Raw genomic sequence first — 49,421 nt, forward strand, 5'->3', positions numbered from 1 at the left:
CGGCCTCGCACTACGCGGAAACGGTGCGCACCAGCAAGGACCCGCTGATGAAGCTGGTGGGTGGCATCGCGGGCGGTGCGGGGGACCTGGGCGGCAAGCTCCGGGACAAGTTCACGGGCGCCGGCACCGGTGCTACGGACGGGCCGGGGAGCCGTCGGCCGCAGGACCCGGAGGAGGGGTCTGCGCCTGACCGGAGCTGACCGCCAGCGTTCCGCACAGCGCCGCCGTGCGCGGGCCCGTGTCATACGGGTCGGTGCCGGCCGGTCCCCGGCTGTCCGCCCGCTCCCCCGCGAGCAGCGGTACCAGCGCACCGGCCGTGTCCGCCGAGCACGACTGGGGTCCGGCCTGCACCTGGGCGGTCCGGACCTCCAGGCGGTGGAGCCGCAGGTCCTCCCGGTCGAACTGGAAGTGCAGCTCCCGCCGCACGGTGAACAGCGAGGCACCGTCCTCCTTCTGGGGGCCGGTATCAACCGGGCGGAGGGCGTACGTGAACGTGTGGTCGGACACCACCTCCAGGGTGTCCGCCCCCACCTCCGTGTAGGCCAGCGTGCCCCGGACCCTGACCTTCGGGTCGGCGAGCTCCACATCGTCCGGATCGAACCGTACGAGCCAGCCGGTGGCGGAGTGCCGGCCGTCGTCGGCCGGTGTGTTCATGCTCCGGTCGAACTGGGCCGTCTGGTCGGGGTCCAGCAGGCGCTCGACCGGCCGGGTGGACGTTCCGGTGAGCACATCGGGGTCGAGCGAGGACCCCACCAGGTAGTCCTTGACCGTGGTCAGGGCAGCCGTCACCTGACTGTCGGAGAAGCTGTGCGTGCGCCGGATCGTGGGGAGAGTGATCCCTTCGGCGCCGGTCCGGAATTCCGCCGCCGGGCTCGCCGCGTAGAGAGCGGCGGGGGTACCGCCCGGCACAGCGCCCTGGGGGCTGAGCGGCACCACGGTCGTCTTGAGCGGCGCGGCGTGCCTGACGGCGGGCGGCGAGTAGGGGTTGCGGAAGCCGATGTATACGGCGGTGGCGAAGGCCAGGGCGATGAGCAGGACGAGGGCGATGGCGGCCTTGGAGCCGTTGCGGGCGGCGCGGCCGGGCAGTGAGCGGACGGCGAGGGCATGGTCGCCCATCCGTTCCTGTGCGGAGAATTCCTGAAGCCGGGCAGCACGGACGAACGATTCGTCGAAGACGAGCGAGCGGTACTCGTCCTCGCCACCCGCGGGGTTCTCGGGCGGACCTTCTGGCGGGCCTTCTGGCGGTTCTCCGCGGCCAGTCATGACTTCTCCCGATCGCCGATACGTACGCGGGCGCACATCCGGACAAGTGAGAAGCCCCCTCCGGAAGAGGGGTCACATCTTCAGGGTAGGTCGATTGGCGGGAACGTAAACGCGGGAGACGCCAGAAGAGGGAACGAGGTCTGCGGGGGCGGTCGGCCGTCAGGGGGTGTGGGGGACGGCGGAGACCGGGGGGCCTGAATGTCCGGCCGGGACCGAGCGGTCGGCACCCGGCTTGTCGACGCCGCTGGTCACCGGCTGCGGGATCTGGTCCTGGCGGTTGCCGGCGGCGCCGCGGTACACGGCGGAGAAGGCCAGCGCGACCATGCCGATGCCCATCAGCAGGGCGAGCAGCCAGGCCACCGGGCGGTGCCAGCGTGCCGTACCGCGGTAGGGGCGCAGAGCGCCGCCGTGGCGCCCGTACGGGCCGCTGTAGTCGTCCTCGTCCCCTTCGGGGTCCGCGGAGCCCCCGAAGGACCGCCTGCGGCCGTACACGCCGTAGCCGTCGTCGTAGAGCTCGTCGTCCCGGGGGCCGCCGCCCGAGCGCGTCCTGGCCGCCTCGGCCTCGGCTCGCGCCTGCGCTGCGGAGAGCAGTCGCTCCACCGCGGTGGGTTCATGGACCTCGGCGGCCCGTACGAAGTCCTCGTCGAACACCACGGAGGCGAAGTCCTCGTCCGCGCCCCCGCGGTCGTCGTCGGGCTCCCAGCCGTCCTGGAACGGCCTGCCTCCCACGTCGTCCGGCACGGCTTCAGCGTAGCCGCGCCGGGTCGTTTTAGGCAGAGAGCGCACAAACTCGGCCCACCGGGGCGGCTACCGGATGTGGCCGTCGCCGGTGACGATGTACTTCGTGGACGTCAGCTCCGGAAGTCCCATGGGGCCCCTGGCGTGCAGCTTCTGCGTCGAGATTCCGATCTCGGCGCCGAACCCGAACTGGCCGCCGTCGGTGAAGCGCGTGGAGGCGTTCACCGTGACCGTCGTGGAATCGACCAACTGGGTGAAGCGGCGGGCCGCTGCCTGTGACGTCGTCACGATCGCCTCGGTGTGGCCCGAGGACCAGAGCCGGATGTGCGCGACCGCGGCGTCCAGCGATTCGACGACGGCCGCCGCGATGTCGTACGAGAGGTACTCGGTCTCCCAGTCCTCCGGTGTCGCCTCCACCAGGGTGGCCTTCGAGCCTTGGGCGTACTCCATGACCCGTTCGTCGCCGTGGACCGTCACCCCGGCCTCGGCCAGTGCGTCCAGGGCCATGGGGAGGAACTGGTCGGCGATGTCCTTGTGGACGAGCAGGGTCTCGGCGGCGTTGCACACGCTCGGGCGCTGCGCCTTGGAGTTGATCAGGATGTCGACAGCCATGGCGAGGTCGGTCTGCGCGTCCACGTAGACGTGGCAGTTGCCGGTGCCGGTCTCGATCACGGGCACCGAGGACTCCTCCACGACCGTGCGGATCAGGGAGGCGCCGCCGCGCGGGATCAGTACGTCGACCAGACCGCGGGCCCGCATCAGCTCCCGTACCGAGTCGCGGCTCTCCCCAGGCACCAGCTGCACCGCGTCGGCGGGGAGCCCGGAGCCTCCGACGGCGTCGCGCACCACCCGGACGAGAGCGACGTTCGAGGCGTACGCGGACGAGGAGCCCCGCAGGAGTACGGCGTTGCCCGACTTGAGGCAGAGGGCCGCGGCGTCCACCGTCACATTGGGCCTGGCCTCGTAGATGATCCCGACCACGCCGAGCGGCACCCGGACCTGACGCAGGTCGATGCCGTTGGGCAGGGTCGAGCCTCGCACCACTTCACCGACCGGGTCGGGCAGCGCCGCCACGTCGCGCACATCGGCGGCGATGGCGCGGATGCGCTCGGGGGTGAGGGTGAGCCGGTCGACGATCGACTCGCTGGTCCCGGCCTCGCGGGCGCGGGCGACGTCCTCGGCGTTCGCGGTGACGATCTCACCGGTGCGCACTTCGAGCGCGTCCGCGATCGCCAGCAGCGCGTCGTCCTTCGCCGAGCGCGGGAGTGGCGCGATGTCCGCGGCGGCGGCGCGTGCCCGGTAGGCGGCCTGGGCGACCGGGGACATGTTGTCGTACGGCGAAAGCGTGGTCATGCCCGCAGGGTAATGCGCACACTGCGGGCATCCCTCACGCATCCCGTGATGCGAGACGGCCGTTCCGAAAGAACTGCCGGCCCGCTCAGTACGGGTGCACCCCGACCGGGGCCGCGGGCGGTGGCCCGTACCCCTCGGCGATGCGCAGGTGGTACGTCTCCCGGTCGATGACCTCCAGGCCGACGATCTCCCAGGGCGGGAGCTTGGCGCTGGAGCGGTGCTCCCCCCACAGCCGCAGCGCGACCGCCGCCGCGTCGTGGAGGTCGCGGGCCTCTTCCCAGTAGCGGATCTCCGCGTGGTCGTTGGCGTACCGGCTGGTCAGCAGGAACGGGTGGTCATGGGCAAGCTGTTCGAGGCCGCGTCTGACCTCCTTCAGCGGAATCTCCGAACCCGAGACGCTGAGGGTGATGTGCCAGAGCTTCGACTGGGTCCGTTCCTCCCGCGCCGCCATCGGTTCCTGCTCGGTGGCGCGGTCCGTGGTGTCCGTGGGCAGCCCCGCGCCGAAGTCGGAGCCCGCCCCGACGCTGGTCAGGGCGCGGCTTCCCGTCCCTCGGGGCGGCGCCCCCGGGCGCGCTCGTCTCACCGGCGGCCTCCTGTGAATGCGTTGCTCTGCTGTACGCCTTGTGTCCCCGCTACAAAGTTGACCAGTCCGAGGCCGGGCGTGGGGCGCTTTTGGTGAAGGTCTCTGCCGAATGTCCGGACTTTCAGCCGATTCGGGGGGTGAGTCCGGGCGCGAGGACGACCAGATCGTCTCTGTGTACGACCTCGCGTTCGTAGGCGGGGCCGAGTTCGCGTGCCAGCTCGCGGGTGGACCGGCCGAGCAGCTGCGGGATCTCCTTGGCGTCGAAGTTGACGAGGCCGCGGGCGACGGCCCGGCCGGAAAGGTCGCGCAGCTCCACCGGGTCGCCCGCGGTGAACTCGCCCTCGACCGCCGAGATTCCGGCGGGCAGCAGCGAGGTGCGGCGGTCCACCACGGCCCGTACGGCACCGTCGTCGAGGGTCAGGGCGCCCTGCGGGGTCGAGGCGTGGGCGAGCCAGAGCAGCCGGTCGGCGGAGCGGCGTCCGGTCGGGTGGAAGTACGTGCCGGTGTCGCGGCCCGCGAGGGCGTCGGCGGCGCGGCTCGCGGAGCTGAGGACGACGGGGATTCCGGCGGCGCTGGCGATCCGGGCGGCCTCGACCTTGGTCACCATCCCGCCGGTGCCGACGCCCGCCTTCCCGGTGCTGCCGATCGTGACCCCTTCCAGGTCCGCCGGTCCGCTGACCTCCGCGACCCGTGAGGCGCCCGGGGTCCTGGGGTCACCGTCGTACAGGCCGTCGACGTCGGAGAGGAGGACCAGGAGGTCGGCGTGGACGAGATGGGCGACGAGCGCGGCGAGCCGGTCGTTGTCGCCGAACCGGATCTCGTCGGTCGCCACGGTGTCGTTCTCGTTGACGACGGGCAGGGCGCCCATGTCGAGGAGCTGATCGAGCGTGCGGTAGGCGTTGCGGTAGTGGGCGCGCCGGCTGGTGTCGTCGGAGGTGAGGAGCACCTGCCCGACGCGTACGCCGTAGCGCGCGAACGAGGCGGTGTAACGGGCGACCAGAAGGCCCTGGCCGACGCTGGCGGCGGCCTGCTGACGGGCCAGGTCCTTGGGTCTGCGGACCAGTCCGAGCGGGGCGAGTCCGGCGGCGATCGCACCGCTGGAGACGAGGACGATCTCCTTCTCCCCGCCGCTCCTGACGTTGGCCAGTACATCGACGAGGGCGTCGACACGGTCGGCGTCGAGGCCGCCCGCCGCCGTCGTGAGGGAGGAGGAACCGATCTTGACCACGATCCTGCGGGCGCCGGTCACACCCGGCCTGGCAGCTGACACGTACTTCCTCACTCTGGCTGGCCCGGCGCTCGGCCGAGGGGCCGTCGCGGGCCCCATGACCCGGGCTTCCGGGGGCCGTCCCCGAGCAGCACAGTACGCGAGCGGCCGCGCCCTGCGCCTTCCCGTTCCGCTCGATGGACAGCGGTGGGAGGAGCCGGGCGCGGCCGGTCGGGACAGCGTCAGTCGTTGTTGACCGTCAGCATCCGGTCGACGACCCGCGCCGCGGCGAGACCGTCGGAGGGCTCGCAGAAGTCCACCCTGAACTGGGCGTACTTCTCCTTGTACTCCTCCGTCACCGCCTCGATGTTGCGGATGGCGTCGACGAGTTCACCGGACGTCTTGATCAGCGGGCCCGGGGCGCGCGACGTGAAGTCGAAGTAGAAGCCGCGCAGGGTGTCCCGGTAGTGCTCCAGGTCGTACGTGAAGAACAGCATCGGGCGACCCGAGTGGGCGAAGTCGAAGAGCACGGAGGAGTAGTCCGTGATCAGCACGTCCGCGATCAGGTAGAGGTCGGCGATGTCCGGGTAGTACGTCACGTCCCAGACAAAGCCCTGGCCCGCGCCGGGGATGCTGTCGAGGACCTTGTGGTGCTTGCGGTAGAGCAGCACGTGGTCGTCGCCGAGCTGTTCCTGGGCCGCGGTGACGTCGATCTGGTTGTCGAGCTTGAAGCGACGGCCGCCGTACCGCTGGTCGTCGCGCCAGGTCGGCGCGTACAGGACGACCTTCTTGCCCGCGGGGATGCCGAGCTTCTCCCGTACGGCCGCCGCGCGCTTGACCCGGTCCGGGGCGTGGAAGACGTCGTTGCGCGGGTAACCGGCCTCCAGTACCTCGCACTGGAGGCGGAAGGAGTTGGTCATGATCGGCGTCGTGAAGGCGTTCGGCGTGATGAAGAGGCTGTACTGGCGCGAACGCTGCGGCAGGCTGGAGATGTAGGCGAGGTTGGCCTGCGGGGTGCCGAGCAGGTCCGCGCCGATGCGCTTGAGGGGCGTGCCGTGCCAGGTCTGGACGACGACCTGGCCCTCACGGCGGACGAACCACTCACGGATGCCGCCGTTGGTGACGATGTAGCGGCTGCGCGCCAGAGCCTCGTACCACTCCTTGCTGCCCCACAGGACTCCGCGGACACCCGGCGGCAGCACGACCTGCTCGTCGTGGACCATCGCGATGTGCTCGACCTGGGTGCCGCGGCGTACGAGCTCCTCGTAGACGGCGCGGGGCGAGTCGGAGAACTGCTTGCCGCCGAAGCTGTTGTAGAGCACGGCTTCGCGCAGCGGCAGCTTGCGCTGCTCGGGGGTGTACACGTCGCGCATGAGCCGCTGGCGGTACGCGCCGCGGAGCTCGGGCTCCAGGACGGGGCCCGACTCCAGGAAGATCCGGTCGTAGTCCAGCCGCTCCAGGGTGTACGTCCGGCGGGCGCCGTCGTGGGCCGAGGGCAGCATGGAGACGAGGTCGGGTCGGATCGTCACGGGGATATCGTGCCGGTGGTTCCACTCGTCGCGGGCGCGCAGGAACGGGAGCCAGCGGCCGGCCCGGAGCGGGAGCGTTCCGTCGTACGCGGGCATGGCGTCGGGTGTGAGGCGGGCGGTGAAGCGCCCGTTCTCGAACTCGGCGGGCAGCGGCTTGTCCTCGTTGCGGCCGCTGTGGCGAAGGACGAACTTCATCGTCTCGGCCGGGCCCGTGTACGTACCGGACAGCAGCAGTTCGCCGTTCTCGGACCATTCGGTCCGGTCGACGACGGGCTGGGCGGTACGCAGCTGGGGGGTGAAGTTGCCCGCGCCGTCGGTGAGCACGGCGAATTCGAGGGTGCCGGGCAGCTGCTGCACACCGGTGCGCAGGGACTGTCCGATGGTGGCGCGACGCATCGTGCCGTCCGCGAAGACGATCCGCGTGCGGTACTTCCGGGCCTTGCCGGGGACGACCCCCGCGACGGGCAGATCCCCGAAGGGCAGGCGCGCGGTGTAACGGTTCCAGCCGTCGGTGCCGGGGTCGCCGGCCTCCAGCGGGAGGTCGATGGAGAACTCGGTGCCCTCGTGGTCGATGCGCAGCGCCGTCGGCGTCTTGCCCGCGGCTGCCGTGCCGCGCGACCGGATCGTCACGGTGAGGCCGTTGTCGTCCATCTCCTGGGACTCGGCCTCGGCCGGCACGACGTCCACGGAGAGCTTGAGACGGTTGCGGTCGTAACCGGCGACGAGCCGCACGCCGTCGTCCAGCACGTGCACCTGGCTGTGTCCCGCGGCTCCGCTGTTGCTCTTGAGCACGCTGCCGACGGACATGCCGCCGGGGCGCGGGATACCGATGCCTAGGCGCCAGTTGCCCGCCTGCCACTGGCCGCGGGTCCGCAGGCGCGACGGGTCGATGGCGATCTCGAAGCCGGACCAGTCGTAGCAGTGCAGGGCGCCCTTGGCCTCAGCCGTCGCCCTGGGCTCCAGGACGGTGCGCAGCCGCAACGGGATGGTGCTCCTGCTGCCCTGCCGGCGCAGGACAGCGACGCGTAGTGAGCGCTTGCCGGTCGCCGAGGGGACGTTGGGGATGTAGGCGTAGCCGCGGACGACCAGGCGTCCGTCCTGCCAGGCCAGGTCGGTCAGTTTGCCGCGTACGGGGAGCTCGCTGCGGGTGAAGTTACGTACGGTCGGGGGCAGCGAGGAGCTCTCGACGCCGGGCAGCTCGATGCGGGCCCGCCGCAGGCCCTTGACCGCGAAGACGCCTGGATTCTCGCGCTCGTAGTGCAGGACGTCGACGAGCTCGTCCCCACGCCCGTTGGCCGCCAGATGCCACTTGACCCGGGCCATCGGCGAGAACTGCCTGACGAGCTTGGGTGCCGCCTGCGCCAGGAAGTCCTTGGCGGCCGTATGGAAGGCGGTGCGCTCCTCGACCGGTGTCTCGGGGAAGTACTTCATGAGACGGCTGAGCTCTGCGGGAATGGTTTCGACAGGTCGGGACGCCACGGCGTGAGGGCCTTTCCGGGGGGACTTTCAGACGTGAACCCCAGGAAGACGGGGCGTGAATGAGACTCTCACCAAGGTCTCATGGTTGCCCCACAGCATGGAGTGACGCCCGTCACAATTCCTTCGCACGGGGCGTGTCCCACCACACTCAGACCCTTGTACGAGTCCCTGTTCGCACCCGGTGCGACCGTGGCGCCCGAAGCGTCCGGAGTGCCGTCCGGCCGATCTTGCGCACGACGCGGCGGGCGAAGGAGACGTAGGGCCTCGGCTCCGGCGCCTCGATCCGCCGGCCACCGATCCACTCGGTGACGGTCACCTCGTACGCCGAGTCGGGCAGTCCGGAACCGTCCCTGAAGTGCGGATACGCAAGGTACAGCCGGGATGGGCGCTCTTCGTGGACCAGTGCGGGCTCGCTCTTGGCCTTCATGAACCGCAGGACATCGAGGAGCAGATCGAGCCGGCCCTTCGCCACACAGGCGAGCCTGAGCCGTTCGTTCGCTTTCAGTCCGCGCGCCAGTCCGGGCGTCCAGTACGCCGCGAGCAGCGGCGCCGCCAGCGCCATCTTCTTCTCGCGTACGGCCTTCGACTGCTTCAGCAGATTGGGTCCGAATTGTGGCAGCAATGTGATGACGAACGGCCGCACCATCAGGGAGTCCCGGTGAGGCCCCGGGGGTACGTGGGTGGCGATGAGCCCCATCAGCGCCCGCGCCGAATCGAACCGCAGTACGTAGCTGCCGCTCTTGGTCGCATGCTTGCCGTCGTCCCGGCCCACGAGGTAATAGCAGGTGTAGTCCGCCACGACGGAGACACCGTTCCCCCGCAGGTACGCCTCCATGGTGAAGAGCGCGTCCTCGCCGGTCCTGAGCTTCTCGTCGAAGGACATCCCGAGCCGTTGGAGAAGCTCGCGCCGGAAGAGCTTCTGGGCGCTCAGAGTGAATTTGACGTTGGAGTGGTACAGGTCGGCGCGTTCGACCGTCTCCTTCCACATCGACTTGGCCGCACCCCTGTTGACGCCGACGATCTTGCCGAGGACCACGTCCGTGCCGGCGCGGTCGCCCATCGCGACCATCCGCTCCAGCGCTTCCGGGCCGAAGTAGTCGTCGGCGTCGAGGAAGAAGACGTACCGCCCGCGGGCGAGGCCGAGACCGACGTTGCGCGGCCCGCTGGGTCCACCGGAGTTGTCCTGGTGGAGGACCCGCGTGGGGATGGCGGTGCGGGCGGCGAAGGCGTCCAGATACTCCCCCGTGCCGTCCGTGGAACCGTCGTCGACAGCGACGATCTCCATACGCCCGGCCGGAAGCGTCTGCTCCTCGACGGACTCCAGGCAGCGGATCAGATAGGGCATGGCCTCGTACGCCCCGATGACGATGCTGACGTCGGGTTGGACGGCATCGGTCTCGGCGGCATCGGGGCCGCGGGCATCGGTCTCGCTGGTCTCCATGGCCATCCCGAAATCACCCATATCGTCAATTCTCATCACAAATGAGACAGAATGTCCGATCGAATCTGCCTTTTGCGTATCAACACGCAGAACGGCCCGTACATCCCTCTCCTGGAGAGATGCACGGGCCGTCGGATGGGTTGCCTGGCCGTCGCAACGACCTGATCACTCGGGGACGGTCAGCGGACCGCCGAGGGTCCGGTGCCGATCTCGGCGTCCGCGTCGGCCGCGGCCACGGCATCGGCGACGATCTGCTCCTCGCCGTCACCCGCGCCGCTGGACTCGTCCTCGAGGTCGGGCGATGCCACGCTCTGCTCCCCGATCCGCTGACTGACCCCGGCGTTGCGCGCCTCGGCCTTGGCCGCGAGGGCACGCACCGCGGCGTTGAACTGCTCCATGGAGGTCGGCTCGTCCGGGCCGAGCAGATAGCTCTTCAGCTCGTGCCTGGCGTTGGCGAGCGGGTCGGCCGCGCTGTCGGTGACCGCGTCCAGCAGCTCGCCGATCTCCTCGGCACTGTTGGAGAGGATGACCGCGGCCCGTACGGCGGTGTTCTGCCGCTTGAACTCCTCGGCACCCAGTTCCGCCGAGTCGGTGACCGCGTACGGCTTACCGCTCGCGATGAAGTCGGACACCACGCTGGAGATGTCCGAGACCATGGCGTCGGACTCGTTGAAGCAGTCGTACAGCTTGGGCTGCGCGCCGGTCACCGTCTTGTGCTCCCACCAGCCGAAGGAACGCCAGTACGCGTCGTTCCACTCGGTCCGCAGTGCCTCGACCCGGTCCTGGCGCGACGGGTCGGCGAGCGAGACGCGCGACTCCTCGGCGTCGTCGCCACCGGCCCGGCCGGACTTCGCCAGGTCGGCGAGTGCCGCCTGGATCCTCACCAGTTCGGCCTTCGCGGCGTTCTGCCCGGCGGCGGCAGCGGCGGCCTCCTCGGCCCAGCGCGGCTCGGTGGCACGCTCCGCGGCCGCCTTGCTCAGCATGTTCCGGATGCGCGCGTTGACGGCCTTCGCCTTGGCGCTGCGGATGCCGGTGAAGGGGTGCGGCTTGTAGATGACCCGCACCGGCTTCTCGGCGTCCAGCAGACGGCGCACGATGTTCTCGCCCGCGAGCAGCAGGGAGGTGTTGCCGGGGTTGTCGTCCCAGCCCTCCCAGGTGGGGGCGTACAGCACGGTCGGGATGGGGTTCTTCGCGGTGCCGGTCCAGGTCGTGATCGGCGCGAGCTGCGGCCGTCCGACCTCGACGATGTCCTCGTCACGGATGCCGACGTCGGCCAGCGCGTAACGGTCGCGGCCCGCACGGCCGGCCGTCCACACCTCGTCGTACACCTTGGAGTACGGGTTGACGCTGGCGAGCTTGTCGCTGTCGCCGTGGCCGATGAAGACGTGCTTCATGGTCGGGACGCGCAGCATGTGGATGTTCTTGCCGACGTTGGCGGGGTAGAGGCAGACCCGGACGCTGGAGAGGTCCAGGTTCATCAGGTGGGTCCCCGCCGGGACGCAGAGCACCGGTACGGAGGTCTCGGCGAGCTGGGGCACGAGACCGCGCTCACGCATGATGATCAGCGGCCGGCCGTCGGTCTTCGCCATGGTGTCGAGCCACATGTTGCCCTGGTACGCCGACTCGTTGGAGCCGGAGAAGTAGAGCACGACGGTCGGCTGGTAGTCGCGCAGCCAGCCGTCCACGGCCTTGAGCACGGCGGCTGCCTGGGGGACCAGCCGGCCGCGGCGCAGATACGGGACGAGCACCGCGTTGAAGGCGAGCGCCAGCAGCAGGGTGAGCGCGGCACCGGCGTAGCCGATGGCGTCCACGCCGGTCCCGGCGGCGATCAGGATGCCGACCACCGCGGGGAGGTCGAGGTGGAGCATCTTCTCGGCCGAGCGGTGCAGCAGCACGCGCGGCGGCGCGTCGGGGATGCGCACGGCGTGCAGGTCCACATTGCGGGTGACGACCGGCATGGTGCGACGCATCCGGACCAGGGTCGTCATCGCGCCGTGCGGGGCCTGGAGGCCGTAGAAGAGCAGGAAGCAGGCGACGGTCGCGTAGAAGAGCGGTTCCGAGGCGAGGTCCAGCCGGGCCAGTAGGAGGATGACCATCAGCTGGCGGAGCAGGAAGCGAATGGAGAGTCCCGCCCGCACCTTGCCGAGCCGGTTGATGAGATAACTGCCGCGCTGATGGAGATACCAGTCCGCGATATACGTGACAGCCGTGGCCGCCGCGAAGAACCAGATATTGGGCAGAAGCGCGGCAAGCATGATGAGGGGATATCCCAGCATCATCAGTGCGGCCGCGGCGAGTTCTGACCGGCTGCCCACGCGGGCCAGGCGAATGGCTGTCGAAATCACGAAGAACCTGCTCCAGGGGGGTGCCGGTTTGATTCACGTATTGAGGGAAATGTGAAGGCGGGGCTTCACGCATTCGGGCCTCTGTATTCGCAGAACGCGATCACAGAGGCCCGAAAGGGAACATTTGTCGAGAATTATTACACATCTTCCTGACGGTCGAGCACAGAGGCCAGAGCCTGCTCGAAACCGGAGGATTCGGAGACGTCGCTGGTCGGGTCCTGCTGTCGGACGTCGATGACATGGCCGGTCATCGCGGACAGCAGCACGTCCAGCGAGGTACGGGCCACGGCCTCCGAGGAGAGCAGCGAGCCCTCCGGCTCCTGACCGAACGCCTTGGTACGCATCGGGGTCGCCGTGCGCTCCGGGTTGACGCAGTTCACCCGGATGCCTTCACCCGCCCACTCGTCGGCGAGCGCCTGGGTGAGGTTCACCATCGCTGCCTTGGTGGAGGAGTAGAGGCTGTACTCGGCGCGGCCGCGCGTGTAGCTGCTGGAGGTGTAGAGCAGCAGCTGGCCCTTGGTCTCCACCAGGTACTTGTACGAGGCACGGGCGATCTGGACCGGCGCCAGGTAGTTGACGTTCAGCGCTTCCTGGATCGTCGTGTTGTCCGTCTCGGCCAGCCTGCCGATGCGCAGCACGCCCGCGGTGTTGATGACGTAGTCGATGCGCCCGGTCTCCGCGTATGCCTTGGACAGCGCGTCGTCGACGTGCTCCGGGTTCTCGACGTGCGTGCCGGTGGTGGAGCGGCCCAGCGCGTAGACACTCGCGCCGTACTGCTCGGCCAGCGTCGCGATGTCGGCGCCGATGCCGTACGAACCGCCGAAGACGACCAGCGTCTTACCGGAGAGCTGCTCGCGGTAGGCGGCCTCGTCGGCCTGGCGGGGGGCCGCGGTGGAGGCCAGCTGGAAGAGCTTGTCGGTGATGAAGACGTCGACCGGCTGGGTCACCTTCATGTTGTACTCGTCGCCCGCGACCACGTAGATCGGCACGTCGGGGAGGTACCGCAGGACCACCGAACAGTCGTCGGTGGCCTGGAAGTTGGGGTCGCCCGCCGCGATCTTGTACGCCTTGCGGATCGTCGACAGCTTGAACGCCTGCGGGGTCTGGCCGCGGCGAAGCCGGGACCTGTCCGGGACCTCGGTGATGAACTCGCCGTCCTCGCCGTGGGTGCGGGTCACGATGATCGTGTCCGCGGACGGGATGGCGACATCGACGGCCTGGTAGCGGTCGAGGGCGTCGACGCAGTCCTTGATGACGCGCTGTGACAGCAGAGGGCGGACCGCGTCATGGAAGAGGACGTTGCGGTCCTCGCCCTCGGCGAGGCCCTCACCGAGGGCCGCGATGGCGCGCTCGGTGGTCTCGTTACGGGTGCTGCCACCCTCGATGACCTTGATGACCTTGGTCAGTCCGGCCTTGACGACGATCTTCTCGACGTCGGGCACGAAACCGGGCGCCATCAGCACGATCACATCGTCGATGTCCTCGGCGTTCTGGAAGATGGTCAGCGTGTGCTCGATGACTGCCTTGCCGGCGATCTTCAGCAGCTGCTTGGGGATCGACAGTCCGACGCGCTGACCGGTACCACCGGCGAGTACGACAGCAGTGGTCCGGGGCTTGGCGTGGTGCGGCACAGACACAGACGACCTACCTTGCGATGACGAGGGAACAGTGTGATGGTCGCACTCTCCGTGACCGTCTCGCAAGGCGGACGTCGGTCGGTGCATGCCCCCCGGATACCCGCAGTTCACCGCCTGGCCAGGGAGGTTGGGCTCCGGCGGGGGTGTGCGGGCAGTGACCGACTCCACAGACGTGTTACCCAATCCGCACACCGTGGGCGCCCAACAACGGTCACCACCAGGCAATTGTGGCGAGTGTGACGGTGAGTGTCCGTTCCGACACGGGAATCCGGCGACCGCATGGTGCGCGTGAGGCCCGCCACGCACCGCTTTCGACGGCACTGCGACGGGCCTCACGCACTCAGAAATTCAGTTCGCCGCTCTTTAGAAGGGGTCGAACTCGTCGTACTCGCGCTGCGGGTCGTCGCGCTCGCCCTCGCGGTCGCGGCGGCGCTGTGCGGCGGGCCGCGGCGCCTCCAGCCGGTGGTCCTCGCCACGACGGCCCAGCATCTCGGCGCCGGCCATCATGCTCGGCTCCCAGTCGAAGACGACCGCGTTCTCCGCGGAGCCGATGGCCACGGCGTCACCCGCACGGGCACCCGCCTTGCGCAGCGACTCCTCGACACCGAGACGGCTGAGCCGGTCGGCGAGGTAGCCGACGGCCTCGTCGTTGTTGAAGTCGGTCTGCTGAATCCAGCGCTCGGGCTTCTCGCCGCGCACCCGATAGATGCCCTCGTCGTCGAGCTTGACGGTGAAGCCGGCATCGTCGACGGCCTTCGGACGGATGACCACGCGGGTCGACTCCTCGACCGGCTTGGCGGCGCGCGCCTCGGCGATGATCCCGCCGAGGGCGTACGAGAGCTCGTTCAGGCCCTTGTGCGCGATCGCCGAGACCTCGAAGACGCGGTATCCGCGCGCTTCCAGGTCCGGGCGGATGATGTCGGCGAGGTCCTGGCCGTCCGGGATGTCGACCTTGTTGAGAGCGACGATGCGCGGCCGGTCCTCCAGGCCGCCGTACAGCCGGAGCTCCTCCTCGATCATGTCGAGGTCGGAGAGCGGGTCGCGGTCGGACTCCAGCGTCGCGGTGTCCAGTACGTGCACGAGCACCGAGCAGCGCTCGACGTGGCGCAGGAATTCGAGCCCGAGGCCCTTGCCCTGGCTGGCGCCGGGGATGAGACCGGGAACATCCGCGATGGTGTAGACGGTCGATCCGGCGGTGACGACGCCCAGGTTCGGGACGAGGGTCGTGAACGGGTAGTCCGCGATCTTCGGCTTGGCGGCCGAGAGCACCGAGATCAGCGAGGACTTGCCGGCGCTCGGGTATCCCACGAGTGCGACGTCCGCGACGGTCTTGAGCTCCAGGACGATGTCCCGGCTCACGCCCGCCTCGCCCAGCAGCGCGAAGCCGGGGGCCTTGCGGCGGGCGGAGGCCAGCGCGGCGTTGCCGAGGCCGCCACGGCCGCCCTGGCCCGCGACGAAGGTGGTGCCCTGGCCGACGAGGTCGGCCAGCACGTTGCCCTCCTTGTCGAGGACGACCGTGCCGTCGGGCACCGGCAGCACGAGGTCCTGACCGTCCTTGCCGGAACGGTTGTCACCCGCACCGGGCTGGCCGCTGGTGGCCTTGCGGTGAGGGCTGTGGTGATAGTCCAGGAGCGTGGTGATGGCCTGCTCGACGACCAGGATCACGTCGCCGCCACGGCCGCCGTTGCCCCCGTCGGGGCCTCCCAGCGGCTTGAACTTCTCACGGTGGACGGAGGCGCAGCCGTGGCCCCCGTTACCCGCGGCGGCATGCAGCTCGACGCGGTCCACGAAGGTGGTCATGGTTGGTGCCTCCAGGTAAATACGGGAATGTCTCTCTACGTAACACGCCGAGGGCGGACCCGCTTCCCCGATTACCGGGAAAGCTGAGATCCGCCCTCGGAAGGTGCTGTGTGTCGTTCTGCGTGCGCCTGAATCAGACGGCGAGCGGAACGATGTTCACGACCTTGCGGCCACGGTGCGTGCCGAACTCCACCGCACCGGCGGTCAGCGCGAACAGCGTGTCGTCGCCGCCACGGCCGACGCCCGTGCCCGGGTGGAAGTGGGTACCGCGCTGGCGGACCAGGATCTCACCGGCGTTGACGGCCTGACCGCCGAAGCGCTTCACGCCGAGCCGCTGAGAATTGGAATCGCGCCCGTTCCGAGTGGACGATGCGCCCTTCTTATGTGCCATGTCTCCTCAGTCCCTTACTTCGCAGCCGCGGGGATACCGGTGACCTTGATCGCCGTGTACTGCTGGCGGTGACCCTGGCGACGGCGGTAGCCGGTCTTGTTCTTGTAGCGAAGGATGTCGATCTTCGCGCCCTTGTGGTGGTCCACGATCTCGGCCTGAACCTTGATCCCGGCCAGCACCCACGGGTCGCTGGTGACGGCTTCGCCGTCGACCACGAGCAGCGTAGAGAGCTCTACGGTGTCGCCGACCTTGGCGGTGGGAATCTTGTCAACCTCAACGATGTCGCCGACAGCTACCTTGTGCTGGCGACCACCGCTGCGCACGATGGCGTACACGCGGATCTCTCTTTCGCTCGGAACGGATCCCCTGATGCCAGCCGCTCGCGCAGGCCGAAGCCTGCGACGATCCGGAAGGATGAGCGGCCTCTCCACGACGGACGACGCGAACGCCGAGACCGGGAGGGATGTGCTCAGGGGTAGGCGCAGGTAAACACGCCGAGGGCCAAGGCTACGGGGCGGGGTGCGAGGGGTCAAACCGGGGTGGTCGGGTCTTCCTGGGCCGCCGCCCCGTACGCCCGCGAGCAGTCAGGCGGGCCGCCCGGCACCATCGAAGGATCCGGCGACGACGGCACCCAGGAAGTGCCGCAGGGCCTGGGGCGTCGTGGCGACGAGGGTCGCGGGGACCTTGCTGTCGCGGAGGCGGATGCTTCCGTCGGGGGCTACGGCTAGGCAGACGCAGTTCGCAGCTTCGGCGCTGTGGGACGACTTCTGCCAGACAAGTATCGGCACGGAGGACTCCGTCTCAGGTGTCTCGGGCAATGCGGCGGATGAGCTCACGGGACTTCTCAGGAGAGAGTGCGCGCGCTTCCATACGGTCCAGAACTGACCGGTAGCGCTCCAGCTGGGCCTGCGCATCATGAAACTCGCAGCCGTGGTCGGTGTCGAGAACCACAGTGTCGAGCTGGGGCACCGGTCCGGAGGCATACGTGATTCCCTGCCCGGACGCCGGGAAGGAAGCCTCGCCGAACGGGACGACCAGGACGTTCACGTTGCCCCGCTCCCCCTCAGTCAGCAGAACGTCCAGTTGTTCGCGAGCGACCTCGCCGCCTCCGTAACCCATACGCAGGGCAGCTTCATGAACGATGGCCGTGAATGGGGTGGGGGACTCTCCGTACAGCACGGCTTGCCGTTTGACGCGATACGAGACGCGGTGCTCGATCTCATAGGGCCGCAGCGGCGGGACGCTTTCCGCCATAACGGCGCGGGCATGAGCGGGGGTCTGGAGCAGACCGGGAATGTGAATGACCACGGCCACACGCAGAGCGGTGGCGTGGTGCTCCATCTCGGCAAGGTCGACGAGACCAGGAGCGAGCAGATCCTGATACTCGAGCCACCACCCACGAGAGCGCGCGCCGGTCATGGACGCAAGAGCCTCCACATACGCCTCATCCACACAGGCGTAATTCCGCGCCATGGTCCGCACACGGTCCGCACCGACTGCGTACCGGCCGGCCTCGATGTTGCTGATCCGGGACTGCGGACCACCCAGAAGTGCCGCCGCCGCGGTGGAGGTGAGCCCTGCCCGCTCGCGGAGTTTGCGCAGCTCGGCCCCCAGGCGCTGCTGGCGCAGGGTCAGGGACGGGGCGTCTGGCACGGGGCTGCCTCCAAGCGTCACCCACACGGGTGGAGTTGTAATACCTTCCAGGATCTGATGTAAGACCTTACACATCACTGGCTATGGTGTGACTCAAGCCACTCGACCGGCCCGGCCAACCAGCCGGAAGCGCACCGCTCACCGCGACATTGCCACCGCACGGCCCCGCCGCCGAGTGATCCAACTCCACCTCCCCGCAGGAGACTTCCGTGGACACCGTATCGCCGCAGACACCCTGGTCGTACGTCCTGCAACTCCCCCACGACCCCCGCGCACCAAGGGTGGCGCGCACGACGCTGCGGGCCGTGCTCGCGCTCCACGGGCCGACCGAACTACTCGACACCGCCGAGCTGTTGGCATGCGAGCTGGTCACCAACGCCTACCGGCACTCGGACGGCCAGGCGACACTCCGGCTGCGTCATACGGAGGACGGCGGGCTACGGGTCAGCGTGTGGGACAACAACCCGCTGATCCCGGCCCCGTTCGACAGGCCTCCCGGGGCGCTGGCACTCCTCCCCACCCCCACCCCCGCCGCCGACACCGCCGAGGGCGGGCGCGGACTGCTCCTCGTACGCGAGTGCGCCGACAACTGGGGCGGATATCCACTCGGCGACGACCTCTCCGGCCGGAGCGGCAAACTCCTCTGGTTCGAACTCACGCCCAAGCCGGAGTTGGCCCGCGCGGCCTGATGTATCCAGCTCCCGGGACCGCACTCACCCCCTAACAATCACCATCAATGGACGGCAATTCGAGGCAAGCGACTCCAAGTCTGGTCAAGCGCCGTCGTGGACCCGTTCCGCGAGGTTCATTGCCGTCCTCTTCGATCAGCCCTTGCGCGGCAAGCTGCCGTAGGTCCGCGAGGATTCCACTCTCTATGCGGGCACCCCTCCTCCCCAGTTCAAGGTCGACTGTCCGCGTGTCCCGATGCCTACGGCCGTCGCGTACGACCTCGAGGGCAAGACGTGTGGGGATTGCGTTCACCTTGAGGTCCCGCGTGCCCGGTATTGCCGGTTTCGTCGTAGGTGCGGGTGCAGATGCAGATCAGTTTGACGGCGGGCGTGGCCGAGGTGTCTCCCACGTGGCAATCAGCTGGTGCAGACCCTCGCTGTTTTCCCCGGAGAAGCCGAGTTACGCAGCCAGCAGCGGTCGGAAGGGGCGGTAGGGCGGTGGAGGCAGCCTTCGCGATGCCTCCACCGCCACCCGGTACTCGGGTGGCTGGGCAGGCCGGGCACCGCCTCACCGGGTGACCGGGATCGTAAGCTGCGGGCAAGTCCGCTCTTTGGAAGGCGCACCACGTGAACTACAGAGTCCAGCCCACCGCCCAGGTCGACGAGAGCGCCGAGATCGGCGACGGCAGCAGCGTTTGGGAGCTCGCACAGATCCGCGAAGGTGCCCGGCTCGGTGAGGGCTGTGTGGTCGGTCGCGGTGCCTATGTCGGCACCGGTGTGCAGATCGGCAACAACGTCAAGATCCAGAACTACGCCCTCGTCTACGAGCCGGCCGAGCTCGGTGACGGTGTCTTCGTGGGGCCGGCTGTGGTGCTCACCAACGACCACAACCCGCGCTCGGTGGACCCCGAGGGCAAGCAGAAGCGCGGCGGCGACTGGGAAGCCGTCGGCGTGAAGGTCGCCGAAGGCGCCTCGCTCGGTGCGCGTTCCGTCTGCGTCGCGCCGGTACGGATCGGCCGCTGGGCCATGGTCGCCGCGGGCGCCGTCGTAACCAAGGACGTGCCGGACTTCGGCCTCGTCGTCGGCGTCCCGGCCCGCCGGATCGGCTGGGTCGGGCGCGTCGGCGTGAAGCTCGTCGAGCGCGAGGGCGAGCCCGGAGTGTGGGAGTGCCCGCAGACCGGCGCCGTGTACACGGAGCAGGACGGGGCCCTCACCGAACTCACGACACGCGCTCTCTGACGTCTGCAGAAGAGCAGGAGCAGGCGGGGCGCCCAGACCGGCCGCCCCGCCTCTTGTGTGTCTATGGGATAGTCAGCCGCCGATGACGACGCGGCGGACGCCCGTCCAGTTGGCCGGATCCGTCGTACGGCGCCCGTCGACCAGTACGCGGACGTCCGGCAGATCGGCCGCGGACAGGTCACGGTACTCGGCGTGGTCGGCCTGGAGGATCGCGGCCGTGACGGCCTGGCCCTCGTGCGGGACGAGCCCGTGCGCGGTCAGTTCCTCGGCGGTGTACATCGGGTCCGAGACGAACGGCATGGCGCCGCGCGCCTTCAGTGCCTCGACGACGCCGAAGACGCCGGAGAAGGCCGTCTCCTTGACGCCGCCGCGGTAGGCGGCGCCGAGCACCAGTACGCCAGCGTCAGCCAGGTCGCCGTAGGCGGCGGCCAGCAGGTCCACGGCGTACTCGGGCATCGCGGCGTTGGCCTCGCGGGCCGAGCGCACGACGGTCGCCTCCGGGTCGTTCCACAGGTACATCCGCGGGTAGATCGGGATGCAGTGGCCGCCGACGGCGATGCCGGGCTGGTGTATGTGGCTGTACGGCTGGCTGTTGCAGGCCTCGATGACCTTCTTGACGTCGATGCCGCTCTTGTCGGCGAACCGGGCGAACTGGTTGGCCAGACCGATGTTGACGTCGCGGTAGGTCGTCTCGGCGAGCTTCGCGAGCTCCGAGGCCTCGGCCGTACCGAGGTCCCACACACCGTTCGGCCGCGGCAGGTCCTCGCGGTCGTCGAAGTCGAGGACGGCCTCGTAGAACTCGACACCGCGCTGCGCCGACGCCTCGTCGATGCCGCCGACGAGCTTCGGGTAGCGGCGCAGGTCCGCGAAGACGCGGCCCGTGAGCACCCGCTCCGGGGAGAAGACCAGGTGGAAGTCCTCGCCCGGGGTGAGGCCGGAGCCCTCGGCGAGCATCGGCGCCCAGCGGGTGCGGGTCGTGCCGACCGGCAGGGTGGTCTCGTACGAGACGAGGGTGCCGGGCTTCAGACCCGCGGCGATGGCCTTCGTCGCCGAGTCCATCCAGCCGAAGTCCGGGGTGCCCTCGGCGTCCACGAAGAGCGGCACGACGACCACGACGGCGTCGGACGCGGCGACCGCGGCCGTCGTGTCCGTCGTCGCGGACAGCAGGCCCGCGCTCACCGTCTCCTTGAGCTTGACGTCCAGGTCGTACTCACCGGGGAACGGCTCGGTGGCCGCGTTGACCAGCTCGACGACCTTCTCGTTGACGTCCGCGCCGATGACCTTGTGGCCCTTGGCGGCGAACTGCACGGCGAGCGGAAGACCGATCTTGCCGAGCGCGACTACACAGATATTCATCGGGTTACTTCCTCTTCAGCCTGGACAGCATGCGGCGCAGCCGCGGGCCCGCGCCGGACTTGCTCTCCCACAGCGGAGCCGTGGTGATCACGAGCCGGCCCTTGGTATTGGGGCTTGCCGAGACGCGGTGCGGGTTCGTCCGACCCCACCGGCGTGCCAGCGGCATCGGCAGCCCGTCGGTCCGCACGGGAATCTCATACGTCGAGCCTGCCACGTCGACGTAGACGCGGACGCCTCGCTTCGACTTGACGGTCTGGATCGGGATCAGGCCGCGCAGTACAGTCGCCTGCCCGTCCTCGGTGACACGACGAGTGAACTCACCCTCAAGCGCGGGAAGTCCGTGGCCCGGCGGCAGTCGGCGTGCCCCGGGTTTGTCCGCGCTCTTGGGCATGGCACCCGTCATGAGACGCACGACGGCGGAGCCGGTGTCACCTGTGACACCTATCCGCACCATCAGGTCCAGCCGCAGGTCCTCGCCGGTCTGGTCCCACTCCGCGCTCACCAGCTCCGTACCCTTCGCCAACCGCCCGGGCACTGCCTCGCCGACCAGCTCGTAGCAGCGTTCGGAGAGACCCACCGCCTGGTCACGGAAGCCCGGGTAGCGGGCGAAGGCCCGAACGCCCTCCAGATGGAAGGGTGGCGCACCATTCTCCGCCTCCTCCGTGATCGCCTGGATCAGTTCGTCGACAGCACCCGCCTGCGCCAGACAGATCCGTACCCGGCGCTTGACATCCAGGGCGTCCCGCAGGGCGTCACTGAGGTATTCGTCGGCGAGCTCCGCGATACCGGCACACACTTCGCGGCGGGTAGCCGGCTCCAGGGCCGGAAAGTCGTCCTGGACGAGCTTGGCGAGCTCCCAGGTGAAATGCCGCTTGAACAGGGCGTCCCGCTGCGGACCGGCTTCGATGAGAGATGCGACGTGCTTCATGATCGAGCTCGTGCAACGGAGGCGGGCCAGATGATTGGCCCGGTAGGTGATGTTGCTGGCGTCGCCGCGCTTCACCGCGTAGTAGAAGGTGTAGTCGGAGAGGACGGAGATCTTCCTGGCCCTGACACACGCCTCGATGGTGAAGGGCTGGTCGCTGCCGACCGGCAGATCCTCCGGGAAACGCAGGTGGTGCTTCTCAACCAGCTCACGGCGGAAAAGCTTGGTATTCGCCAGAGTGAAAGGCAGATTCGAGTCGTACAGGCTGATGTCGGGATCGTTCTTCGCGTACAGCTTCTGATGGACGTAACGGCCGTTGGTGCCGACCATTTTTCCGATCACGACGTCCGAGCTGTGCTCGTCCGCGTAGGACACCATCCGCTCCAGGGCTTCCGCGCCCAGGTAGTCGTCAGAGCCTATGAAGTACACGAACCGGCCCGTGGCCACGTCCAGAGCCCGGTTGCTGGGTGCTGCGGGTCCTCCCGAGTTGGCCTGGTGGATGACCTTGACCGTGCCCGGATATTTCTCCGCGAACCGGTCGAGTTCAGCGCTGCTCTCGTCCGTCGAACCGTCGTCGACCGCGACGACCTCAAGACGATCGAGACCAATGCTCTGCCCGACGAGGGAGTTCAGACAATCCGTCAGGTAAGGCATGGTGTTGTAAACAGCGACGACGACAGTGACGTCAGGTCTGCCGGTCATGCCACCACCTGCGAAGCCGTCTTGGCAGACTTGCTGCGCGAGCCACCGAGCATGCGGGTGTACACCCCGTCGAGCACTTCGGCCTGCGCCTCCCAGGTCCACTCGTCGAGCAGCCCCGCGGAGTCGTAGACGTTGCGGTACTTCGCCGGATCTGCCAGCACAGACTTGACGGCCCTCACGTAGTCCGAAACGTCCTCGGCCGTGAAGACCTCTCCCTGCCCCGTGCGGGCTACCATCTCGCCCATCGTTTTGACGTCACTGACGACGAACGGCAGTCGGGCGTGCGAGTACTCGAAGAACTTCGTGATCAGGGCGATCTCGTGGTTCGGCCAATGATGGATCGGGATGACTCCCACGTCTGCCGAAGCCAGGAACGGAACGACCTGGTAGTGGGGAACGTACGGCAGGACGTGCAGCCGGTCCGCAACTCCCAGTTCCACTGCCCGTGCCGTCAGCCTGTTCATGTACTCCGACGTGGACCGCAGCACCACGAACGCAACATGCGTGTCGGGCAACTGGGGCAGCGACTCGACCATGATGTCGAGGCCACGCTGCGGGGCCGCAGCACCGCTGTACACGGCAAGCGGTACATCGGGGCCGATGCCGCACAGTTCGCGCAGGTCCGGTACGGGCTCGGATGCCTGTTCGGGCGAGATCTCCGCGTCGGGTGCATTCAGCACCACCTCGGGCTTGGCCTTCAGGCCGTGGCGCTCGGCCAGCATGCCGGCGAGCGTTTCGGAGACCGTCGTAACGGCATCGGCGTACCGGGAGAACTCCTGCTCGTAGGCACACTGCGCGACATGCCAGCGCGGATGGGAGTTCCACGGCTTGATGCCCGGCAGGAACTCATGGGCGTCCCAGACCAGCTTGACGGGACGGCCCTTGGCCTCCGACCGCAGTTTGGCGCGGGCGCCCACGCCGAGCATGCGGAAGTCGTTGGCATGGATCAGGTCGGGCTTGAGAGAGTCGATGACCTTGCCGTAGGCCAGCTCCATATCCCACAGCGCCGGGTCCAGCCGACGCCAGGCCCTGACTCCCATCGTGCGCTGCCAGAACGCCGTGGTGAAGCGGTCAAGCGGGGAATTCATGTCCTTGCGGCGCTGCTCCAGGGCGTTCGTCTGCTTCACACGCAGTTTCACCCACTTGTTCATCACCTTGGAAACGACCCGCGGAGGCAGCAGTTTCAGCTTGGCGAGCGCAGAGCCCCCACGACCCGCCTGGATGAGCTGGATGTGCAGCTCGGTCCGCCACGCCTTCATCCGCTGCTTGCGATAGGCAGCGAGCGGTCCCGGCCTGTACGCGAGCGGCGAGCGCAGCACAGCCCGCCGGTACTCGTGCCGCCTGCGGTGCATAGGGGTCGGAACGTGCAGCAGCCGCACCTCGGCGTCACCGAGCTGCCAGCGCTGATCCTTCTTCGTCGGCGACTTCCCCAGCAGGACCACGTCCCAGCCGGCCGCGGCCATGGAACGTGCTTCCTTCTGGACACGGGAATCGCCGTTCACGCCATTGTCAACGAGCATGACAATCTTGCCTCGGGAGCTGCGCTGCAGCTCCGCCACCAAACTCTCAACCGCCATGGTTAGCGGGCTCTCCTGTCTCAAGAACTAGCGTCCGGCCGGTCCTGGCCGACTCCAGGACCGAAGCCGCCACCTCAACCGTACGCAGCCCCTGCCGCAGGGTGCAGATGTCGGCCGGCTCGCCCAGCACAGCGTCCCGGAAGAGCTCGTGCTCGACGAGCAGCGGCTCGCGCTTCGGGATCGCGTAACGGATCATGTCGCCCTCGGAGACACCGCGGAACGCGCGGAGCGCCTCCCACTCGGTGGTGACCGAGGCGTTGGAGTGGAACGTCAGGTCGGCGGTGAGGGTGTCGGCGATGTAGCAGCCGCGCTCGCCGGTGACCGAGGTGAACCGCTCCTTGAGCGGGCTCAGCCAGTTGACCAGGTGGTTCACCATCGTGCCGTCGGAGAGCTGACCGACGGCGGAGACCATGTCCTCGTGCGGGCGGCCGGACTTCGACACGGTGTGCGCGGCGATCGAGGTGTACGCCTGGCCGGTCACCCAGCCCGTCAGGTCGATGTCGTGCGTGGCCAGGTCCTTCACCACGCCGACATCGGCGATGCGGTGCGGGAACGGTCCCTGGCGGCGGGTGACGACCTGGTACACGTCGCCGAGCTCGCCTGCCGCCAGCCGGCTGCGCAGGGAGAGCAGGGCCGGGTTGCAGCGCTCGATGTGACCGACGCCGGCCACCAGGTCACGCGACTCGAAGGCGTCCACCAGACGGCGGGCGCCCTCGACGGTGTCCGCGAGCGGCTTCTCGATCAGTGCGCAGATACCGGCGTCGGCCAGCTGCAGGCCGACTTCCTCGTGCAGCCCGGTGGGGCACGCCACGACGGCGTAGTCGATGCCGAGGGCGATGAGCTCCTCGACCGTGGACAGGACAGGAGCGCCCTGCGCCCAGCCGTTCTTGTCCCCCATCGGGTCGACGACGCCGACCAGCGTCACGCCGTCGAGTGCGGCGAGCACCCGGGCGTGGTGACGCCCCATGGAGCCCAGGCCGATCAGCCCGGCCTTGAGTACGGCGGTCACAGCTTCGCTCCCAGCGTGTTCACGGCGTTGGCGATGCGCTCCAGCTCACCCTCGCTGAGCGACGGGTGGACGGGCAGCGAGACGACCTCGGCAGCGGCGCGTTCGGTCTCCGGCAGGTCCCAGGTACGGCCGGCCTTCTGGTCCGGCTCCCAGTAGGGCTTGAGCCGGTGGATCGGCGTCGGGTAGTAGACGGCGTTGCCGACGCCCGCCTCGGTGAGCGCGGCCATCGCGGCGTCGCGGTCGCCCTGAACCCGGATCGTGTACTGGTGGTAGACGTGGCGCGCGCCCTCGGCGACCGGCGGGGTGATCACGGCCGGGTTGCTGATGTGTGCGTCGAGGTACGCGGCGTTGGCGCGGCGCTGCTCGGTCCAGCCGTCGAGCTTCGTCAGCTGTACGCGGCCGACAGCGGCGGCCACGTCCGTCATACGCATGTTGGCGCCGACGATCTCGTTGGCGTACCGCTGCTCCATGCCCTGGTTGCGCAGGAGGCGCAGGGTGCGGGCGAGTTCGGCGTCGGCCGTGGTGACCATGCCGCCCTCGAGGGAGTGCATGTTCTTGGTCGGGTAGAAGCTGAACGTTCCGCCCGCTCCGAAGGCGCCCACCGGCGTGCCGTTGAGGGCAGCCGCGTGCGCCTGGCAGGCGTCCTCGACGACGGCGAGATTGTGCTTCTCGGCAATGGGCATGAGCTTGTCCATGGCCGCCGGGTGACCGTAGAGGTGCACCGGCATGATCGCGGCGGTACGCGGTGTGATCGCCGCCTCGACGGCTGCCGGGTCCAGGCCGAAGCTGCCGGGCTCGATGTCGGCGAAGACGACGTCGGCGCCGACGAGGCGGACGGCGTTGGCGGACGCGGCGAAGGAGAACGAGGGGACGATCACCTCGTCGCCAGGGCCGATGCCCAGAGCGAGCAGCAGGAGGTGCAGCGCGGAGGTTCCCGAGTTGACGGCGACGCAGTGACGGCCGTCGACCACCTCCGAGAAGCCCTCCTCGAATGCCGCTACTTCCGGCCCTTGTACGACGCGTCCGCTGCGCAGCACGCGTACGGCGGCCTCGATCTCTTCTTCACCGATGACCGGGCGGGCAGCAGGAATCGGCTGCTCGTTGATGCTCGTCATGGACGTCCTCCTTGAACACCGCAAGAGCTCTTTACTGGCAGAGATCTGGGGTGCGGGACGTCTTACGAGGCCGCGCTTAACCCCACCGGCGGAATGCCGACGCCCTGCCGAGGAATCCGGGGCCGGTCTGTCTTCCACCGGCACCCGGTCACTGTGTGTAGTTTCCATGAAGAGGACCCTCACAGCACAGCAACCGCCGTCACATTATCAGGGATTTCTTGTGCCATTTCGGGCCGGTTAACCGGCCGGTGCATCAGTTCTGAAACAAAGCACGTGCCCCGCCCCGAGAGTCTCGGGGCGGGGCACGTGTTGTTGCACAACCGGTGAGGGAGTGCTCAGTTGGCCGACGCGGAATCGGAGGACGGGGCCGGGGCGGAAGCCGTCACGGAGGGCGACGACTGCTCGGCAGCCACCGTCTTCTTCGAGGCGGACTTCTTGGCGGTCGTCTTCTTCGCGGCGGTCTTCTTGGCGACCGTCTTCTTGGCGGCTGCCTTCTTGGCCGGCGCCTTCTTGGCGGCGGCCTTGCGGGCCGTCTTCTTGGCCGGCGCCGCTGCGTCCGTCTCCGGCTCCACGCTGTCCGGAGCGGACTCGGACGCGGACTCGGTCACGGGCGTGGCGGTCACCACGACGACCTCCGCCTCCTCGGCACTCGCAGGCGAGCCCGCCGGGGCGGTGGCCTTACGGGTGGCCCGGCGCCGCGCACGCGGCGCCGCGACCGGAGCGGGGGCCTCGGCCTCGGGCGCCTCGACGACGGGCGCCTCGACGACCGGGGTCTCGACGACCAGGACCTCCTCGACGACCGGCTCCACCGTCTCGACCGGCTTCGGCGAACCCGCGGGTGCGGTCGCCTTGCGGGTCGCCCGGCGACGCGTACGGCCCTGGACGGGCGCCTCGGCCTCGGGGGCCGGAGCGGCCACCGGGGTCTCGACGACCGGCTCGGGCTCGACAACCGGCTCGGGCTCGACGACCGGAGCGGGCTCGGCCACCGGCTCGGGTGCCGTCACGCGCTCGGCCACGGCCCTCGGGGCACCGGCCGGAGCCGACACCTTGCGGGTCGCACGCCGACGGCCACGGCCACGCCCGGCTGCCGCCTCGGCCTCGGCCGGGCTGCTGTACAGCTCCTCGTCGGGGACGAACTCCGGCTCGGGCAGCGCCACCGGGGCGGCGATCTCCGCCGCCACCTCGGCCTCGCTCTCGATCTCGTGCTCGTCGGCCTGCTCGTGGTCGTGCTCGTGGACCTGGTCGACGCCGCCGCGGCCACGCTTCTTGGCGCGCTTGCCGCCGCCACCGCCGCCGACGGAGGCCGGCTGCTCCATGTGGACGATGACACCGCGCCCGTTGCAGTGGACACAGGTCTCGGAGAAGGACTCCAGCAGACCCTGGCCGACCCGCTTGCGGGTCATCTGGACGAGGCCCAGCGAGGTGACCTCGGCGACCTGGTGCTTCGTACGGTCGCGGCCCAGGCACTCCAGCAGACGCCGCAGCACGAGGTCCCGGTTGGACTCCAGCACCATGTCGATGAAGTCGACGACGACGATGCCACCGAGGTCGCGCAGCCGCAGCTGACGCACGATCTCCTCGGCCGCCTCCAGGTTGTTCTTGGTGACGGTCTCTTCGAGGTTTCCGCCCTGACCGGTGAACTTGCCGGTGTTGACGTCGACGACGACCATCGCCTCGGTCTTGTCGATCACCAGCGAGCCGCCGCTCGGCAGATAGACCTTGCGGTCCAGCGCCTTCATCAGCTGCTCGTCGATCCGGTACGTCGCGAAGACGTCGACCTCGGAGGTCCAGCGGGACAGCCGGTCCGTCAGGTCCGGTGCCACGTGCGAGACATAGCCGTGGATCGTGTCCCACGCGTCGTCACCGCTGACGATGACCTTCGAGAAGTCCTCGTTGAAGATGTCGCGGACCACACGGACGGTCATGTCCGGCTCGCCGTAGAGGAGCGTCGGGGCGTTGGAGCTGCCGCTGCTCTTCGACTTGCGCTGGATGTCTTCCCACTGCTCCTGCAGCCGCTCGACGTCGCGGCGCAGCTCGTCCTCGCTCGCACCCTCGGCAGCGGTGCGCACGATGACGCCCGCGTCCTCGGGAACGATCTTCTTGAGGATGGTCTTCAGCCGGGACCGCTCGGTGTCGGGCAGCTTGCGGCTGATCCCGGTCATCGAGCCCTCGGGCACGTAGACCAGGTAGCGGCCGGGCAGCGAGACCTGGCTGGTCAGGCGGGCGCCCTTGTGGCCGATCGGGTCCTTCGTCACCTGGACGAGGACCGACTGGCCGGACTTCAGCGCGGACTCGATGCGGCGCGGCCCGTGGGCCATGCCGAGCGCCTCGAAGTTGACTTCACCGGCGTACAGGACGGCGTTGCGGCCCTTGCCGATGTCGACGAACGCGGCCTCCATGGACGGCAGTACGTTCTGCACCTTGCCCAGGTAGACGTTGCCGACGTAGCTGCTGGCCTGCTCCTTGTTGACGTAGTGCTCGACGAGCACGTTGTCCTCGAGGACGCCGATCTGGGTGCGCTCGCCGTTCTGACGGACGACCATCACACGCTCGACGGCCTCGCGGCGCGCCAGGAACTCCGCCTCGGTGATGATCGGCACCCGGCGGCGGCCCTGCTCGCGGCCTTCGCGGCGGCGCTGCTTCTTGGCCTCCATACGGGTCGAGCCCTTGATGGACTGGACCTCGTCGAAACCGGTGCCGGGCTCGCGCTCGACTTCCTTCTTGCGGGGCTCGCGGACCTTGACGACCGTACGCTCCGGGTCGTCCGTGCCCGTGTCGGCCTCGGCCGCGGTCTCACCGCTGCGACGGCGACGGCGACGACGGCGACGGCTGCTGCTGGAGCCTGCGGCCGACTCGTCGTCCTCGTCCTCGTCCTCGTCGTGGGCCCGCTCCTGTGTGCGCTCGGCCTCGTCCTCGGTGCGGTCCGCGGGTGCCTCGTCGCCGTGCTCGGCGTCGTCCAGGTCGTTGCTCTCACCGCGACGGCGGCGACGGCCACCACGACGGCGACGGCGCGAAGGCCGGTCCCCGTACTCGTCCGTCTCCTCGCCCTCGTGCTCGGCGTCCGTCTCGGCCTCGGCCTCGTGCTCGTCCTCGACGGCCTCCTCCACCGGAGCGGCCACGGGGGCGGCGACCGGCTCGGCCTCGGCGGCCTCACCACGGCGACGGCGACGGCGGCGCGAGCCGCCCTGCGGCGCGGCCTCGGCGGGCTCCGCCTGCGTCTCCACGGCCTCGGCCGCGGGCTCGGCCGCGGGGGCCTGCTCGGCCTCCTCGACCTCGTCCGGCTCGGTCGCGGGAACGGCGGCGGCAGCCGCGGCAGCCGCGGTCTCCGGGGTCTGGAACATCGGCTCGGCGAAGACCGGGGCCTGGAAGACGGCCACGGCCGGACGCGTCGCGCGACGGCTCTTGCGGGCGGGCTCCTCGACCTTGCCGGTGAACTCCGGCCGGCCGGCCGCCGCGGTGGCCCGGCGGCGCTGGCGGCCGCGTGGGGCGGCCTCCTCGACCTGCTCGGGCTCGGCAGCGAGCTCCTCGGCCACGGCCGCGGGAAGGCTCTCGCCGGTCTCGACGACGTCCTCCGCGACAGCGGGGGTCTCGGCGGGCTCGGCGGGCTGGGGGGCGCCCGCCGGAGCGGTCGCCTTACGGACCGCGCGGCGGCGGGTACGCGCCGGGGGCGCGGCCTCGGCCGGGGGCGCTTCGACGGCCTCGGCCGTCTCGGTGATCTCGGCGGCCGGCTCGACGACTGCCTCGGCCTGCGGCGTACCGGCCGGGGCCGACGCACGGCGCCGGGTGCGGCCACGGGGGGCCTCGACGACCGGTGCGGCCTCCGGCTCCTCGACAGGAGCGGCGGGGGCGGCAGGTGCGGCGGGCTCTGCGGCGGGCTCTGCGGCCGCCACGGCAACGTCCTCGGTGGGCTGCGGGGCGCCCGCCGGAGCGGTCGCCTTGCGGACCGCACGACGACGGCCACGCGGAGCCGCGGGTGCCTCGGGTGCTTCGGTGACGTCCGCGACGGGCTCGGCGGCCGGCTCGGCCACGGGCTCGGCGACGGTCTGCGGCGCACCGGCCGGAGCCGTGGCCTTACGGACCGCTCGGCGGCGCGCACGCGCCGGGGCGGCGGGCGCCTCGGCCTCGGCGGGCTCGGCAGCCTCGACCGTCACAGGGGTCTCTGCAGCCGCGGGGGCCTCAGTGGTCTCGGGCGTCGCGCCAGGGGCGCCCGCCGGAGCGGTCGCCTTGCGGACCGCACGACGGCGGGTACGCGGAGGCGCGGCATCGTCCGTACCGGTGGTCTCGGACTGCGCGGCGTCATCGGCCGGTATGGCCGGCGTGACGTCCTCGGCAGCCGCTCCCGGCGCACCCGCCGACGGCGGGCCCGCGGGACGCGAAGCCGCGCGGCGCCTGCGGCGCGGCGGCAGCTTGTCGCCGGGGCTGTTGTTGTCTTCGGTGTTCCCGTTGGTTCCGGGTTCGGTCGGCTCAAGCATGCGGGCGGTTCTCCCGTCACGCTCCCGGGCGCCACGCCTGATTCCGGTCCGGCACGGTTCGCGTGATGTGCGCGATACCGCCGTCCGGGGCGCGGGCGCCGCACGGGAGCTGATGTCTGGCTCGCCGGTTCCGTACGCGGTATGCGTACGGCCTGGCGAAAGTCTTCTGGTCAGTTCGCGGCCCGACCCAGGTGGCTCCCGAGTCGAAGGGCCGCGCTACAACGACCGCCTTACGCGGAACCTGCACCTTCCGGCGCCGTCGCGACGGCGGCCGGGGCGACCGCTGAAGAAGCGGTCGGGGCTGCCTCGCGGTCGGGCGCGAGCGGGTCGGTCACCGTGCCGGACTCCTCGTCGAAGAGCCCCTGCGCCAGCCTGGTCACCGCTGCGGGGACCGGCGGCGCGAGGTCGGCCACAACGCGGAGACCGGACAGGACGTCGTCGGGTCGCACGGCAGGTGTCACGTGCCGAACTACCAGCCGCAGTATCGCACAGGGCTTGTCCCCCGGCCTATCGGCCGGTGAATCAAGAGCCTGCAGGTCGGCGACGGCGGCGCGGGCGTCGAAGGTACGCATCCCGTTCTTCGCGCGGCGCTGGACCTCTACGGCCTCGGCGTCCATGAAGGCGGAAACGGCCTTCGCCGTGTCCTCGACCGTCACACCTTCGAGGCGCATCTCCCATACGGAGGCGGTCAGCCGGTCGGCGAGACCCGACGTACGGGCCTCCACCGCGTCGGTGACGTCCAGGCCGTCCGGCAGCGACTCGTTGAGCAGTTCCCGCAGGGTGTCCGGGTCACGCACCTCGGTGAGGGCGATCTCCAGGAATTCGGCCTCGCTGCCCGTGCCGGTGGGAGCGGCATTGGCGTAGGAGACCTTCGGGTGCGGGGTGAAGCCCGCCGAGTAGGCCATGGGCACCTCGGAGCGGCGCAGCGCCCGCTCGAAGGCACGCTGGAAGTCTCGGTGACTGGTGAACCGGAGGCGGCCGCGCTTCGTGTAGCGCAGTCGGATGCGCTGCACTGCCGGTGCGGGCGGCGGGCCTTCGGGCTGTCGCTTGCCCAGTGGTTCTTCTCCTCGGTGCGGGGCGGACGCGGTGGCGTACCGCCCACGAAGTACGGGGTGCCCCGGGGTGTCCACTCCGGCTCACCCCCGCTTGACGGCTTGTGCTGTCAACGGGGAGATCTCGGATGCGGGCGCCGCGCTGGGGTCAGTCGTTGCATGGTGCTCACTACCCAGCCTACGCGCAGCGGACCCATCGAGTTCCCGGGGCTCGGCCACCCTTCGCTCTCCTACCAGCGCTCTCCAGGCATCACGGCGGGCCTGGCGCACGGTTTCACGTGCCGTGCGCAGCGCGCCCCGCGCCGCGCGTCCCGCCTCCAGAGCCGCCCGCCGGGCGGGCGCCCAGACCTGGTCCCGTACGAAATGTCCGACCGGAGTGCACACCGTGCGGTAGGCCCAGGCCGCCGGCGCGCCTACCAGAGTCCAGGCCAGCCAGGCCAGGGCCCGGCCGACGGCGCGCGAGATGAACCCGGCGATCCGCCAGGCCATGGCGAGCGCGGCGAGGATCTCGCGGCCGACCGGGGCCAGGATCCGCCGGTACACCCAGGCGACGGGGGCGACGAGCAGCGTCACGACCAGCCGGACGACAGCCGCCCAGAGCACGATGCCCACGGCGGCGACGCCCCGCGCCAGCAGCTCGCCCAGCCACACGATGCCGTGCCCGAGCGGAGTCAGCAGCTGCCGGTACACCCAGGCCAGCGGCAGCACGATCAGGTTCGCCACCAGCCACGTGGCGGCCAGTGCGAGTGGGGTCAGGATGTACCGCCACACTCCGACCACCGGCCAGACGAACAGCGCCGTCAGTACCCAGCCGAGCGCGGTGGCGATGCCACGTCCGGCCGGCGCGAGCAGCGTGCGGTGAAGCCAGGCGAACCCGTGCCCGAGCGGGGTGAGGACGGCTTCGTACAGCCATACCAGCGGGACGACGACGCCGTAACGGACCACCGGGACGACGACGTAGCGCCACAGGCCCACCCAGGGCCGGACGAAGACGGCCGCCGCGAGCCAGAGCAGTGCGTGGCCGAGCGGGGTGAGGACGGAGCCGTACAGCCAGGCGAAGGCCTGGCCCAACGCCCGCCCCAGCGGGCGCAGCAGGATGCGGTCGGCGGCGCGGCCGCCGGCCACGAGGACGTCCCAGACCATGCGTACGGGAAGGACGAGCACCAGCACCACGATCCGTACCGGAATCCTGATGAGCGTGGTCAGACAACCGTCGCCCGGTTCGTACCGCGCGGGCGCCTGGTGCTTTCCGTACGGGCTGGGCTGCGCTTCCTGGTCCATGACGGAAATGACGCGAAGGCCCGGTCCGTGGTTTACGGAACCGGGCCTTCGTCACCGAGTTGTCACTCGGAAGCGGCGTGCGACAACTTCTGCTTCACGACTTCTACTTCACGACGGTGAGCGGCAGCAGCGTCTTACCGGTCGGGCCGATCTGGATGCTCGTGTCCATCTGAGGGCACACGCCGCAGTCGAAGCACGGCGTCCAGCGGCAGTCCTCGACCTCGGTCTCGTCGAGCGAGTCCTGCCAGTCCTCCCAGAGCCAGTCCTTGTCGAGACCGGAGTCCAGGTGGTCCCAGGGCAGGACCTCCTCGTACGTCCGCTCCCGGGTGGTGTACCAGTCGACGTCCACGCCGAAGTCGGGCAGCGTCTTCTCGGCGCTCTTCATCCACAGGTCGTAGCTGAAGTGCTCGCGCCAGCCGTCGAAACGGCCGCCGGCCTCGTAGACCGCGCGGATGACGGAACCGACCCGACGGTCGCCGCGGGACAGCAGGCCCTCGACGATGCCCGGCTTGCCGTCGTGGTAGCGGAAACCGATCGAGCGGCCGTACTTCTTGTCGTCGCGGATCTTGTCCCGGAGCTTCTTCAGCCGGGCGTCGGTCTCCTCGGCGCTGAGCTGCGGGGCCCACTGGAACGGGGTGTGCGGCTTGGGTACGAAGCCGCCGATGGAGACGGTGCAGCGGATGTCGTTCTGCCCGGACACCTCGCGGCCCTTGGCGATCACCTTGACCGCCATGTCGCCGATCTGGAGGACGTCCTCGTCGGTCTCGGTCGGCAGGCCGCACATGAAGTACAGCTTCACCTGACGCCAGCCGTTGCCATACGCGGTGGAGACCGTACGGATCAGGTCCTCCTCCGAGACCATCTTGTTGATGACCTTGCGCAGGCGCTCGGAACCGCCCTCGGGCGCGAACGTGAGACCGGAGCGACGGCCGTTACGGGTCAGCTCGTTGGCCAGGTCGACGTTGAAGGCGTCGACGCGGGTCGAGGGCAGCGAGAGGCCGATCTTGTCCTCGGTGTACCGGTCGGCGAGGCCCTTGGCGATCTCGCCGATCTCCGAGTGGTCCGCGGAGGAGAGCGAGAGCAGGCCGACCTCTTCGAAGCCGGTCGCCTTCAGGCCCTTCTCGACCATCTCGCCGATGCCGGTGATGCTTCGCTCCCGCACGGGGCGCGTGATCATGCCGGCCTGGCAGAAACGGCAGCCGCGGGTACAGCCGCGGAAGATCTCGACGGACATCCGCTCGTGGACGGTCTCGGCGAGGGGGACGAGCGGCTGCTTCGGGTACGGCCATTCGTCGAGGTCCATGACGGTGTGCTTGGACACCCGCCACGGCACGCCGGACTTGTTGGGCACGACGCGGCCGATGCGTCCGTCGGGGAGGTATTCGACGTCGTAGAAGCGGGGCACGTAGACGCCGCCGGTCTTCGAGAGGCGGAACAGCACCTCGTCACGGCCACCGGGGCGGCCCTCGGCCTTCCACGCGCGGACGATCTCGGTGATCTCCAGCACCGCCTGCTCGCCGTCGCCGATGACCGCGCAGTCGATGAACTCCGCGATCGGCTCGGGGTTGAAGGCCGCGTGCCCGCCCGCGAGCACGATCGGGTCGTCGACCGTACGGTCCTTGGACTCCAGCGGGATGCCCGCGAGGTCCAGGGCGGTGAGCATGTTGGTGTAGCCGAGCTCGGTGGAGAAGCTCAGCCCGAAGACGTCGAAGGCGCCGACGGGCCGGTGGCTGTCCACGGTGAACTGCGGCACCTTGTGCTCACGCATCAGCGCTTCGAGGTCCGGCCAGACGCTGTACGTGCGCTCGGCGAGGACACCCTGGCGCTCGTTGAGTACCTCGTACAGGATCATGACGCCCTGGTTGGGGAGTCCGACTTCGTACGCGTCCGGGTACATCAGGGCCCAGCGGACGTCGCATTCGTCCCACGGCTTGACGGTGGAGTTGAGCTCACCGCCGACGTACTGGATGGGCTTCTGCACATGCGGGAGCAGAGCTTCGAGCTGTGGGAAGACCGACTCGGCAGACATCTGGGGACCTTCGTGAGCTGGCAGGGGTGACCATCCAGCGTACCCCGGGGCTCAGCCCTTCAATGCCGACCGCAAACCCGGCAGGGAGGCCCTGACCCAGACGTCCGGCAGTTCCCGCTCCCTGTCCGCCGCGGCCGCCTGCTCCTGTCCGTACAGCAGTCCCCAGGTGAACGCGCTCTCCCCCGCCGCGTGCGCCTGGACCGCCAGGTCCCGCAGGGCGTCGCGGGCGAGCACGCTGTCCTGGTGGTCGCCCAGGACCTTCTGCACGGCCTTCATCCGTTTGGCGAACCGCTTGGCGGGTTTGCCGAGCGCGGGCCGCGCCGCCTCTCCCGCGTACCGCGCGCGCTTTGCCGCCTTGCGGGCCTCGTGCATCGCCAGGTCCCGGTCCTCGCCCGGCGGTTGCTCCAGGGCGTGGCCGACGCGGGTGGCGAGGCGTTTGAAGTCCTTCAGTACGGCGCGGGGCAGCACCTCCCGGGGCTCCCGGGCTGCGCCGGGGAGCAGGGGCGGGCCGGCGAGGAGTGCGTCGAGGGAGTCCAGGAGGGCGAGGTAGCGCTTTCCGTCGAGTACGGCAGCGACGCGGCGCGTGGAGCCGGTGCGCCGGGCCACCGACCAGAGGCGCAGCCGGCCTTCGACGGGGCCGAGCAGCAGGGTGCGGGGCAGGCCGGCGATGCGGGCGTGGAAGCGTTCGTCGAGGACTTCCTGGTCCCGGTCGACGCCGAGTTCGGCGGCCAGCCACTTCAGCTCGTCGCCGAGGGGGTCGGTGACCGTGCGGTCGAGGATCTTCCGGTACGTCTTGAAGGCGCTGCGCAGCCGGCGCGTGGCGACGCGCATCTGGTGCACGGAGTCGGGGAGGTCGCGGCGTACGGCGGGGTCGTAGGCGATGACGGCCTCGATCTGGGCGCGTACGTAGGCGAGGACGTGGTCGCCGGCGGTCGGGGGCGGCTGCTTGCGCTTCTTCTTCGCCGGGTGCTGTTTCTCCGGGTGGTCCGTCTCCGTGAGCGCCCTGGCCAGCTTGGAGGCGGACGCCGAGGGCTGCACGCCTGCCTTGCGCAGGCGCCGTTCGACGGCGTCGAGGAAGGCCGGGTCTCCGTCGTCCGCGAGTTCGACCTCGATCTCGGTCCACACGGCGGTGGTGCCGCGGCCCTCCTCGGTGAGGCGTTCGGCGATGACCTCGTCGACGCTCAGCTCGGCCAGGAAGGTGCCGTCCGCGTCGAGGAGGTGGTGGACATCCCGGGCGGAGAGCAGCCGGACGACGGGGGCTACGTCGGCTTCGCGGACCCTGGAGCGGAGCAGTGCGGCGAGGCCGGCCGGCAGGGTGTCGGCGAGGGGGGCCCGGATCTCGTCGCGGATACCGGAGGAGACGGGGAACTTGAGGTGCCAGCCCTCGTCGGCTCCGCCGGTCCTGCGCCGCAGGGTGAGCGAGTCGGCCGCGAGCCGGAAGTCCGCGGTGTCGTAGTAGACGGCGTCGAGTGAGGTGACGCCGTGGTGGGTGACGTCCGAGACCCCGGCCACCCTGGTCAGGTCGGGCAGCCGGGTATCGGGAGTCGCTTCGTACTTCCGCTCGATCTCACGCTTCGAGTCCGCCATGTACCGAATCTAGACGTGTTGTACGCGGACGGGCAGGGGGCGGCGGCCGATCGGCCGTGGATCAGGCGGATATCGGCCGCTGGACCCGGATCGACTGGAGCAGTCCGACCGCCACCCAGACGGCGAACATCGATGATCCTCCGTACGAGACGAACGGCAGCGGGAGTCCGGCGACCGGCATGATGCCGAGCGTCATTCCGATGTTCTCGAAGGACTGGAAGGCGAACCAGGCGATGATCCCGGCGGCGACGATCGTGCCGTACAGCTCGGTCGTCTCGCGGGCGATCCGGCAGGCGCGCCACAGGACGACGCCGAGCAGGGCGATGATCAGTCCGGCGCCGAGGAAGCCCAGTTCCTCGCCCGCGACGGTGAAGACGAAGTCGGTCTGCTGCTCGGGGACGAACTGGCCGGTGGTCTGCGAGCCCTTGAAGAGGCCGGTCCCTGCGAGGCCGCCGGAGCCGATCGCGATGCGGGCCTGGTTGGTGTTGTAGCCGACGCCCGCCGGGTCCAGTGCCGGGTTGGCGAAGGCCGCGAACCGGGCGATCTGGTAGTCGTCGAGAAGCCCGAGCTGCCAGATCGAGACGGCACCGGCGGTGCCCGCGCCGAGCAGTCCGAAGACCCAGCGGTTGGACGCGCCGGAGGCGAGGAGCACGCCGAGGATGATGACGGCCATGACCATGACGGAGCCGAGGTCGGGCATCAGCATGACGACCGCTATCGGGATGAGCGCGAGCCCGAGCGATTTTGCGACGGTCCGGTGGTCGGGGTGCAGCTGGTCGCCCGCGTCGACGCGGGCGGCGAGCAGCATCGCCATGCCGAGAATGATCGTGATCTTGGTGAATTCGGAGGGCTGCAGGGAGAAGCCGCCGCCGATGATGATCCAGGCGTGGGCGCCGTTCACGGTGGCGCCGAGCGGGGTGAGGACCGCCAGGACCAGGAGCACCGAGAGGCCGTACAGGACCGGGACGGCGCCGCGCAGGGTGCGGTGGCCGAGCCAGATCGTGCCGATCATCAGGGTGACGCCGATGCCGGTGTTGAGGGCGTGCCGGAAGAGGAAGTAGTACGGGTCGCCGTGAGTGAGCGAGTCACGGTTGCGGGTCGCCGACCAGACCAGCAGCGCGCCGATGAGGGACAGCGCGATCGCCGAGCCGAGCAGCGGCCAGTCGAGCCGTCGTACGAGGGACTCGCGGGCGGTGAGCCTGGCCCAGGAGGACCGCTCGGGGGCGTACCGGGAGACGGAGAAGCCGGCCATCAGTCCCGCCTTCCCGGGGCTCCGGCGAGTGCCGCCTGTACCTCTTCGACGGGCTTCTGCGAGTTGGGGTCGTAGGGCTTGATCTTCGGCGCGTCGATGGAACCGTCGGGCTGGATCTTGGGCAGGGCCTTCTGCGGCTTGGGCAGGAGGGCCTTCTTCGGGTCCTGCTTGCCCGCGGCGTCGAGGCCGTAGAGCGCGTTGTAGATGTTGCGCACGGCGGGGCCGGAGGCGCCGGAGCCCGTACCGCCCTGGGAGATCGTCATGACGATCGAGTAGTCCTTGGTGTACGTGGCGAACCAGGAGGTCGTCTGCTTGCCGTAGACCTCGGCCGTTCCCGTCTTGGCGTGCATCGGGATCTTGTCCTGGGGCCAGCCGCCGAATCGCCAGGCGGCGCTGCCCCGGGTCGCGACACCCGCGAGGGCTTCGTCTATTTCGTCGCGCGTGTCTCCCTTGAAGGGGAGCTTGCCGTGCGACTTCGGCTCGATCTCCTGGACGGTCTTGCCGTCGCCGCTGACGATGGCCTTGCCGACGCTCGGGTCGTAGAGCGTGCCGCCGTTGGAGATGGCCGCGTAGATCGTCGCCATCTGGATCGGGGTGACGAGGGTGTCGCCCTGGCCGATCGAGTAGTTGACGGAGTCACCGGCGCGCATCTTGTCGCCTTCGAGGCAGTTCTCGTACGCGATCTTCTCGACGTACGTGCCGTCCTTCTTGCCCTGCCTGCACCAGCCGTCCTTGTTCGCCCGGAAGAAGCTCTCCTTCCACTGGCGGTCGGGGACGCGGCCCGTGACCTCGTTGGGGAGGTCGATTCCGGTCTCCTTGCCGAGGCCGAACTGATGGGCGGTCTTGTAGAACCAGTCGTTGGCCTTCTTCTTCGGCTGGGTGCCGCCGTCCCGCTGCCATTCCTTGTGCGCGAGACCGTAGTAGACGGTGTCGCAGGAGACTTCGAGGGCGCGGCCGAGGCTGATGCTGCCGTGGCCCTGGGACTCGAAGTTCTTGAAGACCTGCCCGCCGATGGAGTACGAGCTGGGGCAGGGGTAGTTGCCGTCGAAGGGGTATCCGGCGTTGACCGCGGCGGTCGAGGAGATGACCTTGAAGATGGATCCGGGGGCTGCCTGCCCCTGGATGGCCCGGTTCAGCAGCGGGAAGTTGGAGTTCTTCCCGGTGAGCTTCGCGTAGTCCTTGCCGGAGATGCCGCCGACCCAGGCGTTGGGGTCGTAGGTGGGCAGGGAGGCCATCGAGACGATGCGGCCGGTCTTGGACTCCATGACGACGACGGCGCCGGAGTCGGCCTTGTAGAGCTCGTTGGTGTTGCGGTCCATCTCCTTGCGGGCCGTCTCCATGGCGTTGTTCAGCTCGTACTCGGCGACGGCCTGGACCCGGGCGTCGATCGAGGTGACGACGCTCGCGCCGGGCTCCGCCTTGTCGTTCTCGGCCTGCCCGATGACGCGGCCGAGGTTGTCGACCTCGTAGCGGGTGACGCCGGCCTTGCCACGCAGTTCCTTGTCGTACGTGCGCTCCAGGCCGGAGCGGCCGACCTGGTCGGCGCGGAGGTACGGGGAGTCGGTGTCCTGGGCCTTGGTGATCTCTTCGTCGGTGACCGGCGAGAGGTAGCCGAGGACCTGGGCGGTGTTGGCCTTGCCGGGTGCGGCGTAGCGGCGTACGGCGGTGGGTTCGGCGGTGATGCCGGGGAAGTCCTCGGCGCGCTCACGGATCTGGAGGGCCTGCTGCGTGGTGGCCTCGTCCGTCACCGGGATGGGCTGGTAGGGCGAGCCGTTCCAGCAGGGCTGCGGTGTCTTGGAGTCGCAGAGGCGGACCTTGTCGAGGACGTCCTTGGGCTTCATGTCCAGGACTTCGGCCAGCCGGGTGAGGACGCCTTTGCCGTCGTCCTTCATCTTCATCAGCTCGGTGCGGCTGGCGGAGACGACGAGACGGGTCTCGTTGTCGGCGAGGGGTACGCCGCGCGCGTCGAGGATGGCGCCGCGGACGGCGGGCTGGACGACCTGCTGTACGTGGTTGTTCTTCGCCTCGTCGGTGTACTCCTGTCCGTTGCGGATCTGGAGGTACCACAGGCGGCCGCCGAGTGTCAGCAGCAAGGAGAAGACGAGGACCTGAATGACGATGAGGCGGATCTGGACCCGCTGGGTCCGTCCCGTCTCGGGAATGTTGCTCACGCGGCGCCCCCGGTGGTGGTCCGGCCGGGGGTTCGGGGGTTGCCCCCCGGGAAGCGCAGACTCACGCGGCACCCCCGCTGGTGATCAGGTACTGGTCCGGCCTCACAGTCGTTTGACCCCCTTGATCCTTCCGGCGCGTGCGGCGCGGTTACGTGCGGCCTTGACGCGCAGTCCGCCGCGCTGGCTGCCGATGCGAAGTCCTGTGCCCGAGGAGAGCCAGCCAGCGGCGACGTCGCCGCCGCTCGAACTCTCGGCGAGCGAGTTGTTCTCGGTACGTCTGGCGATCGCCATGATGAGCGGCACGGTGAACGGCGCGAGGAGCAGGTCGTAGACCGCGGCGGTGAACAGCAGACTGCCCAGGCCCACATGGCGGGCGGCCGTGTCGCCGACGAGGGCACCGACACCCGCGTACAGCAGGGTCGATCCGATGGCCGCGGCGACGACGGCGGCCATCGGGACGAACGCCGACTTGAGCTGCCCGTTGTCCGGCCTGGCCAGGCCCACGAGGTAGCCGATGACGCAGAGCACCAGGGCGTAGCGCCCGGCGGCGTGGTCGGCCGGGGGTGCCAGGTCGGCGAGGAGGCCCGCGCCGAAGCCGATGAGGGCTCCGCTGACGTGGCCGTAGACGAGGGCGAGTGCGACCACGACGAGCAGCAGCAGGTCGGGGACGGCGCCGGGGAGCTGGAGCCGGGCGAGCACGGAGACCTGGACGACGAGGGCGACCACGACCAGGGCGGCGGAGAGCAGAGTCCGGTTGAGGCGCATGGGGATCAGCTCTACTCCTGGTCGTTTGCGGTGTTGCCGGCGGGATCGGCCGGGTCGGCGTCGCCTGCCGGATCGGCGGCGTCGGCGTTGCCCTGCGGATCGGCGGCGTCGTTCTCCGCGGGTTTCCCGGTCTCGTTGACGTTCCCGACGACCTTTCCGGCGCCGTCGACGAGGTCGCCGTTCGGCTGGAGGGTGACCGTGACCGTCGGAGTGGGCTTCGGCTTCTCGGGCTTCTTGGGCTGCTTGGGCAGGACCATGTCGCGGGGGTCCTCGCGCGGCGCCTGGACGACGATTCCGACGATGTCGAGCTTGGTGAAGCCGACGTACGGCTTCACGTAGACCGTCCGGGTCAGGGCGCCGCCCGACGGGTCGACGCGGACCACTTCGCCGACGGGGACTCCGGGGACGAACGGCTTGTCCTTGCTGGAGCCGAAGGTGACGAGCCGGTCGCCGTTCTTCACCTTGGCCTTGCCGTTGAGGAACTGGACCGAGAGCGGCCTCGAACCCTGGCCGGTGGCGAAGCCGAGCTCGTCGGTCTTCTCCATCCGGGTGCCGACGGTGAAGTCGGGGTCGTTGGCCAGCAGGACGGTCGCGGTGTTCGGTCCGACGGTGGTGACCCGTCCGACCAGACCCTCACCGTTGAGGACGGTCATGTCGCGCTTGAGCCCGTCGTTGGCGCCCGCGTCGATGGTGATCGTCCAGGAGAAGCCCTGGGCCGCTCCTATGGCGATGACCTCGGCGGCCTTGATGCCGTACTGCCCGGCGCCCGCGTTCTTCATCATCGCGTCGAGCTGGCGGACCCGGCTGCGGTTGCGGTCGTCGCTGCCGAGCTTCGCCTTCAGTGCCGCGTTCTCGTGTTCGAGGGCCGCGATCCGGTCGTGCCGGTTACCGGAGTCCCGTACGGCTCCTATGGCGTTGCCCACCGGTTCCACTGCTGCCGCGACGCCGTTCTCGACCGGTCCGAAGACCGTTGCGGCGCCCTGCCGGGCGCCGTCGACCGGCGACTCCTCGCCGCCACGGATGTCCACCGTGATCAAAGCGAACGCGGTGACGATCAGCAGCACCAGGAGCAGCCGGCTCTCTCGTGTGTCCCTCACGTGCGGCGGCCGTGCCTTCCTCGTCGGAATGTTCGTGCCTGTATATCAACGACGTGCTGTACGGGGCGGCAGCGTCCGCCCGGCCCCCACACCCGTCGGGCGTGGGGGCCGACCGAGGGATCGGTCACCGGCGCGGCTGGGCGTCCAGCACCTGCTGGAGCGCCTCGAACTCCTCGACACACTTGCCGGAACCGAGCGCCACGGAGTCCAGCGGGTCCTCGGCGATGTGGATCGGCATGCCGGTCTCACGGCGGAGCCGCTCGTCGAGACCGCGCAGCAGCGCGCCGCCGCCGGTGAGGACGATGCCCCGGTCCATGATGTCGCCCGAGAGCTCCGGCGGGCACTTGTCGAGAGTCGTCTTCACCGCGTCGACGATCGCGTTGACCGGCTCCTCGATGGCCTTGCGGACCTCGGCGGCCGAGACGACAACGGTCTTGGGGAGCCCGGATACGAGGTCGCGGCCCCGGATCTCGGTGTGCTCGTCCTTGTCCATGTCGTACGCGGAACCGATCGTGATCTTGATCTGTTCGGCGGTCCGCTCACCGAGGAGGAGCGAGTACTCCTTCTTGATGTGCTGGATGATCGCGTTGTCCAGCTCGTCACCGGCGACCCGGATCGACTGGGCAGTGACGATTCCGCCGAGCGAGATCACCGCGACCTCGGTGGTGCCGCCACCGATGTCGACGACCATGTTCCCGGTGGCCTCGTGGACCGGTAGTCCGGAGCCGATGGCCGCCGCCATGGGCTCCTCGATGATGTGCACCTGACGCGCGCCGGCCTGCGTCGATGCCTCGATGACGGCGCGTCGCTCGACCCCTGTGATGCCGGAGGGCACACAGACGACAACGCGCGGGCGGGCCAGATAGCGGCGCTTGTGGATCTTGAGGATGAAGTAGCGGAGCATGCGCTCCGTGATCTCGAAGTCGGCGATCACGCCGTCCTTCAGTGGCCGCACGGCAACGATGTTGCCCGGTGTGCGGCCGATCATCTTCTTGGCCTCGGAACCGACCGCGAGAATGCCGCCCGTGTTGGTGTTGATGGCCACGACGGACGGCTCGTTCAGAACGATGCCGCGCCCCCTGACGTACACCAGCGTGTTGGCAGTCCCGAGGTCGATAGCCATGTCACGGCCGATGAACGACATTGAGTTCCCCTTGTTCCCCATGAGGATGCGTCGGGCCTTCCCAATTGAAGCGAATGGCTTGTTTTTGGTAGGCGAGGTTGGCGCTGTGGGCGTGGAAGCTTCCATCGTAGTGCCGTGAGCACGGACACAGCGCGACAGTCCTTCGCCAATGCGGGTGGAACGGGTGGCCGCTCCACTCATGGTGACGATACGTCGGAAGGATGCGTTCCCGCGATCGCTGACCCTATGCCGAAGGGCGACCGAATTACTTCGGTCGCCCCAGGTCATGAGCGCTGATTGGCTGATCCGAGGTCAGGAAAGTCCGGGAAAGAACAGCTTCAGTTCTCGCTCTGCGGACTCCTCGGAGTCCGAGGCGTGGATGAGGTTCTCACGGGTGATCGTGCCGAAGTCGCCACGGATCGAGCCGGGCGCGGCGGCGATCGGGTCGGTCGGACCGGCGAGGGCGCGGACGCCCTCGATGACCCGCTCGCCTTCGGCCACCAGAGCGACGACCGGGCCGGATGCCATGAACTCGACGAGCGGCTCGTAGAACGGACGGCCCTTGTGCTCGCCGTAGTGCTGCTCCAGCGTCTCCTGGTCGAGCGTGCGCAGCTCCAGCGCGGTGATCTGCCAGCCGGCCTTGCGCTCGATGCGGCCGACGATCTCGCCGATCAGCCCACGCCGGACGGCGTCGGGCTTGAGAAGGACGAGGGTGCGCTGAGTCATGTACGGCTCCTTGCAGGCATACGGGTGCGGTGAAGCGAGATTACAGGGGTACGTGGACGGACCGACGGCCGGGTTTACGTGCCGCCGGTGACACCCGACGGCACGGTGAACATCAGCTCGCTGCCGGTGTCTGCGCGGACTCCTGCGCCGCCCATCTGGCCTTCGCCTCGTCGATCTTGCGCCCGTAGTGCAGGGAGGCCCACCACAGGCCGCCGAAGGCCAGACCGAGGACGAACATCATCGGGACGACGAAGCCGCTCAGCACCAGCGCGACCTGGAGCGCCCATCCCAGCTGTACGCCGCCGGGGCGGGTGATGAGGCCGCAGAGGAGCACCGACAGCAGCATGCCGATGCCGCAGACCGTCCACACCGTGGCCGTCGACAGACCGTCCGACTTCATGGCCACCAGACCGGCGAAGCCGATGACGAAGAACTCGCCGATCAGCGTCGACGCGCAGAGCATACGCACAGGTCAGCCCCTTCCCAGAAGCAGCCGGGCCTCGCCGACCGTGATCACGGAGCCCGTCACGAGGACGCCCGCTCCCGCGTACTCGTCCTCTTCCTCCGCCAGGGTGATCGCCGCCTCCAGCGCATCGTCGAGACGCGGCTCGACCTGCACACGGTCGTTGCCGAAGACCTCGACCGCGATCGCGGCCAGCTCGTCCGCGTCCATCGCCCGCCCGCTGGAGTTCTGTGTGATGACGACCTCGGCGAAGATCGGCTCGAAGGCTTCGAGAAGCCCCCGCACGTCCTTGTCGCCGCTCGTGCCGACCACGCCGATGAGCCGGGAGAAACTGAACGCCTCCGACAGCCCGTCCGCGGTGGCTCGCGCGCCCGCCGGGTTGTGGGCCGCGTCCAGGACGACGGTCGGACTGCTGCGTACGACTTCGAGACGGCCCGGCGAGACGACCGAGGCGAACGCCTTGCGGACCGCCTCGATGTCCAGCGAGCCGCTCTGCTCGGCACCGATGCCGAAGAACGCCTCGACCGCGGAGAGCGCGACCGCCGCGTTGTGCGCCTGGTGGGCGCCGTACAGCGGGAGGAAGATCCCGTCGTACTCCCCACCGAGCCCGCGCAGAGTCAGGAACTGGCCGCCGACCGCGATCTCCCGGGAGACGATGCCGAACTCCATGCCCTCGCGGGCGACGGTGGCGTCCACCTCGACGGCCTTCTTCAGCATCACCTGAGCGGCGTCCACGGGCTGCTGCGCCAGGATGACCGTCGCACCCTGCTTGATGACGCCGGCCTTCTCCCCCGCGATCTCCGCGGGCGTGTTGCCGAGGCGGTCCGTATGGTCCAGCGAGATGGGGGTGACGACCGCGACCGTGGCGTCGATGACGTTGGTCGCGTCCCAGGTGCCGCCCATGCCGACCTCGACGACCGCGACGTCGACCGGCGCGTCGGCGAAGGCCGCGTACGCCATGCCCGTCAGCACCTCGAAGAACGACAGCCGGATGTCCTGCTGGGCGTCGACCATCTCGATGTACGCCTTGATGTCCTCGTACGTCTCGACGAAGCGCTCGGCCTCGATCGGGACGCCGTCCAGGCTGATCCGCTCGGTGATCGACTGGACGTGCGGGGAGGTGTAGCGGCCGGTGCGCAGATCGAAGGCGTTCAGCAGGGCCTCGATCATGCGGGCCGTGCTGGTCTTGCCGTTGGTCCCGGTGATGTGGATGGAGGGGTACGCGCGCTGCGGCTCACCGAGCACGTCCATCAGTGCCGCGATGCGCGTCACCGAGGGTTCGAGCTTGGTCTCGCCCCAGCGGCCGGCGAGCTCCTGCTCCACGGCGCGCAGTGCCTTGTCGATCTCCGGGTCGGTGGGGCGGGCGGGCACCTCGGCACCCTGCGGCGGTCCCGAATGGGTGCGCAGTGTGCGGCTCCCGGCCTCGATCACCGCCAGGTCGGGGTCGCGCTGGGTCTCGGCGTCGACGATCTCGTCGAAGCTGTTGTCGCTGGGGTCGGGCTGCTCGGTCACGGGTCCAGTCTACGGAGGACCACCGACACGGCCTGCTACCCGCCCTCCCCCGCGCTTCCCGGCTCTCCCCCGCTGGACACGTAAGGCCCCGGACCGTGCGGTCCGGGGCCTTGCGCGGGGGCACTGATCAGGCTGCGGGCAGGCTGTCCAGCTGACCCTGAATCCGCGCGATGTCCGTCTCGGCCTTGGTCAGACGGCCACGGATCTTCTCGACGACGTGGTCAGGGGCCTTCGCCACGAACGCCTCGTTGCCGAGCTTGCCGTTGGCCTGCGCGACCTCCGAACGGGCCGCGTCGAGGTCCTTCGTCAGGCGCTTGCGCTCGGCCGCGACATCGATCGTGCCGGACAGGTCGAGCGCCACCGTGGCGCCCGCGACCGGAAGCGTCGCCGTGGCCTGGAAGCCCTCCTCGGCGGGCTGGAGACGCAGCAACTGGCGGATGGCCGCCTCGTGCGGGGCGAGCTCCGTGCCGGTCAGGGTGAGCTGCGCCGGAACCTTCTGGCCCGGCTGGAGCCCCTGGTCGGAGCGGAACCTGCGGACCTCGGTGACGACCTGCTGGACCAGCTCGATCTCCTTCTCCGCGGCGTCGTCGCGGAATCCCGAATCCGTGGGCCAGTCGGCGATGACGACCGACTCACGGCCGGTGAGCGCCGTCCACAGCGTCTCCGTGACGAACGGGACGACCGGGTGCAGCAGGCGCAGCATCACGTCGAGGACCTCGCCGAGGACCCGGCCCGAGATCTCGGCGGGCTTGCCGCCCGCGAAGAACGTGGTCTTGGACAGCTCGACGTACCAGTCGAAGACCTCGTCCCAGGCGAAGTGCCGGAGCGCCTCGCTGAGCTTGGAGAACTGGAAGTCGTCGTAGTACGCGTCGACTTCGGCAACCGTCTTGTTGAGCCGGGAGAGAATCCACCGGTCCGTCACCGACATCTCGTCGGCGGACGGGAGTTCGCCCTCGATCGTGGCGCCGTTCATCAGCGCGAAGCGCGTGGCGTTCCAGATCTTGTTGGCGAACTTCGCCGAACCCTGGACCCACTCCTCACCGATCGGGACGTCGACGCCCGGGTTGGCGCCGCGTGCCAGCGTGAAGCGCAGGGCGTCGGAGCCGTACTTGTCCATCCAGTCCAGCGGGTTGACCACGTTGCCGAAGGACTTCGACATCTTCTTGCCGTGCTCGTCGCGGACCATGCCGTGCAGGACGATGGTCTCGAACGGCGGGACGCCGTCGTTGACGTACAGGCCGAACATCATCATCCGGGCGACCCAGAAGAAGAGGATGTCGTAGCCGGTGACCAGGACGGAGTTCGGGTAGAACTTCGCGAGGCTGTCGGTCTGTTCGGGCCAGCCCAGCGTGGAGAACGGCCACAGGCCCGAGGAGAACCAGGTGTCCAGAACATCGCTGTCCTGCGTCCAGCCCTCGCCCGTGGGGACCTCGTCGTCCGGTCCGACGCAGACGACCTCGCCGTTCGGGCCGTACCAGACGGGGATGCGGTGACCCCACCAGAGCTGGCGCGAGATCGTCCAGTCGTGGAGGTTGTCGACCCAGTCGAAGTACCGCTTCTCCATCTCCTGCGGGTGGATCTTGACGCTGCCGTCGCGGACGGCGTCACCGGCCGCCTTGGCGAGCGGGGCGACCTTGACCCACCACTGGAGGGAGAGGCGCGGCTCGATCGTGGTCTTGCAGCGCGAGCAGTGGCCGACGGAGTGGACGTACGGGCGCTTCTCGGCGACGATCCGGCCCTCGGCGCGCAGCGCACCGACGATGGCGGAGCGGGCCTCCAGGCGGTCGAGGCCCTCGAAGGGGCCGGGGACCGTGATGACGGCGCGCTCGTCCATGACCGTGAGGAACGGCAGGTCGTGGCGCTTGCCGATCTCGAAGTCGTTCGGGTCGTGGGCCGGGGTCACCTTGACGGCGCCGGTGCCGAACTCCGGGTCGACGTGGTGGTCGGCGACGACCGGGATCGTACGGCCGGTGAGCGGCAGCCTGATCTGCTTGCCGACGAGGTGCTTGTAGCGCTCGTCGTCGGGGTGGACGGCGACGGCGGTGTCACCGAGCATCGTCTCGGCGCGCGTTGTGGCGACAACGATGGTCTCGTCGCCCTCGCCGTACGTCATGGAGACGAGCTCGCCGTCGTCCTCCTGGTACTCGACCTCGATGTCGGAGATCGCGGTGAGGCAGCGGGGGCACCAGTTGATGATGCGCTCGGCGCGGTAGATCAGCCCGTCGTCGAACATCCGCTTGAAGACGGTCTGGACGGCCTTGGAGAGGCCCTCGTCCATGGTGAAGCGCTCACGGGACCAGGCGACGCCCTCGCCGAGGCGGCGCATCTGACCGGAGATCTGGCCGCCGGACTCGTTCTTCCACTGCCAGACGCGCTCGACGAACGCCTCGCGGCCCAGGTCGTGTCGGGACTTGCCCTCCTTGCCGAGCTCGCGCTCGACGACGTTCTGGGTGGCGATACCGGCGTGGTCCATGCCCGGCTGGTAGAGCGCCTCGAAGCCCTGCATGCGCTTGCGGCGGACGAGGGCGTCGATCAGCGTGTGCTCGAAGGCGTGCCCCAGGTGGAGGCTTCCTGTGACGTTCGGCGGGGGGATGACGATGCTGTACGGGGGCTTGTCGCTGTGTTCGTCGGCTTCGAAATACCCGCGTTCTACCCAGCGCTCATACAGCTTCCCCTCTACCTCGGCCGGCGCGTACTGGGTCGGCAGTTCGGGGTTGCTGGCTGTCTGCTGCTGAGTGTTCTCGGTCACGAGGGACAGTTTAGGGCCGTCACAGGTCTGCATTGAAACCGGTTAGTTCAGTAACGGTGTGCCGCCCGATGCCCTACGTCAGGGCCGCGTCCGCGAGGATGTTCGCAACGCATAAGCATTCTGGAGGGGACAGCAGCATGAGCTACAACCAGCCGGGCCCGTACGGCGGGCAGCAGCCGCAGGGCCAGCCCGGACCGTACGGACAGCAGCCGGGCCCGTACGGCGGCCAGCCGCCGCAGGGTCCGCCGCAGGGCCAGCCCGGTTACGGGTACCCGCAGCAGGCCCCCCAGGGTGTTCCGCCGCAGCAGCAGCCCCCGCAGGGCTACGGCTACCCGCAGGGCCAGCAGCCGGGCCCGTACGGCCAGCAGCCGCCCACGCCCCCGTACGGCGGCCAGCCCGCCTACGGCGGCCAGATGCCGATGCCGCCGGCCGCGCCCAAGAAGAAGACCGGCCTGATCGTGACGGGCGCCGTCGTGGCGCTGGCTGTCATCGCCGGTGGCGTGTACTTCCTGACGTCGGGCGGCGCCAGCAACAGTGACGTCGCGGACTCCACCAAGGGCTACAAGCTGACGCCCGCGAAGTCCGTCGACGACTACAAGCAGGACACCACGTCAGAGATGCCCTCGGGCCCGATGACGGGCAAGGACAAAGCCGAGGCCGAGGCCATGGGGGTCAAGAACGCCAACCAGGCCGGCGCCCAGTACGTCAGTGGCACCAAGGAGAACCCGCTCACGCAGAAGATGCTCTACCTCACGGGCATGTGGGGCGAGGTCACCGACCCGGCGAAGGTCATCGACGGTTCCTTCAAGAACGCCGAGAAGGAGATGGGCAAGACGTCCGGCAGCGCGGACATCTCCCTCGTCGGCAGCCCCAAGAACGTCACGCCCGAGGGCTTCGAGGGCGCGCTGATGAAGTGCCAGAACCTGAAGACGATCAATGACAAGGCCGACGGCAGCGCGGCGAACGGCCCCAAGGAAATCATCATGCCGGTCTGTGTGTGGACCGACTACAGCACGGTCGGCGTGGTCGTGGGCTTCGACATCGGCGCGGCCATGACGAACAAGGCCATGCCGCAGGAAGAGGTCGCCGCCCTGGCCGCGAAGCTCTACAACACTTCCCGCACCAAGATCTC

Annotated in this window: 37 protein-coding genes (1 of these 37 only partly in view); 4 read left to right on the forward strand and 33 right to left on the reverse strand. The window is 69.3% G+C overall.

The window, feature by feature from the left end; translation table 11 throughout:
- On the forward strand, positions 1-200 hold the 3' end of the coding sequence (locus ACFT7S_RS21340; RefSeq protein WP_382734180.1) for a M48 family metallopeptidase. Its footprint begins 898 nt before the window's first position; only the last 200 of its 1,098 coding nucleotides appear in the window; the start codon falls outside the window, past its left edge; its stop codon occupies positions 198-200.
- Here ACFT7S_RS21340 and ACFT7S_RS21345 read toward each other — a convergent pair.
- The 14 genes from ACFT7S_RS21345 to ACFT7S_RS21410 form a co-directional block, all read right to left on the reverse strand.
- Positions 133-1,263, reverse strand: a complete 1,131-nt coding sequence (locus ACFT7S_RS21345) for a hypothetical protein (protein ID WP_382734182.1) — start codon at positions 1,261-1,263, stop codon at positions 133-135. The two genes, ACFT7S_RS21340 and ACFT7S_RS21345, sit on opposite strands and share 68 nt — an antisense overlap.
- A gap of 159 nt (positions 1,264-1,422) precedes the next feature.
- Positions 1,423-2,004, reverse strand: coding sequence for a hypothetical protein (locus ACFT7S_RS21350; RefSeq protein ID WP_382734185.1), 582 nt, complete (start codon positions 2,002-2,004; stop codon positions 1,423-1,425).
- Positions 2,005-2,070: 66 nt separating this feature from the next.
- Positions 2,071-3,354, reverse strand: a complete 1,284-nt coding sequence (locus ACFT7S_RS21355; RefSeq protein ID WP_382734187.1) for a glutamate-5-semialdehyde dehydrogenase — start codon at positions 3,352-3,354, stop codon at positions 2,071-2,073.
- An 85-nt stretch (positions 3,355-3,439) separates the two neighbouring features.
- Positions 3,440-3,937 carry a hypothetical protein gene (locus tag ACFT7S_RS21360; RefSeq protein ID WP_382734189.1) on the reverse strand — a complete coding sequence of 166 codons (498 nt, stop codon included), beginning with the start codon at positions 3,935-3,937 and terminating at the stop codon, positions 3,440-3,442.
- Between the two features lie 121 nt (positions 3,938-4,058).
- Positions 4,059-5,186, reverse strand: a complete 1,128-nt coding sequence (gene proB / locus ACFT7S_RS21365; RefSeq protein ID WP_382734269.1) for a glutamate 5-kinase — start codon at positions 5,184-5,186, stop codon at positions 4,059-4,061.
- A 200-nt stretch (positions 5,187-5,386) separates the two neighbouring features.
- On the reverse strand, positions 5,387-8,104 hold the full coding sequence (locus ACFT7S_RS21370; protein WP_382734272.1) for a CDP-glycerol glycerophosphotransferase family protein: 2,718 nt from the start codon (positions 8,102-8,104) through the stop codon (positions 5,387-5,389).
- Positions 8,105-8,300: 196 nt separating this feature from the next.
- Positions 8,301-9,593 carry a glycosyltransferase family 2 protein gene (locus ACFT7S_RS21375; protein WP_382734274.1) on the reverse strand — a complete coding sequence of 431 codons (1,293 nt, stop codon included), beginning with the start codon at positions 9,591-9,593 and terminating at the stop codon, positions 8,301-8,303.
- Between the two features lie 179 nt (positions 9,594-9,772).
- A complete protein-coding gene (locus ACFT7S_RS21380) occupies positions 9,773-11,938 on the reverse strand; it encodes a hypothetical protein (RefSeq protein ID WP_382734192.1) in 2,166 nt (721 codons plus the stop codon).
- Positions 11,939-12,075: 137 nt separating this feature from the next.
- Entirely contained in the window at positions 12,076-13,575 is a 1,500-nt protein-coding gene (locus ACFT7S_RS21385) for a D-ribitol-5-phosphate cytidylyltransferase (protein ID WP_382734195.1), read from the reverse strand.
- A gap of 363 nt (positions 13,576-13,938) precedes the next feature.
- Positions 13,939-15,375 (reverse strand): GTPase ObgE, encoded by a 1,437-nt coding sequence (gene obgE, locus ACFT7S_RS21390; protein ID WP_382734198.1) that lies wholly within the window; start codon positions 15,373-15,375, stop codon positions 13,939-13,941.
- A 133-nt stretch (positions 15,376-15,508) separates the two neighbouring features.
- On the reverse strand, positions 15,509-15,766 hold the full coding sequence (gene rpmA, locus ACFT7S_RS21395; protein ID WP_382734201.1) for a 50S ribosomal protein L27: 258 nt from the start codon (positions 15,764-15,766) through the stop codon (positions 15,509-15,511).
- A gap of 14 nt (positions 15,767-15,780) precedes the next feature.
- Complete coding sequence (gene rplU, locus ACFT7S_RS21400; protein WP_214950890.1) at positions 15,781-16,101, reverse strand: 50S ribosomal protein L21; 321 nt, start codon at positions 16,099-16,101, stop codon at positions 15,781-15,783.
- A gap of 249 nt (positions 16,102-16,350) precedes the next feature.
- The gene (locus ACFT7S_RS21405; protein ID WP_382734203.1) at positions 16,351-16,554 is read right to left on the reverse strand and encodes a DUF397 domain-containing protein; all 204 of its coding nucleotides are present in this window, start codon (positions 16,552-16,554) and stop codon (positions 16,351-16,353) included.
- A gap of 13 nt (positions 16,555-16,567) precedes the next feature.
- Positions 16,568-17,419, reverse strand: coding sequence for a helix-turn-helix domain-containing protein (locus tag ACFT7S_RS21410; RefSeq protein ID WP_382734206.1), 852 nt, complete (start codon positions 17,417-17,419; stop codon positions 16,568-16,570).
- 209 nt (positions 17,420-17,628) lie between these two features.
- Here ACFT7S_RS21410 and ACFT7S_RS21415 point away from each other — a divergent pair, with 209 nt between their 5' ends.
- Both ACFT7S_RS21415 and ACFT7S_RS21420 read left to right on the forward strand, forming a co-directional pair.
- Positions 17,629-18,108 (forward strand): ATP-binding protein, encoded by a 480-nt coding sequence (locus ACFT7S_RS21415; RefSeq protein WP_382734209.1) that lies wholly within the window; start codon positions 17,629-17,631, stop codon positions 18,106-18,108.
- 606 nt (positions 18,109-18,714) lie between these two features.
- Positions 18,715-19,326, forward strand: coding sequence for an acyltransferase (locus ACFT7S_RS21420; RefSeq protein WP_382734212.1), 612 nt, complete (start codon positions 18,715-18,717; stop codon positions 19,324-19,326).
- Positions 19,327-19,398: 72 nt separating this feature from the next.
- Here the strand turns inward: ACFT7S_RS21420 and ACFT7S_RS21425 are convergent, their stop codons facing one another.
- The 19 genes from ACFT7S_RS21425 to ACFT7S_RS21515 all read right to left on the reverse strand — a co-directional run bounded on the left by ACFT7S_RS21425 (position 19,399) and on the right by ACFT7S_RS21515 (position 48,289).
- Positions 19,399-20,682 (reverse strand): nucleotide sugar dehydrogenase, encoded by a 1,284-nt coding sequence (locus ACFT7S_RS21425; RefSeq protein WP_382734215.1) that lies wholly within the window; start codon positions 20,680-20,682, stop codon positions 19,399-19,401.
- Between the two features lie 4 nt (positions 20,683-20,686).
- Positions 20,687-22,309: a glycosyltransferase family 2 protein gene (locus ACFT7S_RS21430; RefSeq protein WP_382734218.1), complete on the reverse strand. Its 1,623-nt coding sequence runs from the start codon at positions 22,307-22,309 to the stop codon at positions 20,687-20,689.
- Positions 22,306-23,886 carry a glycosyltransferase family 4 protein gene (locus ACFT7S_RS21435; RefSeq protein WP_382734220.1) on the reverse strand — a complete coding sequence of 527 codons (1,581 nt, stop codon included), beginning with the start codon at positions 23,884-23,886 and terminating at the stop codon, positions 22,306-22,308. The genes ACFT7S_RS21430 and ACFT7S_RS21435 overlap by 4 nt, the downstream gene beginning before the upstream one ends.
- The gene (locus tag ACFT7S_RS21440) at positions 23,876-24,895 is read right to left on the reverse strand and encodes a Gfo/Idh/MocA family protein (RefSeq protein WP_382734222.1); all 1,020 of its coding nucleotides are present in this window, start codon (positions 24,893-24,895) and stop codon (positions 23,876-23,878) included. The genes ACFT7S_RS21435 and ACFT7S_RS21440 overlap by 11 nt, the downstream gene beginning before the upstream one ends.
- Positions 24,892-26,010 (reverse strand): DegT/DnrJ/EryC1/StrS family aminotransferase, encoded by a 1,119-nt coding sequence (locus tag ACFT7S_RS21445; protein ID WP_382734225.1) that lies wholly within the window; start codon positions 26,008-26,010, stop codon positions 24,892-24,894. Before ACFT7S_RS21445 ends, ACFT7S_RS21440 begins: the two co-directional genes overlap by 4 nt.
- A 335-nt stretch (positions 26,011-26,345) precedes the next feature.
- Positions 26,346-30,482 (reverse strand): Rne/Rng family ribonuclease, encoded by a 4,137-nt coding sequence (locus ACFT7S_RS21450; protein WP_382734228.1) that lies wholly within the window; start codon positions 30,480-30,482, stop codon positions 26,346-26,348.
- A 230-nt stretch (positions 30,483-30,712) separates the two neighbouring features.
- Positions 30,713-31,495 (reverse strand): TIGR03936 family radical SAM-associated protein, encoded by a 783-nt coding sequence (locus ACFT7S_RS21455; RefSeq protein WP_382734276.1) that lies wholly within the window; start codon positions 31,493-31,495, stop codon positions 30,713-30,715.
- A gap of 123 nt (positions 31,496-31,618) precedes the next feature.
- Positions 31,619-32,815 carry a hypothetical protein gene (locus tag ACFT7S_RS21460; protein WP_382734231.1) on the reverse strand — a complete coding sequence of 399 codons (1,197 nt, stop codon included), beginning with the start codon at positions 32,813-32,815 and terminating at the stop codon, positions 31,619-31,621.
- Between the two features lie 103 nt (positions 32,816-32,918).
- Positions 32,919-34,844 carry a TIGR03960 family B12-binding radical SAM protein gene (locus tag ACFT7S_RS21465; protein WP_382734233.1) on the reverse strand — a complete coding sequence of 642 codons (1,926 nt, stop codon included), beginning with the start codon at positions 34,842-34,844 and terminating at the stop codon, positions 32,919-32,921.
- A gap of 51 nt (positions 34,845-34,895) precedes the next feature.
- A complete protein-coding gene (locus tag ACFT7S_RS21470; RefSeq protein WP_382734236.1) occupies positions 34,896-36,431 on the reverse strand; it encodes a CHAD domain-containing protein in 1,536 nt (511 codons plus the stop codon).
- Positions 36,432-36,492: 61 nt separating this feature from the next.
- Entirely contained in the window at positions 36,493-37,683 is a 1,191-nt protein-coding gene (gene rodA / locus ACFT7S_RS21475) for a rod shape-determining protein RodA (protein WP_382734239.1), read from the reverse strand.
- Positions 37,683-39,854, reverse strand: a complete 2,172-nt coding sequence (mrdA, locus tag ACFT7S_RS21480) for a penicillin-binding protein 2 (RefSeq protein WP_382734242.1) — start codon at positions 39,852-39,854, stop codon at positions 37,683-37,685. The genes rodA and mrdA overlap by 1 nt, the downstream gene beginning before the upstream one ends.
- Positions 39,855-39,956: 102 nt before the next feature.
- Positions 39,957-40,619 (reverse strand): rod shape-determining protein MreD, encoded by a 663-nt coding sequence (gene mreD, locus ACFT7S_RS21485; protein WP_382734245.1) that lies wholly within the window; start codon positions 40,617-40,619, stop codon positions 39,957-39,959.
- A gap of 11 nt (positions 40,620-40,630) precedes the next feature.
- A complete protein-coding gene (gene mreC, locus ACFT7S_RS21490; RefSeq protein ID WP_382734248.1) occupies positions 40,631-41,716 on the reverse strand; it encodes a rod shape-determining protein MreC in 1,086 nt (361 codons plus the stop codon).
- A gap of 124 nt (positions 41,717-41,840) precedes the next feature.
- Positions 41,841-42,860 carry a rod shape-determining protein gene (locus tag ACFT7S_RS21495; RefSeq protein ID WP_382734251.1) on the reverse strand — a complete coding sequence of 340 codons (1,020 nt, stop codon included), beginning with the start codon at positions 42,858-42,860 and terminating at the stop codon, positions 41,841-41,843.
- A gap of 291 nt (positions 42,861-43,151) precedes the next feature.
- Positions 43,152-43,565 (reverse strand): nucleoside-diphosphate kinase, encoded by a 414-nt coding sequence (gene ndk, locus ACFT7S_RS21500; RefSeq protein WP_266930635.1) that lies wholly within the window; start codon positions 43,563-43,565, stop codon positions 43,152-43,154.
- Between the two features lie 112 nt (positions 43,566-43,677).
- The gene (locus ACFT7S_RS21505) at positions 43,678-44,034 is read right to left on the reverse strand and encodes a DUF4233 domain-containing protein (RefSeq protein ID WP_382734254.1); all 357 of its coding nucleotides are present in this window, start codon (positions 44,032-44,034) and stop codon (positions 43,678-43,680) included.
- 3 nt (positions 44,035-44,037) lie between these two features.
- A complete protein-coding gene (locus ACFT7S_RS21510; RefSeq protein ID WP_382734256.1) occupies positions 44,038-45,540 on the reverse strand; it encodes a bifunctional folylpolyglutamate synthase/dihydrofolate synthase in 1,503 nt (500 codons plus the stop codon).
- 127 nt (positions 45,541-45,667) lie between these two features.
- A complete protein-coding gene (locus ACFT7S_RS21515) occupies positions 45,668-48,289 on the reverse strand; it encodes a valine--tRNA ligase (RefSeq protein ID WP_382734259.1) in 2,622 nt (873 codons plus the stop codon).
- Positions 48,290-48,426: 137 nt separating this feature from the next.
- Here ACFT7S_RS21515 and ACFT7S_RS21520 point away from each other — a divergent pair.
- Positions 48,427-49,421: hypothetical protein (locus tag ACFT7S_RS21520; protein WP_382734261.1), on the forward strand; the 995-nt coding region annotated here is incomplete at its 3' end.

The organism is Streptomyces sp. NPDC057136 (assembly GCF_042670885.1).
Classification (GTDB): Bacteria; Actinomycetota; Actinomycetes; order Streptomycetales; family Streptomycetaceae; genus Streptomyces.

Coding starts and splice junctions, on each gene's coding strand:
- ACFT7S_RS21435 (WP_382734220.1), bottom strand. CDS start 23,886: ATGGCGGTTGAGAGTTTGGTGGCGGAGCTGCAGCGCAGCTCCCGAGGC.
- rodA (WP_382734239.1), bottom strand. CDS start 37,683: ATGGCCGGCTTCTCCGTCTCCCGGTACGCCCCCGAGCGGTCCTCCTGG.
- ACFT7S_RS21470 (WP_382734236.1), bottom strand. CDS start 36,431: ATGGCGGACTCGAAGCGTGAGATCGAGCGGAAGTACGAAGCGACTCCC.
- ACFT7S_RS21345 (WP_382734182.1), bottom strand. CDS start 1,263: ATGACTGGCCGCGGAGAACCGCCAGAAGGCCCGCCAGAAGGTCCGCCC.
- ACFT7S_RS21355 (WP_382734187.1), bottom strand. CDS start 3,354: ATGACCACGCTTTCGCCGTACGACAACATGTCCCCGGTCGCCCAGGCC.
- obgE (WP_382734198.1), bottom strand. CDS start 15,375: ATGACCACCTTCGTGGACCGCGTCGAGCTGCATGCCGCCGCGGGTAAC.
- rpmA (WP_382734201.1), bottom strand. CDS start 15,766: ATGGCACATAAGAAGGGCGCATCGTCCACTCGGAACGGGCGCGATTCC.
- ACFT7S_RS21445 (WP_382734225.1), bottom strand. CDS start 26,010: ATGACGAGCATCAACGAGCAGCCGATTCCTGCTGCCCGCCCGGTCATC.
- ACFT7S_RS21430 (WP_382734218.1), bottom strand. CDS start 22,309: ATGACCGGCAGACCTGACGTCACTGTCGTCGTCGCTGTTTACAACACC.
- ACFT7S_RS21465 (WP_382734233.1), bottom strand. CDS start 34,844: ATGTCTGCCGAGTCGGTCTTCCCACAGCTCGAAGCTCTGCTCCCGCAT.
- ACFT7S_RS21460 (WP_382734231.1), bottom strand. CDS start 32,815: ATGGACCAGGAAGCGCAGCCCAGCCCGTACGGAAAGCACCAGGCGCCC.
- ACFT7S_RS21425 (WP_382734215.1), bottom strand. CDS start 20,682: ATGAATATCTGTGTAGTCGCGCTCGGCAAGATCGGTCTTCCGCTCGCC.
- ACFT7S_RS21450 (WP_382734228.1), bottom strand. CDS start 30,482: ATGCTTGAGCCGACCGAACCCGGAACCAACGGGAACACCGAAGACAAC.
- ndk (WP_266930635.1), bottom strand. CDS start 43,565: ATGACTCAGCGCACCCTCGTCCTTCTCAAGCCCGACGCCGTCCGGCGT.
- ACFT7S_RS21370 (WP_382734272.1), bottom strand. CDS start 8,104: ATGAAGTACTTCCCCGAGACACCGGTCGAGGAGCGCACCGCCTTCCAT.
- mreD (WP_382734245.1), bottom strand. CDS start 40,619: ATGCGCCTCAACCGGACTCTGCTCTCCGCCGCCCTGGTCGTGGTCGCC.
- ACFT7S_RS21495 (WP_382734251.1), bottom strand. CDS start 42,860: ATGTCGTTCATCGGCCGTGACATGGCTATCGACCTCGGGACTGCCAAC.
- ACFT7S_RS21375 (WP_382734274.1), bottom strand. CDS start 9,593: ATGGAGACCAGCGAGACCGATGCCCGCGGCCCCGATGCCGCCGAGACC.